The sequence below is a fragment of the Trichocoleus sp. FACHB-46 genome, from assembly GCF_014695385.1.
Taxonomy (GTDB): Bacteria; Cyanobacteriota; Cyanobacteriia; order FACHB-46; family FACHB-46; genus Trichocoleus.
The window spans coordinates 517,290-574,690 of sequence record NZ_JACJOD010000013.1; the positions used below are offsets into that span (position 1 = coordinate 517,290).

Below are 57,401 nucleotides of genomic sequence, written 5' to 3' on the forward strand. Positions count from 1 at the left end.
AACTGTAGAACCCATAATTTAGCAATGTAAAGCCCAGAGCCGCAAACAAACTGCTACCGACAGGCAAGTGGAACCATTGTAGGTGCTGGAGCCTTTCCTGATACAAAAGGGATTTCTCTAAAAGCTCCATAGGCATTATTTGCTCTAATACCAAACCAGGCGTGAGCCCCCTTAGTAAATCGCCCGGAGAGTTGTTAACCCTTTGGCTTAGAGCACAAACGAGTAAGAACAGTAAACCTCCGCTACCTAACCAAGCTTGAAAACCACCTAACCAAGTTCCTGTCAAGCCAATCAGTAGCGCGACACTATAGAAACAAACACAGCTAGCTAAGACTGCTCCATAAAATACCATCATTGCAGTTAGGGAAATTCCAGCTGCATTACCCAACCACAGATGTAATGGCACTGCTAGCAGAGTCGCCCAATACAGCAAAATTGGTACTCCCAGCATCTTACCGACTAGCAGACCGCCCGCCGACTGAGGGGTCAAACGCAGAAAGTTAAGGGTACCCCGTCGTTCCTCGCGATCGAGATCGCTTACTAGCAGATAAGTCCCCACTACAGGTAGCATCACCATGCCAATCATGCTTAGGGTGATAAAGGCATCCAGGGACCATAGGGGCCAATCGACTAAAATATGGCCCAAGGTATTAGTCAGGCAACGACGTGCATGATCTGAGCCAACCCCCGTACAGTATTGATGACTAGAAGTTAGGGTTGGCAGCTGTCCCCACACGTACAGCAGAAAAACTAGTTGTACCCCGACCGAAATCACGATCGCGAGTAGCAGATTGCGGATCGTCAGGCGACCTTTGATTTCTCGAAAGAGTTGTGGGTTCCAATCCCCCAGACGGTCCAAGCCAACTTGTAGCATGGCGATTTCTCCTGGTAATGATTTTGGTCATCAAGGCTCAGTCATTAGTGAAGGGCGATCGCTAATCTGCACCTCGCGGTCTCGCCCGGAAAGCGGTATCTCTTCCAGGGAGCAAAGCTTTTGTTTCAGAGGCACCCAGTTCTGTCAGTTTTTGCGTGAAGCGGAAGGTCAGCAGCCCCAGCAAACCCAACTGTCCTAACAAACTCAAGGCGATCGCGGTTGCAGAAACATCGTCTAAGACCAGCCAGAGCAAAGGGGAAAAGAGCATCAGTTCTTTGGCGTGGGTGGGCTCTCCTTGAGCGGCCAAAACCAAGAGCAGTGGTGGCAATAAAGCAACTCCGCCAATGGCTACTGCAACTTGCAACGTATGTTGCCGTGACTTGGCTAAAGTGGCAAACTGGGCGATCGCGACGTAGATTGCTAGCAAGGTAAAGCTAAGGAGCAAGCCTGCCAACAATCGCAGTTTTTGTGCCTCGCCAGACGCCAAAAAGACCCAAGTCCCCAAGATTGCCGCCACAAGGCCGAAGTTGAGCAACATCGCCACCAGCACAGGGCTTTTGTCACCCCCAATCAAATCTGAGATCAGAGAACGTTGTCTTGCCCCAGAAGCCATGTCAGTCATGGCGTGGCGATAGCGAGCCCAATCTAGCAAGGCTTGCCGCTGAGGTGAGAGGAGGAGCATTAATACTCCAAACCAAATCAGGTTGACCAGGCTGAAGCAGAGTAGAACGCTAAACCAGTCAGATGTAGCGTTCAAGGAAACGGAACTTTGAACCAAAAAACCTAGCAGCAACAGCTCTACATGAGCGGTCATTAAGTAGCTGTAGCGCTTACTCAGCAAAGCCGACGTAGGAGAACGAAAACAGCGGTTGAGGATATGCCAAATCCAGTAAATCCCTAAGCCAGCATTAAGCAAGGTAAAGCTATGGGCGATCGCTGGACTGCCTCCAATCGGCAAAAAGAACCATTGCAAATCATTAACACCCCCTGTATCCAGCCCTGACAGCCAGACACTCCAGACGGTGAGCTGATTCCAATTCATGTAAATCGGCAAAAAGGCTAGCCCTACCAACAAGGCGGTTACCAGAGCGGAAGTACTGCCCAAGGAGTTCGTCTGTCCTGCCGAAAATCGTCCGACAAAGGCAGACAACAGCGCCAAGCTAAAGATGAAAGCGCAAGCGACCCCTAAAAGACCATAGAAACTAACCAGAAAGCTGAGAGACACGTTGGCCGCTAAGGTAGACCAAATATGCATCGGTACTAGCAATGCTGCACCGAGGTACACCAGAACGGGTACTCCCAGCAACTTGCCTAGCAGAATACTCTGGCTAGTTTGCGGACTTAAGCGAATAAAATTCAACGTGCCTCGTCGTTCTTCTTGCTCTAAATCGGTCATCAGCAAGACAGTACCCAGGACAAATAGCATCATGGGTAGCAGCCAATTGAGAATACGGAAGACAGGAACAGGATCGCTCCCACTCTCAAACACCAAACTCCCTAGCAAGAACTGCAATAGTAGAGCTGCCAAAGTGACTAAGAAAGCGCTTTGCCGCGTTAAACGGCCTTTCAGTTCTCGAAACAGTTGTGGATTCCAATCCCCCACCCGATCCAACCATTGAGCGGTCATTAATCCCTGTCCTCCTTTCATCTCTTTTCTTCCTCCTACCCTGCGGGAACGCCAAAGGCGTATATCCTACGCTTCGCGAATGGCAAAGCCGAACATCCTTTCTAAGACGCTTGCTTGTGTCCCAATTTGAGGAAAATCGTTTCTAGGTCTTCCTGTGTGCAATGAAATTCGGTGAGGGGAATTCCGGCGGCGACCAGTGATCGCAACAGCACAGCACTCTCTTCAGCCCCACCCGAAAACTGCACCCGTACTTGCTGAGTTCCGGGTACGATTTCGTAACCTTCTACCGAGGAGTGATTTCTCAACTCCGCCTGCAACGCATCTAAACTGCCCAGCGTCGCTACCACAATTTGCTGCCGACTGAGGCGACGATATAGGTCTTTGAGAGAAGCGCTTTCGACCAAATAGCCCAGCTCCATGATGCCGACCGAGGTGCAAAGCTCGGCCAAGTCGCTGAGGACGTGTGACGAAATCAAAATTGTCATACCCGCTTCGCGCAAAACCTTGATAATTTCGCGAAACTGCATCCGGGCGATCGGGTCGAGACCTGATACAGGTTCATCCAAGAGCAGCAGAATTGGCTCATGAATAATCGTGCGAGCGAGACTGAGCCGCTGTTTCATGCCACGCGATAGGGTAGCGATCGCACTATTTCTTTTGTGGCTCAGTTGCACCAGTTCCAGCACATCTCGCAAACGCCGAGTCCGCCGGGGTTCCTGTAAGCGGTAGAGCCGCGCAAAGTAGTCTAGGTAGTCCCAAACAGTGAGGTCATCGTAGAGAGGAAAGTCGTCGGGTAAGTAACCCAGCCTTCGCTTCAGATTGGGGTTGCTGTGGTCTCGCAACAAGCGATCGCCGTTGATAAAAATTTCGCCTGTGGTTGGTTCTTCTGCCGCCGCCAACATGCGAATTAACGTAGTTTTTCCCGCCCCATTGGGGCCAATTAGCCCGTAAACTTCCCCCGTTGCAATTTCTAAATCTAAATCGTGAACCGCAAGGTGACGGTCGAACTGCTTAGTCAGCCCACGAGTTCGAACTGCTAATTCTTTTGCCATAGGTGCTGAGGAGCGATGCAAGTTAACAGCAAGGCTAGCCTTTCACCGATTGCTTTGGCATCTGGTTTATAGAATTGAAACAACTGGCACAATCAGCTTCTTCGTAGTGCCTAATAGCAACGTTATTTCTATGTTTAAAAAATATTCAGTTGCGATCACAAATCAGGTGGATGCAGGAGCGACTGGCACTGCCTCTAAATGAGGTTGCTCGACTGAACCATCCTTAAGGGCTTCGCGAAATTCACGCCAATCTCTCTCCACCTGCTGACTGTAATGTTGGGCATAGTCCAGCGCTGTGGCTTGCCAAGTTGCTTGTTGGGCAAAGTCGATCAGCTCATCCGCGATCGCTGAACCCTGCCGCCCGCCGCTGCGCAACTGCGCCCAAGCAACCACCTCGCCCATCGTCGCGATCACCTTTTCTAAACGCTTCAGTCTGCCGCGATTGGCTTCTAGGTTGACTCGACTTTCAAAAGGTTGCAGTTCAGTCAAGACAAAGGATTTATTGTCCTGAGTCACCGCTTTGAGCAGAGCAGGCGGACAAGCCTGAACTCGTTTGTGAACAGCCACGATCCGCTCTGCTTCGTTGGGCCATTGCGGTTGAGCCACTGTCAGGTAAGGTTGCAAGGCGGAGGAGTGAGCTTGCTTGAGATCGAGCAGGTAGTTGCCGTTAGGCGAGCCATGCCCCACCACTAGCAAGATGTAGCGCTCAATCCCCAAGCTGCCAGTGCCCGCTGCTCGCTGAGCCACATCCAGCAGCTTAAAAAACTTAGGTTTGGTTTGCTGCGCTCTAAATTTCTCAATCAAAGCGGTGATTTTTTTGCGCTCAGCAGCTTCAATTGGCAAGGCTCGTTTACCATCTAAGCGAATGCGACGAGTGTTGCCCTTGATCTCAGTCCGGTTGTTCAAAAAATCTGGACGTTGGCGCTGTTTGAGCTGACTCAAGAGTTCTTGGACTAAGCCAGTGGCGGTGCTGCGTTCAATCCAGCCTGCTTTGCCTGTCGCAAGAGCCTGCTTGTAGTGGGTGAGAAAAGATTGAGCCAAGGCGATCGCGTCTGTGTACCCTAAACCTAGGGTGTTGGCTCCGACAAAAATGCTAGTGAGAAAACGAGTAATATCCCAAGTGCAGGGAGCCAGCACGGCTTCATCAAAATCGTTTAGGTCAAAGTACGTTAAGCGGTTATCACCCTTGAACGTGCCAAAGTTTTCTAGATGTAGATCGCCACAAATCCAACTCAGAGGCGCTTGATTCAAAGCCGATGTACTGGGCCAATCTTGATAAAACAGATGGCAAGTTCCGCGCAAAAAGACAAACGGACTGCGTTGCATCGCCTTGTATTTGCGGTGCAGTAGTTGGGGGTCGCGACCTTGATTAAATTGCTGAATGCGCTCGACTAGGGGGGCACGGGTCATAGGCGATCGCTGCAAGCCATTGCCGTACTTTACAGCGTCATCCTAACAACAAATCAGCAGAAATCCTAAAACATTAGGTGGTTCATTGATGGCTGAATTAGCTGGAAAGACTGGCGATTTCAACTGAAACTAATCTCAGGTTCAGATAGCCACAGCGCTTCATCGGGACTTATGAAACACTCGCATCCTAGACCAATTAGCCTTCCGAGTACTCCAATCGGAACCGCCGAGAGAAATGCGAGTTGAACATGATGGCGGACGAGAGAATTTTCCTGTGTCTCTACAGCAGGCCTGTTGAATCTCTTCATTAATTGCGGCTCTGATCCTTCAAATCCTGTCCTAAGCAGGTTATCACCCGTGTTTCAACCATTGGCTTATCCCTTACGAAAGAGGGTTAGGCGCAGAATTTTCGATAGGTTGAAGTCGTCATATTTTCGTGGCAAAAAACAAATTTTTTAGAGGAGATTGAAGTGAATTTACTTCAGCAAATTCGTCGAGTTCTGACCGCTGTTGTCTTAGGATTGGTGCTGACCTTGGCTAATGTAGCCTTCGCTCAGCCTAGCTTGGCTGCTTCTAACCAGGGTGGTAATGAAGTAGGCCAAGAAGTAACAGGATTTGTCCAAAGCCTACAGGGCAAAACCCAGGAAATTAAAGGCAATTTAACAGGCGATCGCGAAGACCAAATTCGTGGCAAAGTTCGCCAAGCCGAAGGTAACATCCGCCTCAGCCAACCTAATTCTGATGTAGGGGCTAAAACTCAAAAAGCTGAGCAAGATATCCGCGCTCGTCAAGCTCGTCCTGAATCCGCAGGCAATTTGCACAACGTCGTGCAGTAGTCGCTAATTCTTGATTTAACCTTGCCTCCCGTAAAGACTAGTGTTGACCCTAGTTTTTGCGGGTTTTCTGTTTGGGTGCAGCCTACTGGTTGGTGCCCTTGCCAGGTATGATAAATACCCTGTGAGTACTTCCACCGTTCCCTTTGAGTTGACTTATGGCGCAGCAGTACCGAATTACCCTTCTACCTGGCGATGGCATTGGCCCTGAAATCATGGCAGTGTCGGTAGACGTGCTGAAAGTTGTAGGCCAGCAACTCAATCTAGAATTCGATTTTCAATCGGCATTGATTGGGGGAGCCGCGATCGATGCTACAGGTGAACCGCTGCCTCAAGAAACTCTAGAAACCTGCCGTAACAGCGATGCTGTCTTGTTAGCCGCGATCGGTGGTTATAAGTGGGACACGTTGCCTCGACACCTGCGCCCTGAAACTGGGCTACTGGGGCTCCGCTCAGGTCTGGAACTCTTTGCTAACTTACGTCCTGCTAAAATTTTGCCTCAATTGGTTGATGCTTCCAGCCTGAAGCGCGAAGTCGTGGAAGGCATCGACATCATGGTGGTGCGAGAGCTGACAGGCGGTGTTTATTTTGGTCAGCCCAAAGGCATCTTCGCAACGGAATCGGGTGAGAAGCGGGGTGTCAATACGATGGCTTACACCGAATCAGAAATCGATCGCATTGCCAAAGTAGGGTTTGAAACTGCTCAGAAGCGGGGTAAGAAACTTTGCTCTGTCGATAAAGCCAATGTGCTGGATGTGTCGCAGTTGTGGCGCGATCGCGTCACCCAGTTATCTGCTGAATACTCAGACGTAGAGCTTTCCCACATGTACGTAGACAATGCGGCCATGCAGTTAGTGCGCTGGCCCAAGCAGTTTGACACCATTCTCACCAGCAACTTGTTTGGCGACATTCTCTCCGACGCTGCTGCTATGCTGACCGGAAGTATTGGCATGCTACCCTCTGCCAGTTTGGGAGCTTCTGGTCCTGGTGTTTATGAGCCAGTTCATGGCTCCGCACCCGATATTGCGGGGCAAGACAAAGCCAACCCGATCGCGCAAGTGCTGAGTGCCGCCATGATGCTACGCTACGGACTGAATCAACCGGAGGCAGGCGATCGCATTGAGCAAGCGGTGATGCAAGTGCTCGACCAAGGCTACCGCACCGGAGACATCATGTCTGAAGGCAACACTCTAGTTGGTTGCCGAGCGATGGGAGATGCTTTGATTCAAGCACTGGAAAAGGCTCAGTAGGGGGGTTAACTTTTAGCGATTAGCAGTGGGTAATTAGCCAAAAACTAATCGCTAAAAGTTAAAGCTAAAAACCGATCGCTGTTTGCCAAAAACCAACAATTTTCTCTTCCACTCTTGCTGTAATCACCCAAATCGACTAAAGTCGAGCGTAAAAATTAGGGATAGGTTTGTGGTATACGTTTCCCAACAACGACCCGAAAATCGGATAGAAGATGTGGAGTTTCCCGTCTTTGTGGACCCAGCAATTATTAGAGCGGCGCGGCAAATTTATCGGACTTACTACGAAGTACACCCCGAACTGACGCAACCTCCTCTCGGAGTCGCGATCGATCGCTACACCCATCGGGGCAAACTGATCTTCTCTGGCAGGCCCGTTTTACTTCCCCAAGAGTGTTTCGTGCCGTTCAATCAAATTGAGTCAGAACTTTATTAACGCTGAATGAGTGCTGGCAGTTTGGAGCCACTAGAGCCTCTACGTGCCCTAATGTTCAGTAACCTGACCATAACCGTTCGGCCACTACTGCCAAACTAAAGCCTTGGTTATGGACACCCTGTTTACCGTTCTCACCGCTCTGATTGCCTTTACCCTTGGTGCCTCTATCGGCAGTTTTCTGAATGTCGTGGTCTATCGCTTACCCGCAGGCTTATCCGTTCTTTGGCCACCTTCACGCTGCCCTCAATGTTCGCACCGCTTAGGTAAGCAAGACAATGTCCCAGTTTTAGGCTGGCTGTGGCTACGGGGACGTTGCCGTTATTGCAAAAGCCCTATCTCTATTCGGTACCCGTTGGTAGAAGCCGCAACGGGTGCTCTTTTTGTGCTGGTTTTTCTAATTTTTGGTTTTTCAGTTCAAACTTTAGGTTACTGGACCTTTGTTAGTTGGTTGCTAGCCTTATCCCTGATTGACTTGGATACCATGACCCTGCCAGAACCGCTGACTCGATCCGGTTTGTTGGTGGGCTTAGGTTTTCAAGTTGCCGTCGGTTCAGTGCTGAGTTTTAGTGTCACTCCAGTCGTCAACCAACTGATGGTGGGGGTGATTGGTGCCGTTTTGGGTCTGTGGTTACTCAACCTCATCACTCTGGCTGGTTCGATCGCCTTGGGACAAGAGGCAATGGGAGCAGGCGATGCCAAACTAGCTGCCATGATGGGCGCTTGGCTCGGTTGGAAATATCTGCTGCTAGCAGGATTTGTCGCCTGTGGAGTTGGTGCTTTCGTGGGAGGTGGGGCGATCGCTTTTGGCTGGCTGGGTCGGCGTCAACAAATGCCCTTTGGACCCTTCCTGGCGTTAGGAGCTGTAATTGCAGCGTTATGGGGCGAAGCCATTATCTCAGGCTACTTACAGCTATTTTTTCCGGCTCTATAAGTAGCGATCGCTGATAAGCCCTAAACTCTTCACTTCCTTAATCTTTTGATAAAATTCCCATATTTTTGATACAATCCCTCCGTGTCATGGATCACATTACGAACGACGAGTACCCGTTGGGAAGCGGAAATTATGCAGCAGGTTTTGGCTGCTCATCAAATTCCAGCTCGGGTGCTTGACTTAGGTGTAGCGCCTTATTTGGGGCTAGGAAGTCCTGCTGCTCTACAAGTGCGTGTCGAAGACCAATGGACAGCTCTACTCCTCATTAGCCCTGTCGAGGAAGAGCAAACAGAGGGATAACAAAAGCGGGTGAACCAAATTCACATCAACTCGTTAGCAACTCACAAGAAAACTTTCGGTCTACAGTAATTGCTGTAGCAGAATTTTTACTGGAGTATCAAAGCTGTTTTGATCAAGACTGACTAGGCCATTCTGGCTAGGTCATTAAAGCTTAAATTCAGGATTTTGCCTGCTTGAGGCTGATTGGAATAGAAATAACAAAATAAAAGGAATCAATCGCTTTCATGTCTCTATTTGATTGGTTTGCAAATCGACGAAAGGCAGAGCCGACCAGCAAGGAACGGCAAGAACGAGAAATTGCAGATGGTCTATGGACTAAGTGTGAGTCGTGCGGTGCCCTGACTTACACCAAAGACCTACGGGCAAATCAGATGGTTTGCTTAGAGTGCAATCACCATATTCGAGTCTTCAGTGACGAGCGCGTTCGCCAGCTCATTGATGCCAACACTTGGCTACCTTTAGACACGGCGATTCGTCCGATCGACCCACTGAAGTTTCGCGATCGCAAGGGCTACGGCGATCGCATCCGAGAAATGCAGGACAAAACAGGCTTGCCCGACGGTGTTCAAACGGGACTAGGCCAACTAGAAGGCTTGCCCGTCGCGCTGGGGGTCATGGACTTCCGCTTTATGGGTGGCAGCATGGGTTCAGTCGTGGGCGAGAAATTTACCCGCCTCATTGAACGGGCGACTCGTGAGCGGTTACCAGTAATGCTTGTGTGCGCCTCTGGCGGAGCCCGGATGCAAGAGGGCATGCTTAGCTTGATGCAGATGGCTAAGATCTCTGGAGCTTTAGAACGGCATCGAGAGGCGCGGCTCCTTTACATTCCCATCTTGACCCACCCGACCACAGGCGGTGTGACAGCTAGCTTTGCCATGCTCGGTGACATTATTCTGGCAGAGCCAAAAGCCACCATTGGTTTTGCGGGTAGACGGGTGGTTGAGCAAACGCTGCGAGAGAAACTACCTGAGAACTTCCAAACCGCTGAATATCTGCTGGAACATGGCTTTGTAGATGCGATCGTTCCTCGAACGCAACTGAAGAAGACCCTAGCGCAACTGATTCGCTTGCACCAGCCTGTCCCGGCGGCCTCGCACTTTGTACATTTGCCGGAAACTGTTTCTCTCAGTCCTGCAAACCCCTTGTAGAAACTCAACGAGTCGTTCTATTGGGAAAGGGCCCCCTCAGTGGCATGATATTGATATTAGAAAGGCTCAATCCTGACCTTTGCAGGACCTCACTTCCAGGGCTGTTTTTGGGCCTTGACATGAGGATGGGTTCCCAAAAATGAGGAGCAATGGGTTGAGCCAACCTGTGTTGAGGATTGAATATCTGCTAACTGAGCCACATTAAGGAGAACCATGCTTAAAAGATACATCTGGCTTGCTGTGGCCACTGTATTTTTCGCCTTCCAAACCTTTATCGGCAGTGCTAATGCAGTTGAACTAGATGCAGCTACCCGCACTGTCCCAAGTAGCGAAGGTCAAAATGTTGTTTTGAGCTTAAAGCAAGTTCAAGAAGGCAAACGCTTATTTAACTACGCTTGTGGCCAATGTCACGTAGGCGGTGGCACCAAGACTGACCCTAACGTGGGTCTGGAGCCAGAAGCCCTGGCTTTAGCAACTCCACCTCGCACCAACATTGAAGCGCTGGTGGATTACATGCACAATCCCACCACCTACGATGGGGCTGAGTCTATTGCTGAGTTGCATCCCAGCACTCAAAGCACCGACATCTTCCCCAAGATGAGAAACCTAACCGAAGAGGATCTCGTGGCGATCGCAGGTCACATCCTCTTACAACCCAAGATCGTTGGTCAGAAGTGGGGCGGCGGCAAAATTTATTATTAAGGCCTGCCAAATTAAGGAAATCGTCTTTGGCAGAAACTGGAGCCTTTCCACTTGAGCCCAAATCGCTACTAACGATTTTGAGCTAAAGAGTTTCTGCCATCTGCTGATTCACTTGCTGACCCACTAAAGGTTGCTCATGTCATGCGACGCCTACGCTTTTCAGTTCCCTCTTTACTCGCAACTTTGGTTGTTTGGCTAGGTATGCTGTTATTCAGTAGCCCCGCGCAAGCAGCCACTGAGCCTTATATCACTCAGTATTTGCGAGTAACTGAGCCTGTAGCCGTGGAGTTGGATGGGCAAGGTCAAACACGTTGGTTTGCACCAGACGACTTTGTAGTGGGCAAGCATTTATTTGAAAACAACTGTAAGAACTGTCATTTGGGCGGCACTACCTTGCCTAATCCTCCGGTGTCTTTATCACTAGCTGCTTTGCAGGGAGCAGTTCCCCATCGAGATAACATCAATAATTTGGTTGATTATTTGCGCCAACCAATGACCTATGATGGCACCGAGGAAAATTACGTCTGTCGCCAGGTACCCGAAAGCTGGTTACCTCAAGCACAGGCCGAAAAATTGGCTGCGTTTGTTCTCAGAGCGGCTCAAAAAGCGCCCGGTTGGGGTACTAGTGATTTTTGAGCTAAAGTTCAAACGCTTTGCGAATTTGCAAGCCATGAATGGGTAGATGTCCGTCCTCACTAAAAAACGCCTTGTAGAAGCGTAGAATAGTCTAAGCAAGGCGTTCTTGTTGTTTGCTGTGTATTGATTGAGTAGAGGAGAACTGTGTTGAGAAAGCTATTGTCTATCGTCTTGGTGGCGATCGCCATGTTTGCTGTTGGTTTCGGTCGTCCTGCCCTCGCAGGTGATGCAGCGAATGGTGCCAAGGTGTTTAGTGCTAACTGTGCTGCCTGCCATATGGGCGGTAACAACGTCATTATGGCTAACAAGACCCTGAAGAAGGACGCTCTAGCCCAATTTGGCATGAACTCTGTGGAAGCCATTACCAACCAAGTAAAAAATGGTAAGAATGCCATGCCCGCTTTTGGTGGCCGCCTCAGCGATCAGCAAATTGACGATGTAGCAACCTACGTTTTAGAGCAATCTGAAAAAGGTTGGTAAGCTTCTAGCAAACTGACACCTGCTGACAAAACTATTTTCTATAGATTGAGTGATCTAGTTTTTGCAAGAACCCCTCCAGTATGTGAGGGGTTTTTTGCTGATCCCAACGGAAAACTTTGTGAAGAAATCTATCTGGAGATCAACAGACAGCCTTAAATTAAATCAGTTATCTTCCAGCTAGTAGATACTTAGGAAAAACGCCTGTGGTTCCTCTCCGTGATGATAATCCGACTACAATCACGCCCTTTGTTACCTACGGCCTTATTGTTGCAAATATATTAGTTTTTCTAGTTGAATTGAGTTTGGCTCCCGGCCAATTGGAGAAGTTCTTTTACACTTGGGCCGTTGTTCCTAGAGAATTAACAGCTAGTTTTGCGGGGCAAGCCGTTAGTGCTGGACCCACCGAATGGCTCACTTTATTTAGTTCGCAGTTTCTGCATGGTGGCTTCTTACATATTGCAGGCAACATGCTGTTTCTCTGGATTTTTGGCAACAATGTAGAGGATCGCCTTGGTCATGTTAAATATTTAATTTTTTATCTAGCCTGTGGTGCTTTAGCAGCCCTGACTCAGTGGTTTTTCTCGCCTAATTCCGCTATTCCTTCCTTAGGAGCAAGTGGCGCGATCGCAGGGGTGATGGGAGCCTATATCTTGAAATATCCTAAAGCGTCTGTCTTAACCCTGTTACCTTTGGGCTTCTTTATCACTACCGTCCGCATTCCAGCGTTTTTCTTCTTGGGCTGGTGGTTTGTCCAACAAGCTTTCTATGGCGCGGCTAGCCTGAATGCCCCCACAAATATTGGTATGGAAGGCGGTGGTGTGGCTTACTGGGCTCACGCGGGTGGCTTTGTCTTTGGCGCCATCTTAGGACCCTTACTGGGTCTCTTTTCCTCCGACTCAGAAGCCAGCGTCCTTTAACTCCGTTAAATTGTTCTCTCCCAAACAGGTTGTCTAACCGCTGAAACTCTGTAGCAATACAACTTCAGCGGTTTTTTGTACAAAGTTGAATGACACTCAACTAATCCACGGGATGCAACAGCCAGAAACCACTATAGGTCATCCCAGAGTCATCGGGCTGCACCAGTAAGAAGTGCAGGCCTTGAGTGACTTGTTTTCGTTGTTCATAGGCTTGCGCCGCAGCTTGCACTTCTAGATCTTCAAAGGTGGCCATGACCCAACGCTCGGCTAAACCAGCTTCCAAAATTAAGCCGTCTGGACTCCCAGCCATGTAGTTTAAGGCAACAGGATGAACTTGCTGCAACCACTGAGCTAACTTCATAGAGCGGCGGCCCGCGTCAATAATTACACCAGGTACAGGCAAATCAGAAGCCAATCCTAAACTGAGAGGTAAGAGAATTTCGGGCATCTCCAAAATCGGGATGGGGCGGTCTTGAAAAGCATCGACGAGTTGACCTGCGGCGATCGCGGCAAATCGCCACTGTTCCCCTTGAAGATTTTCGGCAATGGGGGTCGGTGGCGGCTTATCTAAAGCTAGGGGCGAATAAGGCTGCTGGGCGTAGCTGCTGGCCTGAGAATACTGCTGGGCTTTCTCGCGTAGTAGCTGCTTTAGAGCAAAGGTCCGGCGAGTCGGTTCCACCGTTATTCCTAGCTCTTTCCCTGCCAACTCAAGCAAACCTAAGGCTTGAGGCCGAAAAACCTGCAAGCGCTCTGGAAAGTGCTGTTGCGTTTTTGCTGCTGCCTGTAGCTGGCTCACGACCCAAGTAGCATTGGCTTCTGCTTGGGGGCACAGAGCACTAAATTCCCAGGTTCGGGTGCGATCGCAAAGCAACAACTCCCAAAGGGGATGCCCCTGCTCATCCTGCAAGGGACGACGATAAAAATCAGCTTCCCAAATCAGCATACTGTGGTGGTCCAAGTTTAATTCCCGTTTGTTGAGTTCGTGCGTTATAGCTGTGCCTCACAGATGCTACGGTCGCGGTTGATTGGGCCAGCTTCAGCCAATTCATTCTCAGGCTATCAGCTAGAGCTGGATCAATGGCACAAGCTCGGCAAATCACCTGGCAACATTGCACTCAATACAAAAAGCTGCCGCAGAAACATCATCTACGACAGCTTTCGATCGCTAAACTAAGTTAACTGTTTGTGCTTTTATCTGGACTTAACAGCCAAAACACTTACGCCAGAGCACTCGCCAGAATCGGTTCAGCGTTGACGACTGCACCAGGAGCATACATTTGCCTCACGTAGTCGGCCACCATGCGATCGGTGTTGAAAGCAACGGAGTTGGTTTTGATCGAAGCCTTCATTTTTTGAATCCAACCGTGGGGAATGCCATTGGCATCTTGGTCGTAGTAGAGGGGAACAATTTCCTCAGTTAGGAGCCGATACAACGATTCAGAATCAATGCGGTCTTGCAGTTCTTGGTCGCTGGTGTTGGCATCTTCGCCGATCGCCCAACCATTTAGACCTTTGCCGTCGGGTCCAACTTGGTAGCCTTCGCACCACCAACCATCTAAGACACTACAGTTGAGGCCGCCATTAAAGCACACCTTTTGGCCACTAGTTCCAGAAGCTTCTAAAGGACGACGAGGATTGTTCAGCCACACATCTACACCTTGAATCAGCTTTTGAGCAGTATAGATGTCGTAGTCTTCAATGAACGCCACGCGATCGCGAATGGCATGATGACGACACCACTCCATTAAGCGCTGAATAATCCGCTTGCCTTCCTCATCGGCAGGGTGAGCCTTACCTGCAAAGATGATCTGCACAGGGCGATCAGAGTTACCGAAAATTTGCAGTGCTAGCTCCGCATTTCGCAGCAGTAACGCCCCACGCTTATAGGGGCTGAAACGACGAGCAAAGCCAATCGTCAGAATGTTGGGATCGAGCAGGTGATCCGCCGCATGAATTTGATCTGGCTCTTCACCTCGTCCTTGCCGCGATGCCTTAACCTTAAACCGGGTATGAGCAACCAACCGCTCCTTCAAGATTTGGTGGCGCGACCACAGTTCCTCATTCGGAATTTGGTCTACTCCTGCCCACATCTGGGGATCAACCACCCGCGCAGACCAGTTCTCGCCGAGATATTGCGCGTATAAATCGCTTAGCAAGGGAGCTGTCCAGGTGCGGGCATGCACACCGTTGGTAATGTGGCTAATCGGTACTTTGTCTTCTGGGCGATCGGGGTACAGAATACTCCACATCTTGCGGGACACTTGACCATGCAGCTCACTGACCCCATTGGCACCACGGCACAAGCGTAAAGCTAAAACTGTCATGCCAAACGGTTCCCAAGGATCACCGAGGCGACGGGCACCCAAGGAGAGAAACTGCTCTCGGGACAGCCCTAACTCTGGCCAGAAACTGGCAAAGTAGGAATCCATCAGATCAGCCGAGAAAACGTCGTGGCCTGCGGGTACAGGGGTGTGAGTCGTGAATACACAGCGATCGCGCACTGAGGCTTCAATGTCGTAGAAAGACTTGCTCGTCCGTTGCACTTCCAAGCGCGACAACTCTAGAAGGCAAAACGCCGCATGACCTTCATTTAGGTGGTAGACCGTAGGCTCAATCCCTAAAGCTTGTACTGCTTTAACGCCACCAATCCCTAAGACAACCTCTTGGGCGATCCGGGTTTCCTGGTTGCCGCCATACAAGTGTCCTGTCAACCAGCGATCGATCGGATCATTATCTTCCCGGTCTGTATCCAGCAGGTAGAGCTTCACCCGCCCTACTTGCACTCGCCAAATTTGAATTTTGACCATGCGCTGGCGAATTTGTAGCTGAACCGTAATCGGTTCTCCCTCAGCATTGGTCATTAGTTCCAAGGGCATCTGCTCAAAAGGATTGTCTGTGTAGTAATCCTCTTGCCAACCATTACGGTTGAGACGTTGGTGAAAATATCCTTGGCGGTAGAGTAAACCGATCCCAATCATTGGCACGCCTAGATCGGAAGCCGACTTGAGGTGATCCCCAGCCAAAATTCCCAAACCACCGGAGTAAACGGGGAGCGATTCGTGGATGCCAAACTCAGCACAGAAATAGGCGACAGGATGCTCTTGAGACAGTTGTGGGGCCACTCGGCTCGCCCAAGTATCTGTTTCTTGCATGTAGCGATCGAATTGGGTCGCTAACCCTTGCAAGCGCTTGAGATACAGGGGATCTTCTGCTAGCTGAGTTAAACGTTCGTAAGAGGCGGACTCCAAAAGAGCCACAGGATTATGCCCAGAGCGCTGCCATTCGTCCGGGTTAATGTTTTGAAATAGAGAAACATGGCCATTGGCCCAGCTCCACCAGTAGTTGTAAGCTAAGTCTGCTAGTCGTTTCAGCGGAAGGGGTAGCTTCGCACTCAGCTTAGCAGCAGGTGTCATAGCGGCAGTATTCGTCATAGGATTTAAGGCTCTCGTGCTTCACTAAAATCTCGGCTCAGGCTTATCCAATGGCATCACTCCAGATGAAGCCTGAATCAGGGGGTCCAACGTGCTTAGCGGGGTTCGATCGACGGCTGGACAAATACAAATCTTTTCGAATCAGCTCTCTACAAGCAACGCAACGTAACGGGACTGGGTTCTAGCTTGACAGGACTTAGAGAGGGAGGGGCGATTATTTCATACTCTCTAAAGCTTCGTTACCAAAGTTGTAAGTAGAGCTAAAGAAATTTTTTGCCAAGTTAAGTTTTGAAAGCTACCTCAGCGTTTAACAAGCTTCTATCACGCCCCTCTAACGGTTAGCATTGATCAGCGTCCTCAAGTAGCACTGGCCCTAAGTTCTTCTATGAACCCTGTCTTGACTCAATTCGGCGCTCAAATGTCCCAGTTAACTGGGGTGCGAGCCATTATGAAAGACATTATTGAAACGCTGCGAGCCGGAGATGGTCAAGAGTTCATCAATTTAAGTGCTGGAAATCCGGTGATTTTGCCCGAAGTGGAACAACTGTGGCGAGATTGCACCGCAGAACTCCTAGCCAGCAATGAATATGGAGAAGTGGTTTGTCGTTATGGGTCAAGCCAAGGTTACCAACCACTGATTGAGGCGATTGCCCAAGATTTTAATCAGCGCTATGGGCTCAAATTGAGCGATCGCAACATCCTGATTACACCAGGTAGCCAAGCCCTGTACTTCTATGCTGCAAATGCTTTTGGCGGCTATACCACTAGCGGCAACCTGAAGCAAATTGTCCTGCCTCTTAGCCCTGATTACACAGGCTATGGCGGCGTTACCTTAATTCCCGAAGCTTTAGTTGCTTATAAGCCAGCACTAGATATTGACGCTAGCGCTCACCGCTTCAAGTATCGCCCCGACTTCAGTCAACTGGAAATTAACGAAACTACAGGGTTTGTTTTATTTTCGCGGCCTTGCAACCCAACGGGTAACGTCCTCACCGACGAAGAGGTGCAAAAAATTGCCGCCCTCGCTACTCCTCACAATGTTCCGGTTTTGATTGACTCCGCTTATGCGTCACCCTTCCCAGCCTTGAACTTTACGGACATGACTCCGGCGTTTGGTGACAATATCGTTCACTGCATGAGCTTATCTAAAGCAGGGCTACCGGGAGAACGGGTAGGGATTGCGATCGGAGATGAGCAAGTGATCCGAGTGTTGGAGTCATTCCAAACCAATCTTTGCATTCACTCTTCTCGTTACGGCCAAGCGATTGCTGCCCGTGCGATCGCTTCAGGAGCCTTAGCAGAAATCTCAACTCAAGTGATTCGCCCTTACTACCAAGAAAAATTTACCGTCGTGGAGACGAGCCTCGATCAAGCAATGCCCCAGGAAATTCCTTGGCTGCTCCATCGCGGAGAAGGTGCTATTTTCGCCTGGCTGTGGCTCCAAGACTTGCCCCTCACAGATTGGGAGTTTTACCAGCGACTCAAACAGGTGGGTGTTATTGTGGTCCCCGGCAGCTCGTTTTTTCCAGGCTTGCGTGAAGATTGGCCCCACAAGCAGCAGTGCATTCGCATTAGCCTCACCGCTAGCAACGAAGAAATTGCCATAGGCATGCAACGTTTAGCCAAAGTGGTTGCAGAAGTTTATCAATTGGCAGCCGCAAGTGAATGAGTTTCTTCCATGATCCGCGAGAACCCCATGTCTGAGAGCCGTAAAACTAATCCTTCCCAGACCAATACCACCCCGCCAAGTTTGGCCACAGTTCCTGAAGGTTGGCTACAAATTGGTAAAATTGTCGCCGCTCAAGGCTTGAAAGGCGAAGTGCGGGTTTACCCAGACTCCGACTTTCCAGAACGCTTTGAGCAGCCGGGAACCCGTTGGCTATTGCCCACCGATGCGACTGAACCCCAACCGATTGAGTTGATCAAGGGCCGCTATTTGCATGGCAAAAACATGTATATCTTGCAGTTGGCAGGCATTAGCGATCGCGACCAAGCTGAGGCGCTAAAAGGCTGCAAGTTATTAGTGCCAGAAAGCGATCGCCCCCAATTAGAAGAAGGAGAATTCCACGTCATCGACTTGATCGGCTTAGACGTGTTTGATCAAGCGACGCAAGCGCTGCTAGGTACAGTCACAGATGTGATTCCTGCTGGAAACGATTTGCTAGAAGTCAAACTGGTCGCTCCTTCAAATCCTAAGCAACCCACGGTTTTAGTTCCATTCGTCAAGGAGATTGTCCCTGTGGTAGACTTAGCGGCCCGGAGAGTGGAACTGACTCCGCCAGTGGGACTAATCGAATAGGTCAGACGATTACACCAACGGTAGGAGAATCGTAAACTCCGTCCCAACCCCTAGTTGCGATCGCAGTTCAAATTTGCCTCCATGTCTAGCTGTCACAATTTGATAACTCATGGACAAACTAGTTTCCTTCGCAGCCCGTTTCTCTACGGAAAACGATTCCAAAATGCGTTGATGTTGTTCTGGAGCCAAACCGGGGCCATTATCGGCGATTTTTACGGAAACCCAACGAGTTCCGGAAGCGACACTGAGTAGCTTAGCGGGACAAACTTGAGTGGTAATTTCAATCTGAGGCTTTTGGGGCGGAGCCAGAATACCTGGACTGCAATACTCAATGGCTAGCTCTTGTCGAACCGCTTGATTAATTAAGGCATCGACCGCGTTCGTCAAAATATTCATAAAAACTTGGCTGAGCTGCCCCGAAAAACATGAAACTGGTGGGAGCTGACCATAGTTTCTAACAATCTGAATTTCCCCAGTCAAGCGGCTTTTCAGGAGTAGCAAAATGTTGTCGAGGCACTCATGCAAATCGGCTGGCTTCGGATAAACCTCATCAATATGACAAAAGTTTTGCAGGCTGGTTGCTAGTTTGGATAACCGTTCTGCTCCGGAGCGAATACTAGCAATAGTATGGGGGAGATCCTTGATGACATACTCCAATTCCAAGTCTTCTTGTAAATTGAGAATCTCTTCTGGGGGTTCTGTCAGACAAGCTTGATAGGCAGCAATTAACTCCAGCAAGTTCTGGCTATAGCTGGAAACATGGGTTAAATTGCCCCAAATAAAACTGACTGGATCTAAGATTTCGTGTGCAATCCCATCTACTAAGCGCCCCAAACTGGCCATTTTCTCAGTCTGAATCATTTGGGCTTGCGCTCTCTCGTACCTCACCTGCGTCTCAATGCCACGAATTTGCCAGTAAGCAATGTTTAACTCGTGCATGTTGAGCAGTTGATAGGTTTGGGGTTCTGTGTAAACTACAATCGGCTCCCCTAGCAACTCGCGCGATCGCCGTAGAGCTTGCTGAGCTGCTGTCACAATGGGGGTGCTGGCAGGCAAAACTAGCAGCTTGGTTCGGGCATAACTGTACAGCACGCTCAAAGGTTGGTTGAGAAACAATTCTAGTCCTTGAGGACGTAGCAAATATTCCAAAAATTGCTGCCGAGAAATCATCCCGACAAACTCACCTTGCTCTAGCAAAATTACCCCTGGCAGCAAGGGGTTTTTTTCAAAAACCTGAGCAATTTCTGACCCTAAATGGCTGAGTTCAACTTGAAAGCTATAGAGCCGTAGGTCCTGTAGTGGAGACTCTAAACTGAGGGCCAGCCCATTTCCTTCTGAGAGAGCGGGTGGAATAAAGTGAGAACTGGATTGATTTAGCACAAGCACTCAACTCTCCCAGACACCCTAAACTACATCCCTTGAAACAGAACCAGAACCAGCACCAGCTTTAGTCATCAAGTCTAGCTACACCTTAGGCACAGCAGCCGTAGTCAGGTTAGCCTTTACAATACCTTGGCCTCGGCAATATCGGCTTCTGCCTTTCAATATAGGTGCTATAGCAATCCCAAATGGGGTGCGGCCCTCACAACCCACCAACCTAATAAATCATTTAGGACGGCGATCGCAGTATAGAGGTTGAGAAGCGGTAAATCGTCCGCAAAACTATCAGGACTAACTCAGTTCTAATGCCTTCAGCTCAACTTACTCCGTAATTTCTGATAGTTGAATTTCTGGAAGAATAGGCTATATCTCTCAAATCTTGCCAACTTCGATCGCTAACCCGCTAAGTCTTTGACATTAGGGTATAGAGACAATGGGCAGCCGAATTTCAAATTCAGTCCCGACTCCAGGTTGCGATCGCAAGCTCAGCTGCCCTTGGTGCTTTTCAGTCACAATCTGATGACTAATAGCTAACCCAAGCCCGGTACCTTGGCCCACTGGCTTGGTCGTAAAGAAATTTTCAAAAATTCTTGCTTGAATCTCACTGGGTATGCCGCAACCATTATCAGCAATCTCAATCACAACCCACTCATCAGACTTGAAAGATGCTGATGACTCAACCCTCAAAACTGTGGTTGAAATTTTAATTTGCGGCTGCCAAGAATTTGTTGTTGTAACTGGCTGTTTTGCCAAAATTCCGTTTAGCTTCTGCTCATTAGTGGTATTGTCTGTTTTCTCAGCTAATGCATCAATGGCGTTGCTAATCAAATTCATAAACACTTGGCTGATCTGACCGGGATAGCAATTAATTAGAGGTAAATCTCCATAATGCTTCACTACCTCGACGCCGTACTTCAGGCGATTACCCAAAATCAGCAAGGTGTTATCAATACATTCATGCATATCTGTCGCTCGAAGCTTTGCTTCATCCATGTGTGAGAAGCTACGCAGGCCCCCCACAATTCTTTTAAGGCGTTCTGCGCCCATTCGCATGCTGTCAATTACCTGCGGCAAATCTTGAAGCAAAAAATCAAATTCAATTTCTGCTTTTTCTTGCTGGACTAGGGTGCTATCAAGAGAAACTTGAGCTATTTCCTGGTCATAAGTTGACACCAGTCTAATCAAGTCCTGACTGTATCTAGATAAATATCCTAAATTTCCCCAAATAAAATTTACAGGATTTAGAATCTCATGAGCCACACCTGCCACCATTCGACCTAGACTCGCCATTTTCTCTGTCTGGATCATTTGAGCTTGAGTTCGCTCATGGAGTAGCTGAGTGGTCAACTCATGAATTTTAGCTTGGGCTACTAATAGTTGATGTACATCTAATAAACGGTAAACTGAAGGCTCTATCTGTACAATAATCGGCTCATAAATCAGCTCTAGCGATCGCGCTAACGATTGCCGAGTCGCAGCCACAATTGAAGTACCACCTAGTAAGATTAAAGTTTCACTTTTAGTGAAGTTATAGAGTACCTTTAGAGGCCGTTTAGAAAATAGTTCCACCCCATAAGGACGGCTCATTTGCTCTAGAAACCTACGACGTGAAATACCACCAATCAGCTCTCCACAGTCAACTAAAATGACACCAGGTAGCAAAGGGTTCTGTTCAAATACTTGGGAAACCTCTGAGCCAAGACAATTAGAGTCAACTTGAAAGTTGTGTAGCTGTAATTCTTGCAGAGTGGACTCCAAAGACAAGGTAGGCTCTAAGAAGTCCAAATGAGATTCAGTCATCATAGCCATTGGTGAGTATATCAACAGGGTGGTAACTAACTAATCAATCAAGCACACAACTGAATATCCCTATTTTGCATGACACTAGGCTTGTCTCAAATCCATTAAAGACAATCTAGATTTAACCCAAAATTAACCTTTTGAGTGCTTAACTATGTTGAGCAATTAAATTAGTTACGCTTGGCACAGACTTTAACTCACTTCTTAAAAGAAAAAACTTATCAACTAATTCATCGCCCATCCCTTAATTATTTTCATAAAAAAAGGGCAGGTTACAGGAACCTACCCTAGAGTTTGAAACCTCTAAAACAGAGGTGAGATTGGCTGAAAGAATGTCAGTAGTGACAATAGGTGAGCTTTAGGACTCCCTAGCGACTCAGGCTATTTACCTTGAAGCTTTTCAAGGTTCTTCTTGATGGTTTGTTCAACTGAAGGAGCCGCATCCTGAGAATTGGAAGGGCGATACATCTTGTCAACATCAGCGTCACCCTGAGCAGCATTTAAGCCTTTGCCTTGGGTTTCAGCTTCCTGTTTTTCTAGTCCATAGGGGTCTGGCGCTTCAATAGCTTGGTAAGCTTTTTCTTCAATACCTTTGAGCTGGGCTTCACCTTTGGTAGGGCTGCTGCTGCCCGAATACATAGAAGAAGCAGCAAAAGCAGGAGCGGCTTGCGTTACCAACAGTAATGCACAAGTAAAAGCAATTACTAAAAAGCGCACAGGACGTAGAAGAGCAGATAAGTTGATGCGAATAGATTGCATATAGAGCTTCTCCGAGTAACAGTTATTATGTGTTGTTAAGCAGGAATTTTGTGATTAACTTCCTGAATGACCTGCACTTAATTTGCTGGAATCTGTGACTCTGCTGCATCTATACCCGGATAGATTCTGGAGAAATAAATTCGAAGCGAGGAGCCACAATCGTTTAAAAACCCAACTGTTACGAGACTGAAGATAGAAACTCTACCTGAGGTAAGAGTGGATCCTGGACAATACCAACCCCTGCAAACCCCCAACGCTTCATTAAACCAGTGATTTGCGTGCCAGGAACGGATTCCACGGCAAAGCGATCGCTTAGATCCGAGGCATGAGTGTTTAAATAACTTAAGGCTTCGAAGTCCTCACGAAACATTAATAAGTAACTAGATTTAGTGCCGCTAGAACTTTGACTAAAATTCGCAGTTAGATAATTGCCATCGAGTCTAGAGCGAATAATGTAATAAACCTGAGAAAGCATACTCACCTCAGGGAGAAGATTAGGAGTAACTATTTACTAAGTTGCTTAAGTTGCTGGCGTTGGCTACTTCAAATTTTCCAAGCGAATTCGGGGGTCTACTGCTTTGAGCAACAGATCGGCTAATAGATTGCCGATGATTAACATCACAGCCCCCATCATCAAGCTAGCCATCACTACATAAAGATCCTGAGCAATCACAGCTTGCAAAATTAATCGACCTAACCCAGGCCAGTTAAAGAAAAATTCTGCAATAAAGGCACCACTCAACAGACCCGCAAATTCAAACCCTAGCAACGTAATTAAAGGGTTGATCGCGTTGCGTAGAGCATGGACATAAATGACTCGGTTTTCTGGTAAACCTTTAGCCCGTGCCGTCTGGATGTAGTCTTGCCGCAAAACATCCAGCAGTTCCCCTCGCATGATGCGCTGCAAGCCTGCAAAGCTAGTAACGCTCAGGGCTAAAGTGGGCAAAATCATGTGCCAACCCACATCTAAGATTTTGCCAATGGGGGAAAGATCATCATGGTTGATGCTGGTCATATCTCCCACGGGGAAGAGCGGCGAGGTATTTTGGGCCAAAATCAGCAACAGCAGCGCCGTGATGAAACTGGGAAACCCTTGACCCACATAACTAATGACTTGTAGCACTCGATCCGCTGTCCGATTTTGATTCACAGCGCTGACAATCCCTAGAGGAATCGCGATCGCCCAAGTGATCACCAATGAGGAAATCGCCAACAACAGCGTATTGCCGACTCGCTCCCATAACAAAGCAGCCACCGATCGCTGATAGACAAAGCTAGTGCCAAAATTCCCTTGGGGCAAAATCAGGGGAATTGGCCCCACCTTAACCACATGAGGCTTGAGGATCTGCCAAAGCCAGCGTCCGTATTGCTCCAGCATTGGCTTATCCAAACCAAACTGTTGCTGCAACTCTTGGATTCTCTCCGGCGAAATCTTAGGATTCTGCCGCAAAGTATCGAGGTAATCTCCAGGTGCCAGTTGAATAATCGCGAAACTCAAGGCCGATGCCAGCAGTAAAGTCAGCAGTGCCTGTAATAGTCGCTTAACGACATAGACAGCCGTTTCGCTGGTAACTGAGGAGATTACCCGTTGCCCAAAAGAGTCTAGCCCACCACGCTCAGAAAGAGTCATTCAACCTAGTATTAATAATCAACCAAGGTCACAATCGGAACTTCGGGCAACCGTTCACGGCCTTTGAGGTCCCGTAGCTCGATGATAAATCCAAAGCCTACGAGGTGACAGCCTGATTGTTGCACTAACTTGGCCGTTGCCTGAGCGGTGCCACCTGTAGCAATTAAGTCATCTACAATCAAAATCCGACAGCCCGACTGAAAGGCATCTTGATGCACTTCCAAGCGATCCATGCCGTACTCCAGCTCATACTCAATCGCGTGAACTGGACCAGGCAACTTCCCAGGCTTGCGGACGGGGATGAAACCAGCTCCCAATTTGTAAGCCAGAGGAGCCCCAAAGATAAATCCTCGTGATTCCATGCCAACTACATAGTCCGCACCCAAATCGGCACACTTATCCGCTAGGGTGTCAATGGTGTAACGCAGCCCTTCTGGATCGCGCAGTAAGGTTGTAATATCTCGGAACAGAATTCCTGGCTTAGGAAAATCGGGAATCTCACGAATGAGGGATTTCAGATCCATAAAATTGCGAGTAAGAATTGAGGGTGCAGTTGGCAACTATTGTCTAATTGAACCTGAAATTGGCTGCGATCGCTTGAATAAGCTTTTTAGAGCGTCAATCATTTAGTTGCCTCAGAAATCGTACAATGGAAGTTTGTAAAGTTTTGGCTGATTCTAAACATTTGGAGTTGTTATTAGCTGGGTTCGAATAATCTAAGTAGAGTTGGGGAATGATAGAAATTGGCACATCCCCGATGCTCTGAGTGCAAAATTCTAAACTATCGGTAGGTTGCTGCTGATATTTCACCCCCTAAGGTCTAGCAAGCTGGAATGAATGTGTCTGTGAGCGTAATGCCGTCAACGAGTCTATCCGCCCCGTCAGCTCCTTTATTCTTGGAGAATCTACCCGATCCAGACTTAAGCGCTGGCGTTTGTCCCCGTCGAGCTCGCTTAGAAATTGACCTAATGCTTTTGGCAATTGAAGCGCTGGACTTAGGGGGCTCTGAAGCGATTTTGTCAGTGGCGAAGGAGTTGGAACTCCAGGGGATTATTAAGAATCGGGTCGCTTTGTGGCGCATACGCAGCACCAACCCACTTCGTCGTTATAGCCAGCGCCAGCCCTTGACTTTAGTAGAAGCTAAGGCCCTCGTCGCGATCGCCTGTCACTTAGCTCGCCGCCTGACCGTGGTGATTCGCCAGTTATTGCTCGCCTACCAGCAACTCACAGAAAAGCAACTTTCAGTAGAGCATCACTTCCGTTTGTATGACTACCTAGAGCGCTTCCGGGCGCACTTCCGGGCCAGAATGAACCCCCGACGCGCTGGGGTTCTAGCCTACAGCTCCGATGAGAAACTGAACGAATTGGCGCTGAGTTTGCTAGGCAAATTACTCTTCTGCACTGGCACCTTTGGTATGCAACGGTTTTGGATTAGTTTGTTTGATGGAGAGGTAGAATGACGATTCAACGTCAATACAGCTTGCCTAACTGCACGCTGGTTTTAGAAGGATTAAGCGATCCGACTGCCTCCATGAATCCGGCTGAAATGCGGCCTTTGATGTCGATTTTGATTAACGCCGAGTGTCGGATTTCTGGACGAGAGCAACCCATCTCCGGTGGACGTGACTTTTTTGTCGCTTTAGTAGCTGCCGTGAGCCGCTATGCCCAAGAGTTTCTGAGCGGCATCCACCTACCTGTCTCCTCCTCAGCTGTTCAAATACAGGGGGTGGATCGGAAGCAACATCGCTTAGTTGTGCAGCCTCCAGAAGACGGACCTAAAGAGACAACGCGTCCCACCCAGGTCGATTTAAACACGGTGCAGCTATTCGATCTGGTGGATGCGATAGATCAATTTTTTGCCGACGCCCAAACCTTGCCTGACCTGACCCTACAGTTAGCCCCTGTCTCGAAGCGCTATACTGCGGCTCGTCAGATTACAGCAGAACGAGTAGTGCCCGCTGCCATAGGGGTATCCAGCTTGGCTCTTACTGCTGTGGCTCTTTTCTTCATTCCCATTCCTGAAGTTCAGAAGCCTAAAGATCCAACTCCTCAGTCAAATACTAGTCAGTCGCAAGAACCCTCACCTACAGGTGCTGCTAGCCCTTCCCCTCAGGCAGCCGCAGCCCTACAAACCAGTCCTACTACTTCTCCTACCCCTTCGCCAGCAGCTTCTACAACACCTAGTCCTGCTAGTACAACTCAGCCCAACCTAGAGGACGTGCAAGCCGCTCTGGCTGCTGCACCAGAGATCACCGACCCGACTCAACTCGATAGTTTGAGCAAAAAGGTATACGACCAAATCGACCAATCTTGGAAGCAAGAGCCAGAGTTCGAGCAGGAACTAGTGTATCGAGTCAGTGTAGCCCAAGATGGGGCGATCCTGGGCTACAGAGAAGCTGAAAATACACCTACTGGAGCGGCTCAGCAAACTCCTTTGCTTGACCTTCTGTACATTCCTGCCAATGGTGGCAGCCTTGCGCAAGAGCCAGTTGGTCAGTTCCGAGTGGTCTTCCGGCCCAATGGCGTGTTGCAAGTCAGCCCTTGGGGTGGTTATAGCGCTCCACCCAGCCCTAATTCAGAAATTACTGACTCATCGGCGATTGAAGATTTGACTGGTAAGCTCTACGACCAAATCGACAGGAATTGGAAAGAGAAGCCTACCTTTGAGCGGGAGTTGGTTTACCGGGTGAATGTCGCACCGGATGGTTCGATCGCCAATTATGAGCCAGTCAATCAGCCTGGTTCTGACTATGTAGAAGATACACCTTTGCCCACCTTGCTCAAGCCTGATGCTGCCCCTGCTCAGAATGACTCTGCTCAGAACAACTCTGCCCAGAATAATTCTGCTCAGAATAACTCTGCCAACCAAGCCTCCTTAGCCCCTTTTAAGGTGGTATTTAAGCCCAATGGGGTGCTGCAAGTCAGTCCTTGGCGCGGCTACCAGTAACTGCGAGATTACCCTAACGCTCATTTGGCCTACAGATGTGATTGGGGGCCTGTCCAAATGCTGTTGACCGAGCGACCAAACACTTGGGGGCGATCGCGGGGGGCGGCAGTGGTCTGACCTGCGAGATCCACGGTCCACAAAGGCCAAGGAGACTCACCAAGGTTGCCCGCTTGGAATAAGGTTTGCTCCGGGTGAGCTTGACTCCATCCGAGCAGGACCGCATTGGTATATTGAATCCGAGTCGGTGCCACTGTGCTGGTACGGTTCAATTGGCGATCCCAAATGACGGCGTAGTCCGAAGCAATATCTGACCCAAAAATAGACTCAAACTCTCTTGCTAAGATGCGATCGCCTGTTGCAGACCAAGCAATAGGAACCAGAATCGCGATCGTGCCTGCCACTGCCTCCGCTGGATCAACCTCTGTTGGCTGGCCAGACATGGAGAGCGGAGAAGAAGCAGTGATTGTTCTTAAATCTCCAGTTCTCAAGTTCTCCAGAAACAAAACGCTGCTAACCCAACTTTGAGTGAAGTCTGGGTGAACCTGCATTTGAATTCGGCTGTAGGCCGCGTACTGTCCGTCAGGAGAAATGAGAGACTGGCTCCGGTAATACTGCCTATGAGCAGCTTCACTATCTTCGGTTACCGTCAGGTTGGCTAGAACCCAATTCCAAGGAATGGGGTGGGGGCTATTGAGGGGATCAAGTTGAACTGAAGATGAGCGCATGGGAGGAACAGTCTCAGGAAACGCAATACCAGCATCAGTAGCGCATCAATAGCCAAGAGCGAATGCCCAACTAAGCTGGATGTAAAATGAGTTGAAGCATTAAACCAATCAAGCTGGCATTTTCGCTTGTCTGGAGCAACGCCTATGAGCTGGGGCCAATCCTTTTAACTATGTATAACAACCGGAGGTGGAGGAGGTTTTACAGTTCATCAAAGTTTTCATGCACCGTAACGTTTCTTAGCCCAACCTCGAAAATTCCGGAAGAAATTCTAATTTGCTCAATTGGTTCCCGGAGTTGAGATAGCATCACAAGTGAATTGTTTTTAGATTGATTAGTTAGCGTGACTCCCGTTTCCAAAGCAAACTCTCCCACGACAATGCCACCAAGGCAAAATTGGCCGCTCTTGGTATTTATTTTTAGACTCCTGCTCTTGCTGGTGGGAGGGGGATTTGCTTGGCTGGCTGGGGTAGTGGTCGCTACCTTCTATCCGCTTGCCAATCCAGAACTGCCTTTTTTTGAAAAGGTGTTGCGCCGCTCCAGCGACTGGGTGACTCAGGTCAAACAGTTGCCCGAAGTTTGGACCCAACCGAGTGCTTCGCCTCAGTCTAATGCTGCGCCTGTTGCTCCTAGCCCCACGGTGGAAGTGAGTCCCTTACCTTCGCTTACTCCCACCCAACAAGAGCAAGTCCAGACAGAGGTGGCTCAGCTAGAAGCGAGTGTGCAAACGTTAAGCGATCGCCTCACCAACTTGGAAACTCAGCTAGGAACAAACCTGGGTTCGGAACCTTTAGAAAACCGTCTGGCTATCTTGACTCAACAGCTAGCAGCAGCATCTGGCCAAGAATTGCCGAGTCCTGCTCCTACCACGGTTGCCGCTCCCGCGATCGCTCCCGTCGCAAACGCAATTAATAGCACTGGTACGTATCCAGGCGATCGCTTAACAGTCACGCTACCCAGCGATTTACTGTTTAGACAAGGCCAAGCGGGATTAAATCCGCAGACGCGCAATCTGCTGGATAGCATAGTTGGAGACTTACGCAATTACCCAGGAGCCTCAGTCCAAGTAGCAGCTCACACGGATAATGTAGGTAAAACAGAGGTCGTTCCAGATGCCTCGTTTCAGCAGGCACAAATGGTCCAGCAATATCTTGCCAGTACCCTAGGCAACGACTATCACTGGGTGGTAGTTGGTTATGGTGCAGCCTATCCCTTGGCAGAAAACAATAGTGCTCCTAATCGTCAGCGGAATCGGCGGATTGAAATCGTGATTGATCCCCGATAAAGTGTGGATTCTGAATCAAATTTGCCACAAAGCATGAGAGTTGTTTTCTTCGGTACGCCCCAATTTGCGGTTCCCAGTTTGGAGCAGCTGCTCAATCATCCTGAGTTTGAAGTGGTAGCAGTGATTAGCCAACCCGATAAACGTCGCGGGCGGGGTAATCAGCTGACTGCTTCACCCGTTAAAACAGTGGCTTTGGCGCACCAGCTACCCGTTTGGCAACCCCAGCGGATTAAAAAAGATCCTGAAACATTAGAGCAACTAGCAGCTTTACAAGCCGATGCCTTTGTAGTGGTAGCTTATGGGCAAATTCTCTCTCAGCAGATTTTGGATATGCCCCGACTGGGATGTGTAAATGGGCATGGGTCTATTTTGCCTCGATACCGTGGGGCAGCTCCGATTCAGTGGTGCCTCTATCACGGTGAAGCTGAGACAGGCATTACTACCATGCTGATGGATGCGGGCATGGATACGGGGCCAATGCTACTCAAGGCTACGACTCCAATTGGGTTACTGGATACAGCCCAAACGCTAGCTACTCAGTTAGCAAAGTTGAGCGCGGATTTGTTAGTGGAAACCTTGCTGAAGCTAGAGCGCCAAGAAGTTGAACCCACCCCACAGGATGCCGAGGCTGCAACTTACGCTCCCCTGATTCAGAAGCAAGATTACTGGCTAGATTGGTCGCGCTCGGCGATCGCCCTGCATAATCAAATTCGTGGTTTCTTTCCCAACTGTGTGGCAAACTTCCGAGATACTGCCCTCAAGATTGAATCAACCCTGCCCTTAGGACCTGCCTACTGGGATCTGCTGCCCACTGAATTCCGTACCTTGGCAGCAAACTGGCCAGAGCTAAGTGCTCAGTTAAGTGCTCAGCAACTTTCTCCGGGGTCAGTCGTGCAAATTGCTAAAGGCTTGGGGCCGATTGTGCAAACGGGGGATGGTTTATTGTTGCTGCGAGACGTGAAATTAGCGGGAAAGCGATCGCAATCAGGCTGGGACTTTGCCAATGGTGCTCGCTTAGAAGTGGGGGAAGTCTTAGGCAACGGCCAAGAGTTTTGAGACTAAACCGACTGCTCGTAAAACTGACAAGCTTCACAAGGGCCTTCAGGATTGACCGCACAACGAATGAGTTCAGACTGAGCATTAAAGCGACAACTGACATCGCCCAGAACCCAGCGCCCTGCCACTAAACTTCTCTCTAGAGGGCGTGGCGCAGATTGGACATAAAGGGCGATCTTATGCAGTTGGTAACGGCCAGCTCTGAGCTGATAGCGATGATGACGCTCTAAAACCGCATAAGTTTTGCCGTCTAAATCCAAGTAAGAACCAGGCTGAGGAGACCAGTCAAGCTGGACATTGCCAATGGTTTGTTGTGGGTGGGTGAGAATCACCTCGGTGGATAAAGTAGGTTGCTCCATGAGTGTTGCTGTAATTCGACTGGGCTCCGGCTGACATTAGTAGAGATGCTAACGCATTTATCCCCAGCCACCTTTTGCAGTCTAAATTCCAGAGAGCACCTCAAAAAAAGCTAGCTCACCAAAGAAAAACTAAATTTTCGGTAACTTGACGATAAAGCTTGTTCCTTGGCCTTCACTACTTTGGACCTCAATCGTCCCTTTATGGGCTTCAACAATACTCTTGGCCAGAAATAATCCTAATCCCCATCCTGTTTTATCCTCTGCAGAGACGGTTCGGCGAAATTGTTGAAATAGGATGGATTGAGCCTCTGGGGCAATCGGATTGCCTTCATTGTGCAAGGTAAGGGTGATCAGCGTTTCACTTTGTTGGAGCGTGAGTGTAATCGGTGTGCTAGGGGCTCCATATTTCACCGCATTAATTGCTAAGTTTTCAATCACTCGCCGGATTTCTTTAGGGCTACATTTAGTCCTGACACCAGAATCCGAGACTATAACAAACCGATTGTCATAAGTGAAGTTCAAATCCTCCACTACGTCCTGGACTAGAATCTCTAAATTGCATTCTTCGAAGGCAAAGTTCAAACTCTGCCCTGCCCGTAAACGACTGGCATCGAGGAGATTTTGAATCATTGCGTCGAGGCGATCGATCGCAGTGATCATTCTCGCTGCCACATCAATGTGGGCGTCCCCCCGTTCCAGGCGGCGCAGAATCAACTGGGTTCCCATCTTGATGACATTGATGGGATTTTTGAGGTCGTGAGTTAGCGTCACCATAAACAGCTCTTGAACATCTCGTAGCGTCTGGGAAAATTGAGTCGCAGCGTCATTAACAGCTTGCTCAATAGAGCCAATAATGATGTCTCGTTCCCGTACACCTAGAGGTGCTTCTGCTTCTAAAACTTGAAAGATAACTTGACGGAGGATGTGATACTCAAGAATTAGCTGGCTCATGGAGTAGTCTGCGTACCCCGCCCGTTCGTGCCCATGCAGCTTGCCGATCCGAGTGCTCTCTACTTCGTCGGATGCAATGCGGTCAGGAGTTCTGTCGATTGTGGTTGAGAGTTCATCAGTCAGTTGGTCTAAGTAAAGGGGTAGCGAATTTCGCAAGACCAAAGAGTTTTGATGCATGGAGGCATTGACTTCATCACGCGCCCGCTTCTCCCATATCTGCATGATGCGTGGGGCATTTTGCTTAAGCTGTTCAGAGGCTTGGTTAGACATCGTTTTTGAGGCTTAGCAGGAGTGGAAGTAGAGACAAATTTCTAAAACGTGGACGTGAGCTGTGTTCTCCTAGATTTATTGCTTAGCTTCTAATGCTAAAACCCTTAATCCAAAAAAGTAATAAAGACAGCGTGCCGCGATCGCTTGGTTGCGCCATGCCATTTACTGAGTTACCTGGACGAGAAATTGCTCGAAGGTCTGGACAGAACGCAGGGCTATTTGAACCAGCGGCCAACCAACTAAGCAAATTAATCCTGCCCAGCGCAAGCTGATATCTAAGCCTTGACGAACAGCCAGAATCACAGTCAGCAAGCTCCAGAGGGCAAGGGCAAATTCTATGGGTGAGCCTAGCAAAGGAATCAGCGTCAAAAAATTAAATGCTTGCGGCGCATAGGCAAAGCCGATCGGAATCAACAATTCGCGGTAAGTCGGTTGGCTAGAGCGCAACCACTGGCCAAGCTGCCAGATCGTAGCCGTCCAGAAATAGTAACCTGCGACTACTGCGAGACCATCAATTAAGAGAGCTAAGCCTAGAATCGGCAGTGAGGCGCGATTTGTGATCAAAATAACGGCGCTGCCCAACATGTGCGACAAAGCCGCCAAAATCACGATCGCGCGAGCGATACTACGATTTCGGGATGTGTTTAAGGCGTTTTCATAGAACTCAGCATTCAAAGCGATCGCGTTCCAAAGAGTTTGAACTAAAGTCGCCTTGGTTTCTCGGTCTCTTATGTGTTCACTCACAATGTCTCCTATTACTGGTGATGCTACTACTGGTGATGGATGACAGCCTTGAGTAGGATACGGTACAAAATCAACTCATGTTCAACTTCGTAGGACGTCTACTTCTGTGGCTGCGGGGTGGTAGCCTCAAGCTATTGGCCTTGGCAGGTATTATCCTGCTGGTCTGGGGCACAGTTTCACCTGTGGGAACTCTGATTTGGTGGCTGAATGAAGGTGCAGAGACTTTAGGTTTTAGAAAAAGCTCGGCCAAGCGCTTACTTCCTAGCGATCGCGCTCAAGGTGCTCCTGGTAAGCCCATCAACTGCTACATCGTCTTTTTGACTGGGGTCGGAGACTTTTCCGCCAACCAGCTTACGCTTGGGGAAGAATATTTTCTCAATCAGCTAGATCAAGCTCATCCTGATTGCGTCACGGTACGAGACGTATTTCCTTACTCTGCCGCCAACGAAAGTTTGGGTGGCCGAAGGCTCTTAGCTCCTGTCTGGCGCTTTGCTGACAATGCTGACGGTTGGCTAAGAGCCGCTAATATGTTGATCCAAATTCGCAATTTGTGGCGCTTTGCCATTTCCGCAGACGATCGCTATGGCCCGTTGTACAACCAAGGCATTGCCACTGCAATCATCGATCGCATGAATGCGGCTCATCCCATCACGCCAGCAACTCAGCGACCCTTGAAAATAATTTTGATGAGTACGAGTGGTGGCACCCAGGTTTCTCTAGGAGCGGCTGAGTATCTGGACCAGTGGCTAGACACAAAAGTTTTGGTGGTTTCCGTAGGTGGCGTATTTTCGGGAACCGATGGCTTCGAGGCGGCGGAGCGAGTGTATCACCTGCAAGGCAAGCGAGACTGGGTTGAAGACATCGGCCAAGTTGTATTTCCCTCACGTTGGCCTTGGACAGTCGGTTCTCCATTTCACCAAGCCCAATGGCAAGGCCGCTACAGTGTCCATAACACCGGGCCTCACGACCATGATGGTCCCAAGGGTTACTTTGGAGAGGCGATCGCTCCCCCAGGACCAACCCAAAAGGCAGGGCAACCCAAATATGTGGATTTAACGCTACAGGTGGTAAATCAACTACCGATCTGGACGGACTCTCCAACTGACCAAAGCGCTCCGTAACAGGACTTTAATATCGATTGCGAAATTCTGGACTGGCTTTCATACTCAGGGAGAAGTCAATCCAAAATTCTGCTGCCATGTCATCACCACAGAAAATAGCCAGGCGGCGCTTAGCTGCTCGTCGCAACCTCTGGTTTGAACGAGTGATGGCAATTTTGGCGTCTGCTAATCTGCTGCTAGTGCTATTTGACGTGAGTTACGTACCGCTGCGGGATTTTTACCTGTTGCGCTTGCCTCGCCTAATTCCTCCTGCCGGAAACCTAACTAAGCTATATGACCCTATAAAAGGGATTGAACCGCATCGGGACACCCAAAATTACTTGCAGGCTGTCGCTGATTTAGAAGCGCAAGTGGAGAAAACGGGGATCAGTTCTCCGGAGGTCGAGCCTTACCTAGAGCAGTTGCGTAATCTCAGTACTGAAATGGTCGATACCGATCCCTTCCGAGTCGCTGACAAGAGTGGCACTCTGGAGAAAATCAAAAATCGGATGCGAGAACACATCTACGATCAGCGCCGTCGCGTTTCTTCTCGCCAATCCTTTAATCTTTTTTGGAGTCAAGACCATTTACTGCAGGCAGGATGGCGCGGTGAAATTGACTTCTTTAATCAAGAAATTCGTCCCTTAATTGCAACCAATTATTTTCGGCCCCTGGGGGAAACGGGAGATTTCGTCAGTTATTTTTGGCGCATTGATCTGCCTTTCGCGATCGTTTTCGGCGTGGAATTCTTAGCTCGGACTTTTTATATCAGCCGCCGCCATAAAGGTATCAGTTGGCTCGATGCTATGTTGTGGCGCTGGTATGACGTGTTTTTATGGTTACCTTTTTGGTTCTGGTTGCCCTCCTGGCGGTTGCTGCGGATTATTCCTGTGACTATTCGCCTGCATCAAGCCAAACTGGTTGACTTAGACTTTGTGATCGCTCAGATCAATCGTGGGTTCGTAGCCAACTTCGCCGAAGAATTAACGGAAGTGGTAGTGATCCGTGTGATTAACCAAATCCAGGGCTCAGTTCAGCGGGGTGAGGTGACACGCTGGTTATTTCGCTCACCCAGCGCCCGTGGTTACATCGACATCAACAACACCAATGAAGTAGAAGCGATCGCCACTCTGCTAGTCAAGCTGGTGGTGTATGAGGTGCTGCCGAAGATTCAACCTGACCTCGAAGCTATTCTGCGCCACAGCGTGGAGAGCGGACTCCGACAGTTGCCTCTCTACCAAGGCTTGCAACAAGTGCCGGGGGTGCGGGATTTGCCAACCCAACTTGCCGATCAAGTGGTTACCAATGTGACTCAAACCGCTTACCATGCTTTAGTCGCTGCTTTAGAAGACCCAGTTGGAGCGCAACTCTCTAGCCAGCTTGTACAACATTTCGCTGAAGCCCTAGGCTCAGAAGTGCAAAACCAGCAAACTCTACATAAAATTCAAGGGCTGCTCTCCGACCTCCTGGAAGAAGTGAAGGTGAACTACATTCAGCGCCTCTCGGAAGAAGACATGGAGGGTGTCCTAGAGCAAACTCATCAGCTCCATCAAATTGTTAAAAAGTAAAGGCTAAGAAATCATGCTTCAAAGCGCAATTTCCTAGAAAAATAGGTTCATCAATCTGCCTCAATGCAGACTTTCCAGGGTTGATCTAGGCCCATCTGCCTATTCCAAAATGGGTGCGCTAAACTATAATCATGTGGGTTTGGGGCTACCCAAATCTAAGCGGTGATTTCATGAAAGTAACTATTTCATGGGGAGTGGGTCGTCACCCACTTTTTTTATTGATAGGGTCTGTGATAAATCTCTACGAACTTGAGAATTTGTCAAAGTAGATCATTGTGTAGCTCCGCTTACACATCACCCCTGATAGTCCCACTTTATAAAGTATGGATGTACAGCAAGCCGAAATAGTCGCTGGAGCTTGACGAAGGAGATAAGACAATGGCTCACCCTTTGATCCCACAAATTATTGACATTGCAACGCCCGTTGCCGCAACTTTGGGATTAGATGTGGTTGGGGCTGTGTTTCACACAAATCAAAGCCCTCCGATTTTGCGCGTAGACATCCGCAACCTCCAGGAAGACACTGGACTGGAGGACTGTGAACGGATGAGCCGTGCCCTAGAAGCGGCTTTAGATCTAGCTGATATTATTCCCGATACCTATGTACTGGAAATTTCCAGTCCTGGTATTTCTCGGTCGCTTACCAGCGATCGCGAGTTCATTTCATTTAAAGGGTTTGCTGTGGTTGTCAGCACTTCAGAGCCTTACGAAGGAAAAAAAGAGTGGCAAGGACTACTGGTGCGGCGCGATGACACGGCTGTTTACATCAACCAAAAAGGGCGAGCGATCGCTATTCCTCAAGCTTTGGTGACTAGAGTGCAACTCGATGAGCAACGTTAGCCCTGGCTACTAGTGATGGGTTTATCGACAAACCAACACGAGCTAATCAGCGTAGTAAGCGGTTTCTAACTTGAGCAAATTGCCAAATGAGGCCATCCCTATCTAGCCAGCGTTAATTCCTGACGACTCACTGCTTCATTTAATCTTTCAAAACTATGGAGGTGTTACTGATATGTCAATGGTTCCTCTGCCTGGACTCAAAGTCATGATTGATAGTATTAGCCAGGAGCGTAATCTGCCGAAGCATGCTGTGCAAGCAGCATTGCGTGAAGCGCTCCTCAAAGGCTATGAGCGCTATCGACGGACTCAGCGCCTCGATCACGTCAATTTTGATGAAGAATACTTTGACAATTTTGAGGTAGAGCTTGATCCCGAAGAAGAAGGATTTCGCATTTTATCTACCAAGACGATTGTCGAAGCAGTGAATAATGCCGACCACCAAATTGCCTTAGAAGAAGTGCAAGAAGTGGCTGCCGAAGCTCAACTGGGTGACACCGTGATTTTAGATGTCACCCCTGACCAAGGAGAGTTTGGTCGGATGGCTGCCATTCAAACCAAGCAAGTACTGGCCCAAAAACTCCGGGATCAACAGCGCAAGTTAGTCCAAGAAGAGTTTCAAGAATTAGAGAGCACAGTACTACAAGCCAGAGTGCTACGGTTCGAGCGTCAATCTGTGATCATGGCGGTCAGCAGTGGGTTTGGTCAGCCAGAGGTAGAAGCTGAATTACCCAAGCGAGAGCAATTGCCCAACGATAACTATCGGGCTAACGCCACATTCAAGGTTTACCTGAAGCGAGTTTCTGAAGGCTCACATCGGGGGCCGCAGCTGCTCGTATCTAGAGCTGACGCAGGCTTAGTGGTGTATCTGTTTGCTAACGAAGTCCCAGAGATTGAAGATGAAGTCGTACGTATTGTTGCCGTAGCCAGAGAAGCTAATCCACCTTCTCGCTATGTTGGCCCGCGTACCAAAATTGCTGTCGACACCTTAGAGCGTGATGTAGACCCAGTAGGCGCTTGCATTGGGGCTAGAGGTTCTCGGATTCAAGTCGTGGTGAACGAGCTACGTGGCGAAAAAATTGATGTAATTCGCTGGTCTCCTGACCCATCAACTTACATTGCCAATGCTCTTAGCCCAGCCCGTGTGGATGAAGTGCGCTTAGTTGATCCCGAAGAGCGCCAAGCCCACGTTCTGGTAGCCGAAGACCAGCTCAGTCTTGCCATCGGTAAGGAAGGGCAAAACGTGCGTTTAGCAGCACGTCTGACAGGTTGGAAAATTGACATCAAAGATATTGCCAAGTACGACTACGAAGCTGAGAACCGCAAGATTGAGGCTTTAGCAGAAGCACGTCAGAGATCTAGGCCAGTTGAGTATGAGGAAGACTACGACGAAGAGTACGACGAAGAGTACTTGGAAGAAGATTATGCAAACTCTCCTGTCGAAGTGGAAGCCGATGAGGATGAGGACTTAGCAACTTCTGAGACAGATGAAGCCCAGCCTGTTACTGAATAGCTTTGTCATCCAGTAGTTCCTAACTAGGTAACTACGCCAGCCAAGGATGAGGGCATCAATAACCATCAATAGCAATGACTGGTGAATGACACGATGAAGCCTAACTACCGTCGGTGCGCTAGTTGTCGGAAGCTGGCTTCCAAACAGGATTTCTGGCGCATTGTGCGGGTGCATTCCTCGCAAACGGTACAATTAGATCAGGGCATGGGGCGCTCTGCTTACCTGTGTCCTGAGGTTAGTTGCTTGCAAGCCGCCCAGAAGAAAAATCGATTAGGGCGATCGCTGAAAGCTTCAGTACCACCCGATTTGTACCAAACCTTAGAGCAGCGTTTGGCAAAAGCAAGGGCAGTCGATGGACTAAAACCAGATCGCGCTCTAGAATGAGAGAGTGGCAAATCCTCACTCTCTGAATAGGATTTAGCATGAATGTTGAGCTTGTAGGAGCATAATGACGGTATATTCTGGAATTGACAATCAAAATACAGGGGTAAAAAACTCTTGTCAGCAGCTAGGTGATCACCAAACGCAGGTTGTAGTCTACCTGCTGAGTTTGGTTCGGGAAAGTTAACACCAGGCGAGGATTAGTCAAAACCAGTATTTACAGGTTAATGAGGTTGCCCGGAAAGCAGCACTAAGTGGCATCTCAACCGCCTGCAAACCTACAAAGATTCATGCAAGACTTTAAACAAGAAAGCTGGTTACAAGCTAGAAATAGCTGTTTGTCTTCTGGAAAACACTCTCACAGCAGAGTGCAACTTTTCTCGTTTAAAGTTAAAAGAGAAAACGACGTTTAAGATTCTAATGCGTCAGCAGATCAACCACTTGTAGTTAGTTTGCAAAACAGTAGGCCACTATGTAACACATTCAAGAGGGAAGAGTGGATGAATAACGGCAAAGTCAGAATTTACGAGCTATCAAAGGAACTAAATTTGGATAACAGGGATATACTAGCCGTTTGCGAACAGCTAAATATTTCAGTTAAGAGCCATAGCAGCACGATTACAGAAGGTGAGGCTGAGCGCATCCGTGCTGCTGCCGAGAAATATACAGCGACCCACTCCTCTCCTCCAAAGCCAGCTACAGTCAGTCACGGTACGGGTGCCCAAGCCCGCGAAGCTGCCCAAGCTGCTGGCAGGAAGCCACAGATTTTAGAAATTCGTAGACCCAAAACGATTAGTCCCAATCAGCAGTCTGCCGACGATGGGAATGAACCCATTCCTCAAGCAGCTAAACCTAATCCTCAACCTCCTATTAATCAACCCTTGCAAACTCCTGTCAAACCAGCGGCCCCGAGTCGTCCAGCCCGCTCTGCACCCTCTGCCCCTGAAAGTGCAGCTCCCGCTGTTTCTATTCCCAATTCTCCTAGTTCCGAGACTCCTGTTGAAGTAGCTTCACCTGCTAGTGAGCCCGAAAAGCCTCAAGTTAAGCGGCCTCCTAGCATCACAGAAGAACCTGCTCCTCGACCCAGAGTGAGTCACCAACCGACTATTCAGCCACAACAATTGGTGGCACCGCCCTCTAGACCCGCCCCTCCTACAGCAAATCGCGCTCAAGCGAATCCTGCTAATCGTGTCGTCTTAAAGCGCGATCGCCCTGAGCGTCCTGAAGGGGGTACATCATCACCAAGTAGCCCTTCAGAGCCTAGAGTTGGCCAACCGCCCTCCGAAAGACGTTTCGACGCTCCGGCACGCCAGCGCGATCGCCCCGCTGCTGCTGGCTCGGACAGTGATGAGCGGCGTCCTCAGCCTGTGACTGAGCTGAGACGTCCTGCCAGCCCTGCTAGACCTGTACGTCCCACTGCTCCCCGCGAAGGCCAGCCTGGTGCTTCCGGCGATCGCGCTGGTGGCCACCAGGGGGAACGCTCAGAAGCGGCTGTGGGAGCAGGCCCAATCGATGAGCTGCGCCGACCCACTCTACCGCGCAATCTGAAGAAAGGTAAGAGTTGGGAAGAAGAAGAAGAGGAAAACGCAGAAAACGCGAAGGCTAAGGCTGGGCCAAAAGCTAAGCGGCGGCTCCAGCCTGTTCTCGATGACGAGGACATTGAAATTGAAGACCTCGACATTGACAGCATTGATGAAGAAGAGGAATTTGATGACGGCGAGGATGCTCCTGTTCAAGTGAGTCTCTCTCTAGCACGTCCTGCTAAGCCTAAATCTCGTCCAGGCCAAGCTAGACCTGTGGCTGCTGCCCCAGCTGCCCCGAAGAGTAGAAAGTCAAACAGCCCTCGCGATCGCCGGGAACGTCGGGAGCAGGAAGCCAAAGTTGAGCGCCCCACCAAGATCACGCTGACGACCGGGTTAACGGTGCAGGAGCTGGCCTCACTTCTAGCGGTCCCAGAAACAGAAATCATCAGAGCTTTGTTCTTCAAAGGTATTGCTGCCAATATCAACCAAACCCTTGACGTTCCCACCGCGAGCATGATTGCTCAAGAGATGGAAGTGGAAGTCGAGATGGCAGAGAAAGAGGCAGAAGCTCGGAAAGTTACCGAGATGCTAGATGCAGCAGATTTGGAACTTTTGCAGCGTCGTCCTCCAGTGGTTACGATCATGGGTCACGTAGACCACGGAAAAACCACCTTGCTCGACTCGATCCGCAAAACCAAAGTGGCTCAGGGAGAGGCAGGAGGCATTACCCAACATATTGGTGCCTACCACGTTGACGTTCCTCACGAAGGTGATGTGCAGCAGGTTGTCTTCTTAGATACGCCAGGTCACGAAGCCTTTACCGCCATGCGAGCACGGGGTACGAGAGTCACTGATATCGCCATCCTGGTAGTTGCTGCGGATGATGGTGTTCGACCTCAAACGATTGAGGCTATCAGCCACGCCAAGGCGGCAGAAGTGCCTATTATCGTAGCCATCAACAAGATTGACAAAGAAGGCGCTCAGCTCGATCGCGTCAAGAACGAGTTGATGAACTATAACCTCGTACCGGAAGAGTACGGTGGTGACACCATCATGGTCCCAGTCAGTGCGATTAAAGGGGAAAATCTAGATACCTTGCTAGAAATGATTCTGCTGGTGTCAGAAGTAGAAGATCTCTACGCAAACCCAGATCGACCTGCTAAGGGAACAGTCATCGAAGCTCACCTCGACAAAGCTCGTGGTCCTGTTGCTTCTATGTTGGTCCAGAACGGTACCCTTCGTGTGGGCGATACCATCGTCGCAGGCTCAGCCTTGGGCAAAGTACGAGCAATGGTAGACGATCGTGGTCAGCGAGTCGAGGCAGCGGGTCCATCCTTTGCAGTGGAAATTTTAGGTCTAGGCGACGTTCCCGCTGCTGGTGATGAATTTGAAGTCTTCCAAGATGAGAAAGAAGCAAGAGCGGTAGCTTCGGCTAAAACCGATCAGCAACGTCAATCTCGTCTACAGCAGCAAGCGCTTGGTGCTCGTCGGATCACCCTCAACTCCTTGTCAGCTAAGGCTCAAGAAGGCGAATTGAAGGAACTCAACCTGATTCTAAAGGCGGATGTGCAAGGGTCTGTAGAAGCAATTCTGGGATCACTGCAACAACTGCCTCAAAATGAAGTGCAGGTCCGGGTGCTGTTGTCTGCGCCGGGAGAGGTCACAGAGACTGACGTTGATCTGGCGTCAGCTAGTTCTGCCGTGATTATTGGGTTCAACACTACCCTGGCTAGCGGTGCGAGACAAGCTGCTGATGCAGCGGGTGTTGATATTCGTGAATACAACATTATCTATAAGCTCTTGGATGACATTCAAGGAGCAATGGAAGGTCTCCTAGAACCAGAAATGGTCGAAGAACCGCTGGGTCAGGTAGAAGTTCGGGCTGTCTTCCCAGTTGGTCGAGGTGCAGTAGCAGGTTGCTATGTCCTCTCTGGTAAGGCAATTCGTAACTGTAATGCGCGGGTTCGCCGAGGCAGCAACGTCATTCACGAGGGCATCCTAGACTCGCTCAAGCGGATGAAGGAAGACGCCAAGGAAGTCAATGCTGGCTATGAGTGCGGTGTTGGCATGAGCAGCTTCCATGATTGGGTTGAAGGGGACATCATTGAAACCTTCCGAATGGTAACGAAGCGCCGGACCTTGTCAGCTAGCTAAAAATCGAACTAGATAGATTTGTCGGTTTCCCTTAAGGCACCACAACTCTATCTAACTTATCTAATGGAATGAGAGGAGAGCGTTCTAGCTGTTTCCTCTCATTTTTTTATGGTTTCTCGAGATTGAAGGATCTCTCCCTTATACTGAGGCTGGATTATGCACTATTTCAGCTAATTGCTATGCGCTCTTCTTGGTCAGAGCCTTATTTGTGGGTTCATGCTGCTGGAGCGGCAGTGTTGCCTATTTTTTTGGAACTTTGCCTACTGGGATATGCCGTTGGAGATCCCATCCTGCCTGCTGGGCTCGAAGTTGGCTTAGTTGCAGTTATTGGCATTGCTCCCCTGCTGTGGATGCAGTTGTTCTGCCCGTTCTACATTTTCAGTCTTATGGTATTCGCGCTGAAACCAGAGAGCTTAACTGTGGAGCAGCGCCGAATTCTCAGCTTATTTAAGATGCAAGAAAGCCGAGTTCTGGCAACAGTCACGCCAGTGTTCTTGGTAGGTGTCCTATGGCAACTCTATCGAGTCGCACCTGTAGCCGCCACTGTTGCACCGTTTTCGGCAGGATGGCGAGTTCTAGGTTTACTGATCGCTGCGATCGCTTTTTTGGCTTGCAACCTCTTTTTGCAGGTATCAGTTAGCGTTGCTCGGATACTGCTACTCAGTAATGCCGAGGTCGCTGCTACCGAACCCTTTCCTGCTGACAAAATCCGACAAAATTTTACGATTCCTGGCATCCAGGTTAATCAAATTTTGCCCCCTGTTTTGCCAGAAGTTGGGTCCTAAGTGAGTGCAGTAGGTGTTACAACTACTATGCCTATAGCAGAATCAGCAGGTTCCAGTTCTAGCTCTACAGAAGGAAATGAGGTTTAAGCCCCTCAAGCGAGGGGAGATAGTGTTGTTTGCAGCACACCTCTAGGAGGTGACTTCGCTATCCTAAGAAAAGGGCGAAGATCAAAGCTCTATTCGTCTGAGTTCTGCTGTGTTTATAGCTTTTTTTGAGGTATTTATGGCTAATTCTGCCTTTTCCTTTGGTGACCTATCCGGTCCAAGTGCGGCTGCTAATAGTCTCTCTAGCCACTTCTCTGCAGATCCAGAAATTTGGTCGAATCTGAAGCAAGCGATCGCCACTAGCTCCGGGTTTCAGCGTTGGCAGCTAGAAGGCAAGACCGATGAAAACCTAGACGCTCTGAGCCTAGACCATCGAGTTCAGCGTTATCTACGCGAAACCTTAGAAACGTTAGCTTACTAAATGCTTAAAACAAGCGGCCTCGATTTAGCAAGTTTTCGAGGCGATCGCTGAGACGGCTCAGTTGACGGTAGGCTCCCACTAGGCGATCGCCTTCGACTTCAACTTCTTGAGTTGGATAATTTTGCAGCACTTCCATCAATGTCAGCTTGCCATCAGGACTAGCAGAGAGAGTTAGGGCGGCCCGAAGCGCTTGCCGATTTGCTTGATTGGAAGGAGTATGAATTGCTGGGCTAATCTGATCCAGCACAGCATTGCCTGCCCAACTGTTTAATACTCGATCGAGTAGTCGGGGATTGACCTTAACTACTTGAGTTAAAGGCTGACGAATGTCTTCTGGACTTTTTCCGGCTAGCTTCAAATAAGTAGCTAAAGCCGGGGAAGGAGTGCCTGTCTCTGTCAGCCTCGTTAATTCTTGAACAGAAATTTTTTCTCTTAAAATTTTGTACTTCAGTACTACTTGTTCGGCGGCGATCGCGTTAGAGCTACTGAGCAATATTCCAGCGGTGATGCCCACTGCTAGCGCCCGTCGCAACTTTAGAATGGGTGATTTCATGAGGAATCTCAGTGTGTCTATGGGCTTCTACGTAAAATGACAGTGAATCAGACCAATTAGTTTCGATTAAAGCCGTAAAAATTCTATATTTTGTAATAGTAATTCGTTAATCTAAATTCTATTAGAGGATTACGTTTACTTAACTTCACAATATACTGATTAGCCGCTAAATTGAGGGCGTTTCAGCTTAGCTCAAGGGCTGATGCAAATAATAATTTTCTATAGGGCATTCAGTTAATTCCACCCTCCGGATGTGGCGAAAAGGAGGGAACTCTAGTGAAGAACTGCTTGTCGTTTAGTACAATCGACCGATTTTAATCCTAAAATTTTGAGGAATTTCCTCAACTGACAGGTATCTTTTTGGAGGAGTTAGAGGCGGCTGGCAAGTTCCAGAGCCCTTTGCTGCCCTTTAAAGCTCTATTTAATAGAGTCAGGTTTACCTTTGCTCCCTGTCCTTACCCATCTTCCCTTACCCACAGTGAGATCGTTTGAGAGCGACAATGATGACACATCAGGGGTCTCTGATTCAGCAACCTATTATCAATAAGATGTATACCACTGCAAAAGCGATCGCCCCCCTCCAGGTTGGCCTCACGGCTTTGTTGCTGTGGGTTGGCGGTACAGTAATTCTGCCCGCCGGAGCTAACAACGCTACTCCTTCGAGCCATACCACCACAACGGCGCTGCAAGTTGCCCAAATTCCTGCCGGAGCCACTGTCCTCTACGTCAATTCCGCCTTGGGAACGGATGATGCGGGTGCAGGTAGTAGCGAAGGGGCACCTTACCGCAGCATTACTTACGCTCTGAAACAAGCTAAGTCCAATACTGTCATTCAGCTAGCGCCTGGTAGCTATACCAAAGATACAGGGGAAGTTTTTCCCCTGGTCGTGAAACCAGACGTCATCTTGCGAGGAGATGAAGCCAATAAGGGACAAACCGTGCTTGTGATTGGCAGTGGTCCTTACGTCAGTCCTACTTTTGCCTCCCAAAACGTTACGATTCGGGCTGATAAGGACAGTGAAGTTCGCGGCCTCACTGTGACTAATCCTATGACTCGAGGAACGGCGCTTTGGGTAGAATCCAGCAATCCTGAAATCAGAAATAATACCTTCTCCAATAGCCTCCGGGATGGCATTTTTGTCACAGGTACTGGAGCGCCCACGATCGCAGACAATGTTTTTACTCAAAATAAAGGTAATGGCGTTTCTCTCGCCCGCGCTGCTCAGGGTGAAATTCGAGGTAACCTGTTCCAAGCTACAGGATTTGGCATTGCGATCGGTGGCACCTCTGCTCCGACCCTAGAGGGCAACCAAGTGATTCAAAACACAGACGGCATCGTCGTTTCGGATTCCGCTCGTCCTGTGTTACGAGATAACGTGATTGAGAACAACACCAGAGATGGTGTGGTTGCCATTACCAATGCTCAGCCCAACCTCGGTACTGCAGAGAATCCCGGTAGCAACACCATTCAGAATAACGGTCGCTACGATTTGTACAATGCCACTCGTGGCAACACAATTGTGGCTGTAGGTAATCAAATTAATCCACAGCGGATTTCTGGCCCTGTAGATTTTGTTGCGGCTGATGTTACCCCTCCAGGCGGGTCAACAGTTTCACAATTTAAAGATGTACAAGGCCACTGGGCTCAAGCTTTTATTGAAGCGCTAGCGGCACGAAATATTATTAGTGGCTTCCCGGATGGTACTTATCGGCCATCTACGCCAGTCACACGCGCTCAGTTTGCCGCCATCATTAACAAAGCTTTTACCCCTTCTGCTCAGCGCTCTAGTATCAACTTTATAGATGTGGGTCAAAGTTTCTGGGGCTACCAAGCGATTCAAACCGCTTATCGGGGTGGATTTTTGGCAGGTTACCCAGGGGGTGTATTCTTGCCAGACCAACAGATCCCTAGAGTGCAAGTTCTGGTCTCTTTAGCAAATGGGCTAGGATACAGCGCTACTAACACCAGCGCTTTAACTCGGTATTACACGGATGCTGCTCAAATTCCTAGCTATGCGATCGCACCTGTAACAGCGGCGACCCAACGCAGCATCGTCATCAACTACCCAACGCTCAATCAGTTGAGTCCCAATCGGGAAGCGACACGAGCTGAAGTTGCGGCTTTTGTCTATCAAGCCCTTGTAAATGCAGGCAAAGTTGATCCTATTACTTCTCCTTATGTGGTGAGTGGGTCTCAACCGTAATAGCTGCAAAACTAAGTTTCAAGCATAAAGTGCCAGTTCTCTTATGGGCAGAGCTGGCACTTTATACATTTATTCACGGGGATTTATGGTTAGGGTCTCTATATCGGCTGACCCCATTTCAACATCCTCATTTTGACAGATATTTTCAGAGAATCTTAATTTCGTAATGTTTTCTTTGTATTTCTGTTGCTCAGGATTTGTGAACTTTAATTAACGAAAAACTCATACATTTTGCATTCTTTTAAGGCTCAGACAAGAAATTTGTAGTGTGTTGAAGGTAGATTTTAACAATTGAAAATTTCAAACCATTCGCTGGCAGCTCAGGGTTTTCGGCTAGCTCTTTGCTCTAGGCGGAACAACCCAACCATGAGAGCGATGACAACAAGCTGAACGGCCAAGTTGGGTAAAGCTGCTTCTATATCTCGTCCTGCCAGAATTTGTAGGAAGAAGATAAAGGCTCCGATCGCGCCAGAAGCTCCAAAAGTAACGTAAATAAACTGTCTGACCCCTCGGTAAGGTGTTTTGAGTTCCGCTCTCAAGCGAGCATATTTCTCGGGACTCAGTTTCCGAGGATTACTATTCTGGTTACTGCGCTTTTCAGAAGCGGGCTCTCTCATGATTTTTGTCTGACACAACCAGATTTAATCTTGACACGGTTGGAATCATGTCTGCTTGGGAGTAAAGTAAGCTATACAGGTTTACGTTGAACCTGCTATAATGATCAACTGTTCATGCCGATGTGGCTCAGTGGTAGAGCACTCGATTCGTAATCGAGCGGTCGCGGGTTCAAATCCCGCCATCGGCTTTTGTAGGTTCGCATCCATACGACAGTAGAACGGAGTGCTTAAGATTTAGCGATCGCCGCAACTTAGCACCAACGCAGTTCCACAGCTAGTAGGATGCCAAGCTGTATCCGCTAACACCTCCAATGAATATCGCCCTGAGTTCATGAGAGGGTTGAGACGAAAGTTCCGAATATGTAGCGTTGAGGATTGCAGAGGATTTACGGCTTTTGGGTATAGATCTTTACGGACTGAGTCTTTTTCTTACATACTGAAACGTAATTCGTAGCAATACTGACCAGTTTGCTAATTTGAGTGTGTAGTCCCGTGTTGAGTGATCGCTACTATGTTGCTAGATGCGGATGATTCCAGTGAAGGAATTAGCAGGTTAGAGCTAGAGCGCTTTTGGGGTAAAGAGTTGACAGGGCTAACGATCGCCCAGCGCAGAGTCGTGATCGAGCTTTACCGGAAGTCTAAGTACCAAGTAGTTTCCGCGATCGAAATTGAAGCACAAATGAATCAAGCTTCGTCCTCTCAGCCTGAACCGATTGAGGCAGCTGCCTCAAAGCTGGCCTAACTCCTCATCCTTCCCGGTAAGCGTTTGCAGAGATGCAACCTATAAGTAAATACGTCAGCAGACCCAAGAAAAAATAATCTCTGCCTAAGGATTATTTGTGTTTTAGAGTACAGCCCACTTAAAAACTTTAAACAAAGATAAATATTAAGTGTTTCTCGGGTGACTCATGCTGCCTCTAGTCCTTTCTCATGAGCTAGTGCATCCCTTTAAGTTTTGGTATGACGACGAACTTCGCGACGGAATGTGTTCAGGGAAGGAGTTATACCAACTAATGGAAAAATTTGGAGCTGATGGCCGACAAAAAGCCTTTAGTTTAGCAGTGCGTTTAGCAGAGCAAGGCAACCAAGTGAGTGTGACTTGTATGCGGGCTGAATACTGCGTGTGGATTAGCCTCAGAAGTGCCAGACCACAGACCCAGAGAACTCAACTTGCCGTAGCAGCTTAGTTTAACGACTTAAATAAGCTGGCTCCTCTCAGGAAGGTGTAACCAACGTTAGAGGCTATGACTGATTGAGCTGTTTAGGCTGAAGAGAGTAGCTTGATGGGCGGAACTACCGATGCGAAGAAACTCTATAACCACAGTTTTGGTGTTGGGCTTGTTGTTGGTAACTTTATTTGCTCCGTTTTCAGCCTTGGCTTTGTTAATGTTGTTTGTCTTTGTCTCTGTCGTAGGGTCGATGGTCTGGACCCTGGTGAGAACTCTGGTGCAAGGAGACGCCTAAGCGATCGCCCTGTCTAAAAACTTGCCTTACCTGCAAGCTTTAAACCTATGGAATCATGTCAGCTCAGTGCTTACCAGTTATGAGTCTGGTAGTGCATGGGTAGAATTTTTTGCTGTTTCGCTTCAGCACAGCAACTAGGATCTATTGAGCTGAACGAACAATATTGAGCGGTTTTCGTCTCAAGTCGTAGAGCCAGGAGATTGCAGAGGTGCCCTGCTCGAATGTAAACTTTTGTCTAGGGCCTTGGTGTCTGTTACGACAGTTGCACTACAGATCTAGCGATCGCTCATTTACTTCTGCCTTGGGTTGAATTCTGAATTAATTGACTGCTTGTGAGGAGCATTCTGTCCTTAAACTTTGACTCGCTTCAGGGTTGCAAACGACAGAGTGAACGAAGGCTGTTGGACTAAAGCGATCAGCTCAGAACTTTCTTGGAAATAGTTGATTATTCATGAAGTATTGGCGGGAAACACTGGCAGTTGCCCAGCGGATTTTGCTGGAACTGGTGCGGCGACAACGCAGCTTAATTTGCTGGAGTATCTTTCCAGTCTCAATTTTGCTAATCAACGGTTTAATCTTAGCGGAACGCACCCAGCTCTCCAATGCTCAGGCATTTGAAGCCGCTGCCCCTTTAACTTTGGTGGGAGCTGCGCTATTTTTTAGTTGCTTAGGCGGGAGCATTGCTACTGTCGTTGCCGAGCGAGAGCAACAAACTCTTAAGCGTTTGGCTATTTCTCCGCTCAGCGGCACTTCTTATTTTTTAGGAATTTTCTTGGCTTACAGCTTAATTGGTCTTGGTCAGACTCTGCTGGTCTATTTCGTGGCAGCTTTTGCGGGCGCTCAGTTTCAAGGGTCGCTCTGGTTGGGTGGACTAGTTATTCTGCTTAGCATCATGACTTATGTCGGGGGTGGGTTCTGCCTAGGCACTCAGTTTGCCCGCCGCACCGAAGATGTGAATGCCCTTGTGTCTGCCTTTGGCGTGCCTTTGCTAATTCTGGGTGGTGCCTTTATCCCCATTAGTTTTTTCCCAGAAATATTGCTAGATATCGCCCAATTCAATCCGATTTACCACATGAATGAGGCGCTGTTTGGAGTAGCAGCGGATGGCAAGGGTTTAGAGGCGATCGCCCCTCACTTTCGCGTGTTAGTGGCTTGTGCGGGAGTCATGGTGGCTGGGGGGTGGCTCTCCTACCGACGCATGTTGCAGATGGAAAGGAGACTGTAACGCCAGTGTTGCAAATTGACAACCTTACCAAACAATACGGTCAGCGGCAGGTGCTACAGGGTTTGAGCCTGCATATCCGACCGGGAGAAATTTACGGCTTGCTTGGTCCTAACGGAGCAGGCAAAACCACAACGATCAATATTCTGTGCAACTTGCTCAGAGCCGACAGCGGGACGATTCGGGTTAGTGGTCATCTAGTTTCGGAAGCCACGAAGCCATTGATTGGCGTGGCTCCGCAAGAGAGTTTGCTGTACAAGAGCTTAACTTGCGAGGAAAATCTCAAGTTCTTTGCTCAAATCTATGGCTTGTCAGGCAAAATGCGATCGCAACGGGTGCAGCATTGTTTGGCAGCAGTAGGACTCGCCGATCGCGCCAAAAGCCCCGCAGAAACCTTGAGCGGTGGAATGCAACGGCGGTTGAGTATGGCGATCGCTTTAGTTCATCAACCTAAATTAGTTGTACTAGACGAACCTACTACTGGGCTAGATATTGAAGCTCGCTACGAAATTTGGGACTTGATTCGGCAGTTGCAAACGCAGGGCATCACAGTGCTACTGACGACACATCTGCTCGATGAGGCGGAGCGCCTTTGTCAGCGCATCGGTATTCTGAAGCAAGGCCGTTTGTTGGCTGAAGGCAGCTTAAGCGAGCTACGGCAACTGATTCCAGCGCAAGAGATTGTGCTGGTACAAACTCCGGAAGAGGAGTTGGCGATCGCACGAGCCGCACAACTCGGTTTTACCAAGCGTCGTTATGGTCGAGACTTGGCTTTCTGGTTGCCGCAAGCGCTAGAGCTGAAAGAAATTCTGGCCCACTTTGATGGCATTCCCCTTGACTCGATTGCCCGTCAGCCAGTGCGTTTAGAGCATATTTATGTAGAAGTGACGCAAAACCAAGGACAAGGACTGGCTGAAGTGCCACAACCCAATCTATTGATTCAAGCCTAAGCGGCTCAAATGCGATCGCGCTCAGCCCTTCATGGACTAGAGGTGGCGCGAAACAGCCTCAAGATTTCCCTTTAATCATTCACCCGACGGAAAAACTAAGGTATGTAAAATTAAGGGGAGCTAAGCCAGTGCCCCCTTTGGACTTGATACGTTTGAACTAACTAGCGCATCAGCTCAGTTCCAGACACCTATCCTTTCAGACCTCTGGCTATAAGCACAACCTATGAACTCTGAGCTTGATCCTAAATCGTCTCAGTTGGCAGCCCAGCCTCAAACTTCACCGCTGATGGTGAAGCAGGGATGGCTTAGAAGAGTCAGTAAGCGTCTGAGCATTGGCCAAAAAATTAGCTACGGATATGCGATCGCGCTGGGGGTCGCAGTAATCGGTACTACCGCTGGTTTTGTCGTTGGCGATCGCTTCCAGCATGCTGCTTTAGAACGTCACAATCGGGCCGAAGAAGAAGTTCGGTTGCTCCACCGCCTGCAAGCCAGTATTCTTCAAGCTCGGACTCATCAACAGCAATTAATCCCTTTAACAGAAGATTTGCCTGCACTGCGGGATGAATACGAGCACTTTCTGGTTCACGCGGCTGAAATCAAGCGGCTCTGGGCTAGTGTAGCAACTCATGCTCAGCAGCTCGAATATCAAGCTGATGGCCATCAAGAAGGAATTCCAGAACTATTAGAAACTTATCAAGGCGTACCAGAAGCTTATTTTCAACAAGCGAATCAGCTACTAGAAGCGACGACTCAAGCCAATGTCTCGCCAGCACAGCTTCAAGCTTTACAGCAACAGCTTTTGAGCTTTACTAATAGCGCGATCGCCTTACGGTTTGATGGAGTCTCCGACGACTTAGTGGACATCATCAACACCTCTTATGAAGAAGCAAGTCAGGCGAAAGCAACTCTGCTTTCCTGGGAAACTATTCGCATTCAGATTATTGCTGCCAGCATCCTTCTGTCTAGTTTGATTGGGGGTCTGCTGGCCTTCTATACCAGTCGAGCGATTACTAAGCCCATTAAATGGGTGACCACAGTAGCACAGCGGACGGTCCAAACCTCTAACTTCGACCTCCAAGCTCCCGTTACCACTGAGGATGAAATTGGCATTCTCGCAGCTTCCTTCAATCAACTCACACAAAGAGTAAAGATGTTGTTGGAAGAACAGCAGGCAGCGGCGTTGCAACAGCAGCAAATGCAAGAGACGCAACTGATCCAGAGTGAAAAGATGTCAAGCTTGGGCCGTATGGTGGCGGGGGTGGCCCATGAGATTAACAATCCGGTTAATTTTATCTATGGCAACTTAGAGCATGCCAACACTTATGTGGATGATCTGCTGGCACTAATCGACACCTATCGACGTGAAGTACCGCAGCCGCCTTCAGCCGTGCAAGCTCAGACCGAGGAGATTGACTTAGAGTTTTTGCAAGAAGATCTGCCCAAGCTGCTGCAATCGATGAAGATGGGGTCTGACCGAGTGCGGCAAATCGTCCTAAGCCTGAAAAACTTTTCTCGCTTGGACGAATCAGAAGTGCATGCGGTGGATCTGCACGCCTGTCTGGACAGCACGCTATTGATCTTGGGTAGCCGCATCAAAAAGGGAATTACCGTCACGCGCAACTACGGAGCAGTGCTCAACATTGAAGGTTACAGCGGCCTCCTCTACCAAGTATTCATGAATCTGCTGAGTAATGCGATCGATGCTTTGGAAGAGCAAACTGACACAAATAGCCCCAAACAGCTCATCATTACAACCGAGCAAACCGACCCCAATTGGGTTGTCATTCGCTTTCAAGATAACGGCTCTGGTATCGACGCTGAAACCCAACATAAAATCTTTGAGGCCTTCTTTACGACTAAGCCGCGTGGCGTAGGCACCGGGCTAGGACTCTCGATCAGCCGCCAAATTGTGGAAGAAAAACATCACGGCCAGTTGACCTGTTGTTCGGAGATGGAACAGGGGACAACCTTTGTGATCACGTTACCTGTAAAGCTCAGTAATTCTTTACCTAAGACGACAGCAAAAAGCGATCGCCCCAAACCCGCATTCTTAACTTAAAACCTCAAATTAGTCCTCAAACTAAAAATTCATGTAGCCTAAATTTGACAACTGCACTGAGCTACTAGCTGGCTTCAAGCAGTTTGTGGCCATGAATGAGATGAGACCTATGCAGCAACGATGGAAATGGTACGGCTTGGCTTTGCAACTATTAGCTCTGAGCCTCGCTCGTCCTGTCTGGGCAGAAACAGTTAACCTTACCTTGCTGCATCTCAACGATGTTTATGAGATCACGCCAGTCGAAGGAGGGAAGCGAGGAGGTTTAGCGAGAGTAGCGGCTTTGCGACAACAGCTATTGCGCCAGAACCGCAATACTTACACCGTTTTAGCAGGTGATTTCTTCAACCCTTCTGCCTTGGGTACCGCCAAAGTCAATGGGCAACGTTTGGCAGGTCAGCAAATGGTAGCCGTGTTGAATGTGATGGGTTTGGACTACGCTACCTTCGGCAACCACGAGTTTGACTTGTCCGAGGAGTTGTTTCGGCAGCGATTGCGAGAGTCGAAGTTTCGTTGGTTTTCTGGCAACGTCACTGATGCATCAGGTAAGGCATTTCCTGGCGTGGCGCAATCTCAGATTGTGAAGGCAACAGGCAAGCAAGGAGAGGTTGTCCGAGTTGGCTTAATCGGGGTAACTCTGGATAGTAACCAGAAAGACTACGTGCGCTATCGAGACGCGATCGCCTCAGCTCAGGAGCAAGTCAAAGCCATGCAAGGCAAAACGGATGTGATTGTGGCGCTGACCCACCTCTCCCTGGAACAAGACCAGCAACTCGCCGCTACGATTCCTGAGATCGATTTAATTTTGGGTGGGCACGAACACGAGAATATGCAGCAGTGGCGAGTCGTCGGTGAAACCAATAAAGCTCGGAAATGCAACGCAGGTTTAACGCCGATCTTTAAGGCAGATGCCAACGCCCGCACCGTTTACATTCATGATTTGCAGTACGACACCCAAACTCGCTGTCTACGAATCAACTCTCGTTTGCAGCCCATCACAGATGCCATGCCAGAGGATACCCGTACTGCCAAAGTGGTGCAGCAATGGGTCGATCGCGCCTTTGCAGGATTTCGGGCCGACGGATTTAACCCAGAACAGGCGATCGCAACTACTCGTGAAACTTTAGATGGGCTGGAATCCAGTGTTCGCAACTCTCCCACTAACCTAACGAAGCTTGTGGCTCAGGCGATGCTGCGGGAAGTGGAGGGAGCTGAATTGGCAATTTTTAATGGTGGCTCGATTCGTATTGACGATCGCATTCCCGCAGGGCCGATCACGCAATACGATGTGATCCGGATTCTGCCGTTTGGCGGTAAGGTGCTGTCGGTCGAGATGAAGGGTGAGGTTCTCCAGCGTGCTCTGGCTCAGGGACGAGATAATCGAGGAGCGGGGGGTTACTTGCAAACTGCGAATGTGGACTGGAATGCTAGTACTAACAGTTGGTTAATTCAAGGTCAGCCCCTGCAACCAAATCGGATGTACCGTGTTGCTATTAATGACTTTTTAATGACAGGTCAAGAAAGCAATTTAGGCTTTTTGACGTTTCAATCGTCTGACATCAAGTTGGTAGGGGAGAAGCAAGACATTCGTTTTGCAGTGATTAACCAACTCCAAGCTCAGCAGGGTGCCGCTACAAAACCACAGCTACCCGTTGCAAAACCCTAGGCATAAATAAGTGCGATCGCTCCGTAGCTTAGGAAAACATCAAAGTTCGGTCATGAGGACATTTATCTTGGAACGATTACCAGCGCAGCCGATTACACGAGAAAACTTTCAACCTTACGGCCAAGTGATTGCTGCCAGTACGGATGGGAAGCTGTTCGACTCGGAGGATGCCCAACTGGTGCTCGATCGCGGTACGCCTCGCTTCTACATCATGCGGCTGCACAGCAAAGGTCGGAAGTTCCACAACATCACTCGCCACGTTCAATGCACCCAATGTTTGGGGTCGCTCGAAGGGAAGGAATGGTTGCTGGCTGTAGCGCCCCCTTCTCCAGGTTCGCAGCCTGACCTAGATAAGATTGCTGCGTTCCAAATCCCTGGTGACTGCTTCATCAAGCTTAACCTCGGCACCTGGCACGCTGGCCCCTATTTCGACGCTGATTTTGTGGATTTCTACAACCTGGAACTGAGCGACACTAACCTCAACGACCACGAAACTTGTAACTTGCTGGAGGCTTATGGTGTGGAGTTTGGGATCGCCACTCTTTAACCAGCGGATCTGAGCCGATAGAACGAATCATCTGGCTGATAATCTTCTCGGTTGAGTGAGTAGTAAGCCACCTCAAGATTGTAATAGTGGGCTCGTTTTTCGTACTTCAGCCCTGCTTTTTGCATCACTCGTTGCGAGGCAAGGTTGGTTGGTAAAGCAATAGAGACAATGCGCTGAAGTTGCAGTGTCTCAAAACCAAAGCGCACACTAGCTCTGGCGGCTTCTGTCGTGAGTCCTTTGTTCCAGTAATCATGGGCGATCGCGTAAGCCAACTCTACTTCGGACGTGTTTTGTAACCATTGCAATCCGCAATGCCCAATCAGTTCTCCATGTTGCTTCTCCACCATTGCCCACAGCCCAAAGCCATGATGTTGCCAATGGTCTATAAAGTTAGTCAAAACCGCTTGGCCTCGTTCCCAAGTTAGAGGCCGAGACGAAGGCAGCGTTTTCATCACATACGGATTGGCAGTAATTTGCCGATGGTGAGCTTCCAAGTCGGCGATCGCTAGGAGCCGAAGCTGTAGCCGCTCCGTTTCAAGTTCGTATCCCGTCATGACGTGGCAAAACTTTCTGGAGTGTTGAAAAGGTAAAGCTTTGTTTCGGTATCCTACAAGGGAAGCAGATTAGTTTTCTTCCTTTGCTCGATGTCCCTTAACTCCTCATATCATGCTGGCAGCAATTTTATTTGACTTGGATGGCACCCTCACCAACACCGACCCCATTCACTTCCGAGCTTGGCAAGAGCATCTCAGCGAACACGGCCTAGAGATTGACGAGACATTTTACAAAACCCAGATTAGCGGCAAGACCAACCCCGTGATTATTGAAGAGATTCTGCCAAATTTGTCTGTGGAGGCAGGGCAACAACTTGCGGATGCTAAAGAATTACGCTTCCGGGAATTAGCGACACAAGAAATTACAGCTATGGCAGGGCTGACCCAAATTCTAGATTGGGCGCAGCAACAGCAGTTACCTTTAGCCGTTGTAACGAATGCCCCACCCGAAAATGCCTACTTCATGCTGGAAACTCTGAAATTAAATGCTCATTTTCAGACAGTGGTGATCTCGGATGAAATTGGCGTGGGAAAACCAGATCCTGCTCCCTACAACATTGCATTGGAGCGACTAAATGTAGCCCCAGAAGCCGCGATCGCCTTTGAAGATTCTCCCTCAGGGATCCGCTCAGCAGTCGCAGCGGGAATTCCTACCATTGGTATTGCTTCTACTCACAATCTCCAAGTGCTTTACGATTTAGGCGCGATGCTAGTGATTCCCGATTTTACTGATGAACAACTCTGGGCCTTACTAAAATCTCCGGGCAAAGTTGATGAACCGAAATTATTAGTAAATTAGTGATTCATTAGCGATCGCTCGAAATAATCAACAACTCCTCATCTCACCAAAAACTGCTGTTCTTAAACACAAAAAAGCTGGAATTACACTTATAAATTCCAGCCTACAAATATTGGGTTTAGTTTAGTTATAGAGGATTAGCTTAGAGTTAGATAGGGGGTAAGTATAACCTTCTTAAGAAAAGAAGCTTTTTGTTTCGCTGGCACCAATTCAAAAGATTTTCAGTTATGGATTAATCTATATGAACTGGTGGTTAAATCAGCGTTAAACAGCGCTTAGGTCGAGCAATCTTGGAATTTTTGACCTATTGACCAGGCTGCCCTTTTTCAAAAGCTTTTTGCATCAAATCGTGGCTGTCGCCAGTATTAGCTGCGTCAGGACGTAAGTCTTGAGCCATTGCCCGGAAGTCACTGGGATCGCCTGTAGGTTCTGCTTCAAACTTAGTTTCTTCGGCTGCATGAAGTTCGTGCTCTGGTGCAGTGGCTGCTGCTGCCGCTTCTGCGCCTTGGCTGCTACGATCAACGTCGCTGACGCTATATTCTTTAGAAGCTTCGTAGTCAGCATCTATATTTACTTTAGGAGCTTTTTGTTCACCCGCAGAAATCTCTTCTGTCGCTTGTAGAGCATCAAAATTTTGACCTTCACCTGGGGTTAAATCGGTAGTTGCGTCAGCCATATTGAACTCCTAACTTTCGTTTTTTAACTTCATGCCCTGACTTTAACAAAGCTGGCTCTGCTTTCCTCAACCCCCCAGGATAGATTCCCAACCTCCCCCTGTGGAGAGATTCGCCAAAGCAAGTTAAGTAACCGAAACTCTCCCTCCTGAGGGGCGATCGCGCTCCAAAAATTGTGATAACTCTAACCTGGAGTAGCTTAATATTCTCTAGGAGAAAAGTTTATGACTTCTGACCATGAAAGCGGTAGATCCCAACTTCTAAATGAAGATACTACGAAAGCAGTTGAAGCATTTAACAAGCTCGGGACAGATGAGAAATTAGCTTATTTCTACTACGTTTACGAGAAGATGGGTGAGTCAATTACCCCTGCGGCTCCAGCTGCAACAGAGCCAAATTTAGCCCCCAAATTAATGGGTGATTTTTACGAATTATCTGATGACGAACAACTGGCAATTATGCGCCAGATTGTGAATCGTGAAGACACAGAATATTCACGGGCTTATGGCTCTTTAAAGGAAAATAATCAACTAATGGTTTGGTTCGCTTGGGCGCAAGCAATGGGCGAAACAGTGGTTGATTTGCCTGGAGGCTACAACGCGGTTGAAGGCATCAACAACCTCCTTTCTCAAACCGAACACCTAGGTTTTGAGCATCAAATTTCCATGTTCCGAGAAATTGCTGCGAACATGGGTTATACCGATGTTCAGCCGATTCCTACTCAAGCTGAAACGGGCAAGACTTCTAGCTTCTAGACTGGAGCTAAGATTGCAATAAGTTTTAGAGACGTGGCGATCGCGTCTCTATTATTTTGGCTATTTTGACTGTCTTGGCTGATCAGCTGGATGGAACTTGCGATAAAGCATGCCCTTCACAGGGTTTCCCTGCTTTAAGTGGCGTTCGGCGATCGCGCTTACTTCATCGGGCTGCACCCGACAATACCAGACTTCCTCTGGCAACACGAGCATCATTGGGCCATTGCCACATTGTCCCAAGCAGCTACTAGCCTCAACTTGCACGTCAGAAGTAGTTTGGGTTTGCAAAGCTGCTAAAACTTTTGTCGCGCCTTGCTTTTGACAACTCTTGTTTTGACAAACGAGAACACGTCTAGGAACTGACAAGCACCTACACTCAAAACTGCTTCTCTATCCTAGACTCCTGATTAGGTGAAGTAGATTCAGCTTGCTTAAAGTAGCTGCAACAAACGGCTGAGTCTCTCGGAGTAGCTTTTCATCACTTCTAGGGCAAAGATGGGAGTTTCTTGGACGGCGAAGAGAAACCGCTTTTGATCCAGAAACGCTAGTTGGCAATCGGTTTCGGCCACAGCCGTATAATTTCTGGTTTTTGCACCAATCAACGCGCCAACCCCAAACACTTCACCTCGCTCCAACGTTTCTACCACTCGGTTATTGATCACTAAGCCAACCGTCCCTGAAAGAATGCCATACATTAATTCAGCGGGTTGCCCGGTTTCAAAGATGACTTGATCGGTTGAGAAGTGCTGTGGCTCTGGTTGCCTTTGGAAGATGCTGAGGGTTGTA

At 48.8% G+C, this 57,401-nt stretch carries 57 protein-coding genes and 1 tRNA gene (2 of these 58 cut by a window edge); 36 read left to right on the plus strand and 22 right to left on the minus strand.

The features are described 5' to 3' along the window. The 4 genes from H6F72_RS10035 to H6F72_RS10050 form a co-directional block, all read right to left on the minus strand. Positions 1–874 carry the beginning of an ABC transporter permease gene (locus tag H6F72_RS10035; RefSeq protein ID WP_190434176.1) on the minus strand. Its footprint begins 878 nt before the window's first position, so only the first 874 of its 1,752 coding nucleotides appear in the window; its start codon is at positions 872–874; the stop codon falls past the left edge of the window. Positions 875–935: 61 nt separating this feature from the next. Further along, entirely contained in the window at positions 936–2,522 is a 1,587-nt protein-coding gene (locus H6F72_RS10040) for a hypothetical protein (protein WP_190434177.1), read from the minus strand. An 80-nt stretch (positions 2,523–2,602) separates the two neighbouring features. Next, on the minus strand, positions 2,603–3,553 hold the full coding sequence (locus tag H6F72_RS10045) for an ABC transporter ATP-binding protein (protein ID WP_190434178.1): 951 nt from the start codon (positions 3,551–3,553) through the stop codon (positions 2,603–2,605). A 162-nt stretch (positions 3,554–3,715) separates the two neighbouring features. After that, positions 3,716–4,963, minus strand: a complete 1,248-nt coding sequence (locus tag H6F72_RS10050; RefSeq protein WP_190434179.1) for a DUF2252 domain-containing protein — start codon at positions 4,961–4,963, stop codon at positions 3,716–3,718. A 470-nt stretch (positions 4,964–5,433) separates the two neighbouring features. Here H6F72_RS10050 and H6F72_RS10055 point away from each other — a divergent pair, with 470 nt between their 5' ends. The 10 genes from H6F72_RS10055 (at position 5,434) to H6F72_RS10100 (ending at position 12,593) form a co-directional block, all read left to right on the plus strand. Beyond that, positions 5,434–5,799 (plus strand): CsbD family protein, encoded by a 366-nt coding sequence (locus H6F72_RS10055; protein ID WP_190434180.1) that lies wholly within the window; start codon positions 5,434–5,436, stop codon positions 5,797–5,799. 155 nt (positions 5,800–5,954) lie between these two features. Then, complete coding sequence (leuB, locus tag H6F72_RS10060) at positions 5,955–7,046, plus strand: 3-isopropylmalate dehydrogenase (protein ID WP_190434182.1); 1,092 nt, start codon at positions 5,955–5,957, stop codon at positions 7,044–7,046. Positions 7,047–7,215: 169 nt separating this feature from the next. Then, on the plus strand, positions 7,216–7,479 hold the full coding sequence (locus H6F72_RS10065) for a hypothetical protein (RefSeq protein ID WP_190434193.1): 264 nt from the start codon (positions 7,216–7,218) through the stop codon (positions 7,477–7,479). Between the two features lie 109 nt (positions 7,480–7,588). Further along, positions 7,589–8,410, plus strand: a complete 822-nt coding sequence (locus H6F72_RS10070) for an A24 family peptidase (RefSeq protein WP_190434195.1) — start codon at positions 7,589–7,591, stop codon at positions 8,408–8,410. A gap of 81 nt (positions 8,411–8,491) precedes the next feature. Next, positions 8,492–8,710 (plus strand): hypothetical protein, encoded by a 219-nt coding sequence (locus H6F72_RS10075; protein WP_190434197.1) that lies wholly within the window; start codon positions 8,492–8,494, stop codon positions 8,708–8,710. A 224-nt stretch (positions 8,711–8,934) separates the two neighbouring features. Further along, a complete protein-coding gene (gene accD, locus H6F72_RS10080) occupies positions 8,935–9,858 on the plus strand; it encodes an acetyl-CoA carboxylase, carboxyltransferase subunit beta (RefSeq protein ID WP_190434199.1) in 924 nt (307 codons plus the stop codon). A gap of 213 nt (positions 9,859–10,071) precedes the next feature. Next, on the plus strand, positions 10,072–10,560 hold the full coding sequence (gene psbV, locus H6F72_RS10085) for a photosystem II cytochrome c-550 (protein WP_190434201.1): 489 nt from the start codon (positions 10,072–10,074) through the stop codon (positions 10,558–10,560). A gap of 141 nt (positions 10,561–10,701) precedes the next feature. Then, positions 10,702–11,196 (plus strand): photosystem II cytochrome PsbV2, encoded by a 495-nt coding sequence (gene psbV2 / locus H6F72_RS10090; RefSeq protein ID WP_190434203.1) that lies wholly within the window; start codon positions 10,702–10,704, stop codon positions 11,194–11,196. A 144-nt stretch (positions 11,197–11,340) separates the two neighbouring features. Continuing rightward, positions 11,341–11,676 (plus strand): cytochrome c6 PetJ, encoded by a 336-nt coding sequence (gene petJ / locus H6F72_RS10095; RefSeq protein WP_370527470.1) that lies wholly within the window; start codon positions 11,341–11,343, stop codon positions 11,674–11,676. Positions 11,677–11,978: 302 nt separating this feature from the next. Beyond that, on the plus strand, positions 11,979–12,593 hold the full coding sequence (locus H6F72_RS10100) for a rhomboid family intramembrane serine protease (RefSeq protein WP_242016850.1): 615 nt from the start codon (positions 11,979–11,981) through the stop codon (positions 12,591–12,593). A gap of 100 nt (positions 12,594–12,693) precedes the next feature. Here H6F72_RS10100 and H6F72_RS10105 read toward each other — a convergent pair whose 3' ends face one another. Continuing rightward, on the minus strand, positions 12,694–13,536 hold the full coding sequence (locus tag H6F72_RS10105; protein ID WP_190434207.1) for a Tab2/Atab2 family RNA-binding protein: 843 nt from the start codon (positions 13,534–13,536) through the stop codon (positions 12,694–12,696). 274 nt (positions 13,537–13,810) lie between these two features. Continuing rightward, positions 13,811–16,024 (minus strand): alpha-glucan family phosphorylase, encoded by a 2,214-nt coding sequence (glgP, locus tag H6F72_RS10110; protein ID WP_190434209.1) that lies wholly within the window; start codon positions 16,022–16,024, stop codon positions 13,811–13,813. Positions 16,025–16,421: 397 nt separating this feature from the next. On the opposite strand from glgP, the gene H6F72_RS10115 reads away from it, so the two are divergent. Both H6F72_RS10115 and rimM read left to right on the plus strand, forming a co-directional pair. Further along, positions 16,422–17,693 (plus strand): valine--pyruvate transaminase, encoded by a 1,272-nt coding sequence (locus H6F72_RS10115; RefSeq protein WP_370527471.1) that lies wholly within the window; start codon positions 16,422–16,424, stop codon positions 17,691–17,693. Positions 17,694–17,702: 9 nt separating this feature from the next. After that, a complete protein-coding gene (rimM, locus tag H6F72_RS10120; protein WP_190434213.1) occupies positions 17,703–18,323 on the plus strand; it encodes a ribosome maturation factor RimM in 621 nt (206 codons plus the stop codon). 9 nt (positions 18,324–18,332) lie between these two features. On the opposite strand, the gene H6F72_RS31080 is transcribed toward rimM, so the two are convergent. The 6 genes from H6F72_RS31080 to H6F72_RS10150 form a co-directional block, all read right to left on the minus strand. Further along, positions 18,333–19,703 carry an ATP-binding protein gene (locus H6F72_RS31080; RefSeq protein WP_190434214.1) on the minus strand — a complete coding sequence of 457 codons (1,371 nt, stop codon included), beginning with the start codon at positions 19,701–19,703 and terminating at the stop codon, positions 18,333–18,335. A 417-nt stretch (positions 19,704–20,120) separates the two neighbouring features. After that, entirely contained in the window at positions 20,121–21,506 is a 1,386-nt protein-coding gene (locus tag H6F72_RS10130; RefSeq protein ID WP_199298982.1) for an ATP-binding protein, read from the minus strand. A 378-nt stretch (positions 21,507–21,884) separates the two neighbouring features. Next, complete coding sequence (locus tag H6F72_RS10135) at positions 21,885–22,262, minus strand: low temperature-induced protein (protein WP_190434219.1); 378 nt, start codon at positions 22,260–22,262, stop codon at positions 21,885–21,887. A gap of 178 nt (positions 22,263–22,440) precedes the next feature. Further along, positions 22,441–22,737: a hypothetical protein gene (locus H6F72_RS10140; protein ID WP_190434221.1), complete on the minus strand. Its 297-nt coding sequence runs from the start codon at positions 22,735–22,737 to the stop codon at positions 22,441–22,443. A gap of 63 nt (positions 22,738–22,800) precedes the next feature. Next, positions 22,801–23,892 (minus strand): ABC transporter permease, encoded by a 1,092-nt coding sequence (locus H6F72_RS10145; RefSeq protein ID WP_190434223.1) that lies wholly within the window; start codon positions 23,890–23,892, stop codon positions 22,801–22,803. 11 nt (positions 23,893–23,903) lie between these two features. Then, entirely contained in the window at positions 23,904–24,416 is a 513-nt protein-coding gene (locus H6F72_RS10150; RefSeq protein WP_190434225.1) for an adenine phosphoribosyltransferase, read from the minus strand. A gap of 330 nt (positions 24,417–24,746) precedes the next feature. On the opposite strand from H6F72_RS10150, the gene H6F72_RS10155 reads away from it, so the two are divergent. After that, positions 24,747–25,352, plus strand: coding sequence for a DUF3038 domain-containing protein (locus H6F72_RS10155; protein WP_206755423.1), 606 nt, complete (start codon positions 24,747–24,749; stop codon positions 25,350–25,352). Next, entirely contained in the window at positions 25,349–26,839 is a 1,491-nt protein-coding gene (locus H6F72_RS10160; protein ID WP_190434229.1) for a DUF4335 domain-containing protein, read from the plus strand. Before H6F72_RS10155 ends, H6F72_RS10160 begins: the two co-directional genes overlap by 4 nt. Before the next feature lie 29 nt (positions 26,840–26,868). On the opposite strand, the gene H6F72_RS10165 is transcribed toward H6F72_RS10160, so the two are convergent. After that, entirely contained in the window at positions 26,869–27,564 is a 696-nt protein-coding gene (locus H6F72_RS10165; RefSeq protein WP_190434231.1) for a hypothetical protein, read from the minus strand. Between the two features lie 341 nt (positions 27,565–27,905). On the opposite strand from H6F72_RS10165, the gene H6F72_RS10170 reads away from it, so the two are divergent. Together H6F72_RS10170 and fmt are read left to right on the plus strand one after the other, a co-directional pair. Continuing rightward, entirely contained in the window at positions 27,906–28,847 is a 942-nt protein-coding gene (locus H6F72_RS10170) for an OmpA family protein (protein ID WP_206755424.1), read from the plus strand. A 33-nt stretch (positions 28,848–28,880) separates the two neighbouring features. Continuing rightward, positions 28,881–29,903, plus strand: a complete 1,023-nt coding sequence (gene fmt / locus H6F72_RS10175) for a methionyl-tRNA formyltransferase (RefSeq protein WP_190434235.1) — start codon at positions 28,881–28,883, stop codon at positions 29,901–29,903. A 2-nt stretch (positions 29,904–29,905) separates the two neighbouring features. Here fmt and H6F72_RS10180 read toward each other — a convergent pair whose 3' ends face one another. The 3 genes from H6F72_RS10180 to H6F72_RS10190 form a co-directional block, all read right to left on the minus strand. Further along, positions 29,906–30,262, minus strand: a complete 357-nt coding sequence (locus H6F72_RS10180; RefSeq protein WP_190434237.1) for a DUF6464 family protein — start codon at positions 30,260–30,262, stop codon at positions 29,906–29,908. Positions 30,263–30,391: 129 nt separating this feature from the next. Beyond that, positions 30,392–31,483 carry a sensor histidine kinase KdpD gene (locus H6F72_RS29695; protein WP_199298983.1) on the minus strand — a complete coding sequence of 364 codons (1,092 nt, stop codon included), beginning with the start codon at positions 31,481–31,483 and terminating at the stop codon, positions 30,392–30,394. A gap of 162 nt (positions 31,484–31,645) precedes the next feature. Then, positions 31,646–32,227 (minus strand): hypothetical protein, encoded by a 582-nt coding sequence (locus H6F72_RS10190; protein ID WP_370527472.1) that lies wholly within the window; start codon positions 32,225–32,227, stop codon positions 31,646–31,648. A 77-nt stretch (positions 32,228–32,304) separates the two neighbouring features. On the opposite strand from H6F72_RS10190, the gene H6F72_RS10195 reads away from it, so the two are divergent. From H6F72_RS10195 to H6F72_RS10230, 8 genes are all read left to right on the plus strand, one after another. After that, complete coding sequence (locus H6F72_RS10195; RefSeq protein WP_190434239.1) at positions 32,305–33,348, plus strand: hypothetical protein; 1,044 nt, start codon at positions 32,305–32,307, stop codon at positions 33,346–33,348. Between the two features lie 77 nt (positions 33,349–33,425). After that, on the plus strand, positions 33,426–34,895 hold the full coding sequence (locus H6F72_RS10200; protein ID WP_199298984.1) for a hypothetical protein: 1,470 nt from the start codon (positions 33,426–33,428) through the stop codon (positions 34,893–34,895). Between the two features lie 378 nt (positions 34,896–35,273). Next, the gene (rimP, locus tag H6F72_RS10205; RefSeq protein ID WP_190434242.1) at positions 35,274–35,735 is read left to right on the plus strand and encodes a ribosome maturation factor RimP; all 462 of its coding nucleotides are present in this window, start codon (positions 35,274–35,276) and stop codon (positions 35,733–35,735) included. A 172-nt stretch (positions 35,736–35,907) separates the two neighbouring features. Continuing rightward, positions 35,908–37,245 (plus strand): transcription termination factor NusA, encoded by a 1,338-nt coding sequence (gene nusA / locus H6F72_RS10210; RefSeq protein WP_190434244.1) that lies wholly within the window; start codon positions 35,908–35,910, stop codon positions 37,243–37,245. Between the two features lie 93 nt (positions 37,246–37,338). Beyond that, positions 37,339–37,629, plus strand: a complete 291-nt coding sequence (locus tag H6F72_RS10215) for a YlxR family protein (RefSeq protein ID WP_190434246.1) — start codon at positions 37,339–37,341, stop codon at positions 37,627–37,629. Between the two features lie 497 nt (positions 37,630–38,126). Then, positions 38,127–41,303 (plus strand): translation initiation factor IF-2, encoded by a 3,177-nt coding sequence (gene infB, locus H6F72_RS10220; RefSeq protein ID WP_190434247.1) that lies wholly within the window; start codon positions 38,127–38,129, stop codon positions 41,301–41,303. Positions 41,304–41,482: 179 nt separating this feature from the next. After that, positions 41,483–42,088 carry a low-complexity tail membrane protein gene (locus H6F72_RS10225; protein ID WP_190434249.1) on the plus strand — a complete coding sequence of 202 codons (606 nt, stop codon included), beginning with the start codon at positions 41,483–41,485 and terminating at the stop codon, positions 42,086–42,088. 223 nt (positions 42,089–42,311) lie between these two features. Then, positions 42,312–42,554, plus strand: coding sequence for a hypothetical protein (locus tag H6F72_RS10230; protein WP_190434392.1), 243 nt, complete (start codon positions 42,312–42,314; stop codon positions 42,552–42,554). Between the two features lie 4 nt (positions 42,555–42,558). Here the strand turns inward: H6F72_RS10230 and H6F72_RS10235 are convergent, their stop codons facing one another. Beyond that, entirely contained in the window at positions 42,559–43,107 is a 549-nt protein-coding gene (locus H6F72_RS10235; protein ID WP_190434251.1) for an alpha/beta hydrolase, read from the minus strand. A 500-nt stretch (positions 43,108–43,607) separates the two neighbouring features. Between H6F72_RS10235 and H6F72_RS10240 the strand changes: the two genes are divergently transcribed. Then, positions 43,608–45,311 carry a DUF1565 domain-containing protein gene (locus H6F72_RS10240; RefSeq protein WP_242016851.1) on the plus strand — a complete coding sequence of 568 codons (1,704 nt, stop codon included), beginning with the start codon at positions 43,608–43,610 and terminating at the stop codon, positions 45,309–45,311. A gap of 320 nt (positions 45,312–45,631) precedes the next feature. Here the strand turns inward: H6F72_RS10240 and H6F72_RS10245 are convergent, their stop codons facing one another. Next, positions 45,632–45,928: a DUF3493 domain-containing protein gene (locus tag H6F72_RS10245; protein ID WP_190434253.1), complete on the minus strand. Its 297-nt coding sequence runs from the start codon at positions 45,926–45,928 to the stop codon at positions 45,632–45,634. 116 nt (positions 45,929–46,044) lie between these two features. On the opposite strand from H6F72_RS10245, the gene H6F72_RS10250 reads away from it, so the two are divergent. From H6F72_RS10250 to H6F72_RS10290, 9 genes are all read left to right on the plus strand, one after another. Next, positions 46,045–46,116 (plus strand) — tRNA-Thr (locus H6F72_RS10250). Between the two features lie 323 nt (positions 46,117–46,439). Continuing rightward, a complete protein-coding gene (locus tag H6F72_RS10255; RefSeq protein ID WP_190434255.1) occupies positions 46,440–46,670 on the plus strand; it encodes a hypothetical protein in 231 nt (76 codons plus the stop codon). A 166-nt stretch (positions 46,671–46,836) separates the two neighbouring features. Beyond that, entirely contained in the window at positions 46,837–47,115 is a 279-nt protein-coding gene (locus H6F72_RS10260) for a hypothetical protein (protein WP_190434256.1), read from the plus strand. Between the two features lie 112 nt (positions 47,116–47,227). Continuing rightward, positions 47,228–47,392: a hypothetical protein gene (locus H6F72_RS10265; protein WP_190434259.1), complete on the plus strand. Its 165-nt coding sequence runs from the start codon at positions 47,228–47,230 to the stop codon at positions 47,390–47,392. 451 nt (positions 47,393–47,843) lie between these two features. Then, positions 47,844–48,617 carry an ABC transporter permease gene (locus H6F72_RS10270; RefSeq protein WP_190434261.1) on the plus strand — a complete coding sequence of 258 codons (774 nt, stop codon included), beginning with the start codon at positions 47,844–47,846 and terminating at the stop codon, positions 48,615–48,617. Then, the gene (locus H6F72_RS10275) at positions 48,572–49,564 is read left to right on the plus strand and encodes an ABC transporter ATP-binding protein (RefSeq protein ID WP_370527473.1); all 993 of its coding nucleotides are present in this window, start codon (positions 48,572–48,574) and stop codon (positions 49,562–49,564) included. The genes H6F72_RS10270 and H6F72_RS10275 overlap by 46 nt, the downstream gene beginning before the upstream one ends. 223 nt (positions 49,565–49,787) lie before the next feature. Continuing rightward, positions 49,788–51,623, plus strand: coding sequence for an ATP-binding protein (locus tag H6F72_RS10280; protein ID WP_199298987.1), 1,836 nt, complete (start codon positions 49,788–49,790; stop codon positions 51,621–51,623). Between the two features lie 91 nt (positions 51,624–51,714). Continuing rightward, on the plus strand, positions 51,715–53,286 hold the full coding sequence (locus H6F72_RS10285; protein WP_199298988.1) for a bifunctional UDP-sugar hydrolase/5'-nucleotidase: 1,572 nt from the start codon (positions 51,715–51,717) through the stop codon (positions 53,284–53,286). Between the two features lie 67 nt (positions 53,287–53,353). Further along, positions 53,354–53,833: an ureidoglycolate lyase gene (locus tag H6F72_RS10290; protein WP_242016852.1), complete on the plus strand. Its 480-nt coding sequence runs from the start codon at positions 53,354–53,356 to the stop codon at positions 53,831–53,833. On the opposite strand, the gene H6F72_RS10295 is transcribed toward H6F72_RS10290, so the two are convergent. Next, complete coding sequence (locus tag H6F72_RS10295) at positions 53,830–54,387, minus strand: GNAT family N-acetyltransferase (protein WP_190434266.1); 558 nt, start codon at positions 54,385–54,387, stop codon at positions 53,830–53,832. The two genes, H6F72_RS10290 and H6F72_RS10295, sit on opposite strands and share 4 nt — an antisense overlap. 112 nt (positions 54,388–54,499) lie before the next feature. Here H6F72_RS10295 and H6F72_RS10300 point away from each other — a divergent pair, with 112 nt between their 5' ends. Continuing rightward, complete coding sequence (locus tag H6F72_RS10300; RefSeq protein ID WP_190434268.1) at positions 54,500–55,186, plus strand: HAD family phosphatase; 687 nt, start codon at positions 54,500–54,502, stop codon at positions 55,184–55,186. 304 nt (positions 55,187–55,490) lie between these two features. Here the strand turns inward: H6F72_RS10300 and H6F72_RS10305 are convergent, their stop codons facing one another. After that, positions 55,491–55,862: a hypothetical protein gene (locus H6F72_RS10305; RefSeq protein WP_190434270.1), complete on the minus strand. Its 372-nt coding sequence runs from the start codon at positions 55,860–55,862 to the stop codon at positions 55,491–55,493. Between the two features lie 222 nt (positions 55,863–56,084). Between H6F72_RS10305 and H6F72_RS10310 the strand changes: the two genes are divergently transcribed. Continuing rightward, positions 56,085–56,615, plus strand: coding sequence for an orange carotenoid protein N-terminal domain-containing protein (locus tag H6F72_RS10310; protein WP_190434272.1), 531 nt, complete (start codon positions 56,085–56,087; stop codon positions 56,613–56,615). 60 nt (positions 56,616–56,675) lie between these two features. Here the strand turns inward: H6F72_RS10310 and H6F72_RS10315 are convergent, their stop codons facing one another. Together H6F72_RS10315 and H6F72_RS10320 are read right to left on the minus strand one after the other, a co-directional pair. Next, complete coding sequence (locus tag H6F72_RS10315; protein ID WP_190434275.1) at positions 56,676–56,981, minus strand: ferredoxin; 306 nt, start codon at positions 56,979–56,981, stop codon at positions 56,676–56,678. A 65-nt stretch (positions 56,982–57,046) separates the two neighbouring features. Beyond that, positions 57,047–57,401: the 3' portion of a cyclic nucleotide-binding domain-containing protein gene (locus tag H6F72_RS10320; RefSeq protein WP_190434277.1), read on the minus strand. The gene runs 14 nt beyond the window's last position; only the last 355 of its 369 coding nucleotides appear in the window; the start codon falls outside the window, past its right edge; it ends in the stop codon at positions 57,047–57,049.

Bases quoted from the DNA above. Each gene is read 5' to 3' on its own strand.
- nusA (WP_190434244.1), top strand. From the start codon at position 35,908: ATGTCAATGGTTCCTCTGCCTGGACTCAAAGTCATGATTGATAGTATT.
- H6F72_RS10285 (WP_199298988.1), top strand. From the start codon at position 51,715: ATGAATGAGATGAGACCTATGCAGCAACGATGGAAATGGTACGGCTTG.
- H6F72_RS10225 (WP_190434249.1), top strand. From the start codon at position 41,483: ATGCGCTCTTCTTGGTCAGAGCCTTATTTGTGGGTTCATGCTGCTGGA.
- H6F72_RS10305 (WP_190434270.1), bottom strand. From the start codon at position 55,862: ATGGCTGACGCAACTACCGATTTAACCCCAGGTGAAGGTCAAAATTTT.
- H6F72_RS10180 (WP_190434237.1), bottom strand. From the start codon at position 30,262: ATGGAGCAACCTACTTTATCCACCGAGGTGATTCTCACCCACCCACAA.
- H6F72_RS10145 (WP_190434223.1), bottom strand. From the start codon at position 23,892: ATGACTCTTTCTGAGCGTGGTGGGCTAGACTCTTTTGGGCAACGGGTA.
- H6F72_RS10165 (WP_190434231.1), bottom strand. From the start codon at position 27,564: ATGCGCTCATCTTCAGTTCAACTTGATCCCCTCAATAGCCCCCACCCC.
- H6F72_RS10105 (WP_190434207.1), bottom strand. From the start codon at position 13,536: ATGCTGATTTGGGAAGCTGATTTTTATCGTCGTCCCTTGCAGGATGAG.
- H6F72_RS10265 (WP_190434259.1), top strand. From the start codon at position 47,228: ATGCGAAGAAACTCTATAACCACAGTTTTGGTGTTGGGCTTGTTGTTG.
- H6F72_RS10270 (WP_190434261.1), top strand. From the start codon at position 47,844: ATGAAGTATTGGCGGGAAACACTGGCAGTTGCCCAGCGGATTTTGCTG.
- psbV2 (WP_190434203.1), top strand. From the start codon at position 10,702: ATGCGACGCCTACGCTTTTCAGTTCCCTCTTTACTCGCAACTTTGGTT.
- infB (WP_190434247.1), top strand. From the start codon at position 38,127: ATGAATAACGGCAAAGTCAGAATTTACGAGCTATCAAAGGAACTAAAT.
- H6F72_RS10280 (WP_199298987.1), top strand. From the start codon at position 49,788: ATGAACTCTGAGCTTGATCCTAAATCGTCTCAGTTGGCAGCCCAGCCT.
- rimM (WP_190434213.1), top strand. From the start codon at position 17,703: ATGATCCGCGAGAACCCCATGTCTGAGAGCCGTAAAACTAATCCTTCC.
- H6F72_RS10140 (WP_190434221.1), bottom strand. From the start codon at position 22,737: ATGCTTTCTCAGGTTTATTACATTATTCGCTCTAGACTCGATGGCAAT.
- accD (WP_190434199.1), top strand. From the start codon at position 8,935: ATGTCTCTATTTGATTGGTTTGCAAATCGACGAAAGGCAGAGCCGACC.
- H6F72_RS10040 (WP_190434177.1), bottom strand. From the start codon at position 2,522: ATGAAAGGAGGACAGGGATTAATGACCGCTCAATGGTTGGATCGGGTG.
- H6F72_RS10240 (WP_242016851.1), top strand. From the start codon at position 43,608: ATGATGACACATCAGGGGTCTCTGATTCAGCAACCTATTATCAATAAG.
- H6F72_RS10135 (WP_190434219.1), bottom strand. From the start codon at position 22,262: ATGCAATCTATTCGCATCAACTTATCTGCTCTTCTACGTCCTGTGCGC.
- H6F72_RS10260 (WP_190434256.1), top strand. From the start codon at position 46,837: ATGCTGCCTCTAGTCCTTTCTCATGAGCTAGTGCATCCCTTTAAGTTT.
- H6F72_RS10230 (WP_190434392.1), top strand. From the start codon at position 42,312: ATGGCTAATTCTGCCTTTTCCTTTGGTGACCTATCCGGTCCAAGTGCG.
- H6F72_RS10255 (WP_190434255.1), top strand. From the start codon at position 46,440: ATGTTGCTAGATGCGGATGATTCCAGTGAAGGAATTAGCAGGTTAGAG.
- psbV (WP_190434201.1), top strand. From the start codon at position 10,072: ATGCTTAAAAGATACATCTGGCTTGCTGTGGCCACTGTATTTTTCGCC.
- fmt (WP_190434235.1), top strand. From the start codon at position 28,881: ATGAGAGTTGTTTTCTTCGGTACGCCCCAATTTGCGGTTCCCAGTTTG.
- H6F72_RS29695 (WP_199298983.1), bottom strand. From the start codon at position 31,483: ATGTCTAACCAAGCCTCTGAACAGCTTAAGCAAAATGCCCCACGCATC.
- H6F72_RS10045 (WP_190434178.1), bottom strand. From the start codon at position 3,553: ATGGCAAAAGAATTAGCAGTTCGAACTCGTGGGCTGACTAAGCAGTTC.
- H6F72_RS10050 (WP_190434179.1), bottom strand. From the start codon at position 4,963: ATGACCCGTGCCCCCCTAGTCGAGCGCATTCAGCAATTTAATCAAGGT.
- H6F72_RS10195 (WP_190434239.1), top strand. From the start codon at position 32,305: ATGTTCAACTTCGTAGGACGTCTACTTCTGTGGCTGCGGGGTGGTAGC.
- rimP (WP_190434242.1), top strand. From the start codon at position 35,274: ATGGCTCACCCTTTGATCCCACAAATTATTGACATTGCAACGCCCGTT.
- H6F72_RS10215 (WP_190434246.1), top strand. From the start codon at position 37,339: ATGAAGCCTAACTACCGTCGGTGCGCTAGTTGTCGGAAGCTGGCTTCC.
- H6F72_RS10310 (WP_190434272.1), top strand. From the start codon at position 56,085: ATGACTTCTGACCATGAAAGCGGTAGATCCCAACTTCTAAATGAAGAT.
- H6F72_RS10295 (WP_190434266.1), bottom strand. From the start codon at position 54,387: ATGACGGGATACGAACTTGAAACGGAGCGGCTACAGCTTCGGCTCCTA.
- H6F72_RS10130 (WP_199298982.1), bottom strand. From the start codon at position 21,506: ATGATGACTGAATCTCATTTGGACTTCTTAGAGCCTACCTTGTCTTTG.
- H6F72_RS10160 (WP_190434229.1), top strand. From the start codon at position 25,349: ATGACGATTCAACGTCAATACAGCTTGCCTAACTGCACGCTGGTTTTA.
- H6F72_RS10200 (WP_199298984.1), top strand. From the start codon at position 33,426: ATGTCATCACCACAGAAAATAGCCAGGCGGCGCTTAGCTGCTCGTCGC.
- glgP (WP_190434209.1), bottom strand. From the start codon at position 16,024: ATGACGAATACTGCCGCTATGACACCTGCTGCTAAGCTGAGTGCGAAG.
- H6F72_RS10155 (WP_206755423.1), top strand. From the start codon at position 24,747: ATGCCGTCAACGAGTCTATCCGCCCCGTCAGCTCCTTTATTCTTGGAG.
- H6F72_RS10235 (WP_190434251.1), bottom strand. From the start codon at position 43,107: ATGAAATCACCCATTCTAAAGTTGCGACGGGCGCTAGCAGTGGGCATC.
- H6F72_RS10070 (WP_190434195.1), top strand. From the start codon at position 7,589: ATGGACACCCTGTTTACCGTTCTCACCGCTCTGATTGCCTTTACCCTT.
- H6F72_RS10300 (WP_190434268.1), top strand. From the start codon at position 54,500: ATGCTGGCAGCAATTTTATTTGACTTGGATGGCACCCTCACCAACACC.
- H6F72_RS10245 (WP_190434253.1), bottom strand. From the start codon at position 45,928: ATGAGAGAGCCCGCTTCTGAAAAGCGCAGTAACCAGAATAGTAATCCT.
- leuB (WP_190434182.1), top strand. From the start codon at position 5,955: ATGGCGCAGCAGTACCGAATTACCCTTCTACCTGGCGATGGCATTGGC.
- H6F72_RS10150 (WP_190434225.1), bottom strand. From the start codon at position 24,416: ATGGATCTGAAATCCCTCATTCGTGAGATTCCCGATTTTCCTAAGCCA.